The organism is Bradyrhizobium sp. UNPA324, assembly GCF_006658635.1.
In the GTDB taxonomy this organism is placed as follows: domain Bacteria; phylum Pseudomonadota; class Alphaproteobacteria; order Rhizobiales; family Xanthobacteraceae; genus Bradyrhizobium; species Bradyrhizobium nanningense.
In genome coordinates this window covers 533,987-589,745 of the sequence record NZ_LFJD01000004.1, presented here as the reverse complement: position 1 = coordinate 589,745, position 55,759 = coordinate 533,987, and the positions used below count along the sequence as shown (strand labels likewise).

The 55,759-nt window shown below is 64.9% G+C and carries 54 protein-coding genes and 1 tRNA gene (2 of these 55 cut by a window edge); 35 read left to right on the top strand and 20 right to left on the bottom strand.

Translation table 11 applies throughout. The annotated features are described in order from the left end of the window. The 4 genes in view from UNPA324_RS02765 to UNPA324_RS02750 are tightly spaced (at most 19 nt apart) and all read left to right on the top strand, a layout consistent with a single transcriptional unit that may run on beyond the window. Positions 1-2,599, top strand: partial view of an ATP-binding protein gene (locus UNPA324_RS02765; RefSeq protein ID WP_246667101.1) — the 3' portion only. 422 nt of this gene lie to the left of the window's left edge; only the last 2,599 of its 3,021 coding nucleotides appear in the window; its start codon lies off the left edge, out of view; the stop codon is at positions 2,597-2,599. Continuing rightward, positions 2,596-3,882, top strand: coding sequence for a cytochrome P450 family protein (locus UNPA324_RS02760; RefSeq protein WP_141933366.1), 1,287 nt, complete (start codon positions 2,596-2,598; stop codon positions 3,880-3,882). Before UNPA324_RS02765 ends, UNPA324_RS02760 begins: the two co-directional genes overlap by 4 nt. Before the next feature lie 19 nt (positions 3,883-3,901). Then, a complete protein-coding gene (locus UNPA324_RS02755) occupies positions 3,902-5,713 on the top strand; it encodes a hypothetical protein (protein WP_141933364.1) in 1,812 nt (603 codons plus the stop codon). Then, on the top strand, positions 5,710-7,146 hold the full coding sequence (locus tag UNPA324_RS02750) for a Dyp-type peroxidase (RefSeq protein WP_141933363.1): 1,437 nt from the start codon (positions 5,710-5,712) through the stop codon (positions 7,144-7,146). Before UNPA324_RS02755 ends, UNPA324_RS02750 begins: the two co-directional genes overlap by 4 nt. Before the next feature lie 21 nt (positions 7,147-7,167). Here UNPA324_RS02750 and UNPA324_RS02745 read toward each other — a convergent pair whose 3' ends face one another. From UNPA324_RS02745 to hemB, 3 genes are all read right to left on the bottom strand, one after another. Then, on the bottom strand, positions 7,168-7,944 hold the full coding sequence (locus UNPA324_RS02745; RefSeq protein WP_128920632.1) for an arginyltransferase: 777 nt from the start codon (positions 7,942-7,944) through the stop codon (positions 7,168-7,170). 118 nt (positions 7,945-8,062) lie between these two features. Continuing rightward, positions 8,063-8,605 carry an RDD family protein gene (locus tag UNPA324_RS02740; protein WP_164936403.1) on the bottom strand — a complete coding sequence of 181 codons (543 nt, stop codon included), beginning with the start codon at positions 8,603-8,605 and terminating at the stop codon, positions 8,063-8,065. Between the two features lie 233 nt (positions 8,606-8,838). After that, positions 8,839-9,900, bottom strand: coding sequence for a porphobilinogen synthase (gene hemB, locus UNPA324_RS02735; RefSeq protein ID WP_128920634.1), 1,062 nt, complete (start codon positions 9,898-9,900; stop codon positions 8,839-8,841). Between the two features lie 123 nt (positions 9,901-10,023). Between hemB and UNPA324_RS02730 the strand changes: the two genes are divergently transcribed. The 12 genes from UNPA324_RS02730 to UNPA324_RS02670 all read left to right on the top strand — a co-directional run bounded on the left by UNPA324_RS02730 (position 10,024) and on the right by UNPA324_RS02670 (position 20,779). Further along, the gene (locus UNPA324_RS02730; protein WP_128920635.1) at positions 10,024-10,509 is read left to right on the top strand and encodes a DUF6163 family protein; all 486 of its coding nucleotides are present in this window, start codon (positions 10,024-10,026) and stop codon (positions 10,507-10,509) included. Between the two features lie 527 nt (positions 10,510-11,036). Further along, complete coding sequence (ldtR, locus tag UNPA324_RS02725) at positions 11,037-11,555, top strand: transcriptional regulator LdtR (protein ID WP_018320040.1); 519 nt, start codon at positions 11,037-11,039, stop codon at positions 11,553-11,555. A 199-nt stretch (positions 11,556-11,754) separates the two neighbouring features. After that, entirely contained in the window at positions 11,755-11,991 is a 237-nt protein-coding gene (locus UNPA324_RS02720) for a hypothetical protein (RefSeq protein ID WP_128920636.1), read from the top strand. Positions 11,992-12,028: 37 nt separating this feature from the next. Next, entirely contained in the window at positions 12,029-12,250 is a 222-nt protein-coding gene (locus UNPA324_RS02715) for a hypothetical protein (protein WP_014494771.1), read from the top strand. A 269-nt stretch (positions 12,251-12,519) separates the two neighbouring features. Continuing rightward, positions 12,520-13,818 carry a serine hydroxymethyltransferase gene (gene glyA / locus UNPA324_RS02710; protein ID WP_141933361.1) on the top strand — a complete coding sequence of 433 codons (1,299 nt, stop codon included), beginning with the start codon at positions 12,520-12,522 and terminating at the stop codon, positions 13,816-13,818. 12 nt (positions 13,819-13,830) lie between these two features. Continuing rightward, positions 13,831-14,313: a transcriptional regulator NrdR gene (nrdR, locus tag UNPA324_RS02705; RefSeq protein WP_028135990.1), complete on the top strand. Its 483-nt coding sequence runs from the start codon at positions 13,831-13,833 to the stop codon at positions 14,311-14,313. After that, on the top strand, positions 14,310-15,458 hold the full coding sequence (gene ribD, locus UNPA324_RS02700) for a bifunctional diaminohydroxyphosphoribosylaminopyrimidine deaminase/5-amino-6-(5-phosphoribosylamino)uracil reductase RibD (protein ID WP_141933359.1): 1,149 nt from the start codon (positions 14,310-14,312) through the stop codon (positions 15,456-15,458). Before nrdR ends, ribD begins: the two co-directional genes overlap by 4 nt. Then, positions 15,458-16,081, top strand: coding sequence for a riboflavin synthase (locus UNPA324_RS02695; protein ID WP_141933357.1), 624 nt, complete (start codon positions 15,458-15,460; stop codon positions 16,079-16,081). The genes ribD and UNPA324_RS02695 overlap by 1 nt, the downstream gene beginning before the upstream one ends. 177 nt (positions 16,082-16,258) lie before the next feature. Then, complete coding sequence (ribH, locus tag UNPA324_RS02685) at positions 16,259-16,750, top strand: 6,7-dimethyl-8-ribityllumazine synthase (RefSeq protein ID WP_141933353.1); 492 nt, start codon at positions 16,259-16,261, stop codon at positions 16,748-16,750. 4 nt (positions 16,751-16,754) lie between these two features. After that, a complete protein-coding gene (gene nusB / locus UNPA324_RS02680) occupies positions 16,755-17,252 on the top strand; it encodes a transcription antitermination factor NusB (RefSeq protein WP_128920642.1) in 498 nt (165 codons plus the stop codon). Positions 17,253-17,426: 174 nt separating this feature from the next. Next, on the top strand, positions 17,427-18,425 hold the full coding sequence (gene thiL, locus UNPA324_RS02675; protein ID WP_246667100.1) for a thiamine-phosphate kinase: 999 nt from the start codon (positions 17,427-17,429) through the stop codon (positions 18,423-18,425). Between the two features lie 233 nt (positions 18,426-18,658). Next, positions 18,659-20,779: a sodium-translocating pyrophosphatase gene (locus tag UNPA324_RS02670; protein ID WP_141933349.1), complete on the top strand. Its 2,121-nt coding sequence runs from the start codon at positions 18,659-18,661 to the stop codon at positions 20,777-20,779. Between the two features lie 193 nt (positions 20,780-20,972). Here the strand turns inward: UNPA324_RS02670 and UNPA324_RS02665 are convergent, their stop codons facing one another. Together UNPA324_RS02665 and UNPA324_RS02660 are read right to left on the bottom strand one after the other, a co-directional pair. Beyond that, on the bottom strand, positions 20,973-21,986 hold the full coding sequence (locus UNPA324_RS02665; protein WP_141933347.1) for a Bug family tripartite tricarboxylate transporter substrate binding protein: 1,014 nt from the start codon (positions 21,984-21,986) through the stop codon (positions 20,973-20,975). A 165-nt stretch (positions 21,987-22,151) separates the two neighbouring features. After that, entirely contained in the window at positions 22,152-22,637 is a 486-nt protein-coding gene (locus UNPA324_RS02660) for an outer membrane protein assembly factor BamE (RefSeq protein ID WP_181769269.1), read from the bottom strand. 98 nt (positions 22,638-22,735) lie between these two features. Between UNPA324_RS02660 and UNPA324_RS02655 the strand changes: the two genes are divergently transcribed. The 7 genes from UNPA324_RS02655 (at position 22,736) to UNPA324_RS02625 (ending at position 27,465) form a co-directional block, all read left to right on the top strand. Continuing rightward, on the top strand, positions 22,736-23,287 hold the full coding sequence (locus UNPA324_RS02655) for a ubiquinol-cytochrome C chaperone family protein (protein WP_141933345.1): 552 nt from the start codon (positions 22,736-22,738) through the stop codon (positions 23,285-23,287). Next, on the top strand, positions 23,284-23,853 hold the full coding sequence (locus UNPA324_RS02650; protein WP_128920648.1) for a YceD family protein: 570 nt from the start codon (positions 23,284-23,286) through the stop codon (positions 23,851-23,853). The genes UNPA324_RS02655 and UNPA324_RS02650 overlap by 4 nt, the downstream gene beginning before the upstream one ends. 299 nt (positions 23,854-24,152) lie before the next feature. Further along, positions 24,153-25,214, top strand: coding sequence for a phosphate acyltransferase PlsX (gene plsX / locus UNPA324_RS02645; RefSeq protein ID WP_141933343.1), 1,062 nt, complete (start codon positions 24,153-24,155; stop codon positions 25,212-25,214). Next, the gene (locus UNPA324_RS02640; protein ID WP_128920650.1) at positions 25,211-26,191 is read left to right on the top strand and encodes a beta-ketoacyl-ACP synthase III; all 981 of its coding nucleotides are present in this window, start codon (positions 25,211-25,213) and stop codon (positions 26,189-26,191) included. The genes plsX and UNPA324_RS02640 overlap by 4 nt, the downstream gene beginning before the upstream one ends. 133 nt (positions 26,192-26,324) lie before the next feature. Continuing rightward, positions 26,325-26,669 carry an integration host factor subunit alpha gene (locus UNPA324_RS02635; protein WP_181769268.1) on the top strand — a complete coding sequence of 115 codons (345 nt, stop codon included), beginning with the start codon at positions 26,325-26,327 and terminating at the stop codon, positions 26,667-26,669. Between the two features lie 24 nt (positions 26,670-26,693). Further along, entirely contained in the window at positions 26,694-27,275 is a 582-nt protein-coding gene (locus tag UNPA324_RS02630; protein WP_141933341.1) for a MerR family transcriptional regulator, read from the top strand. Positions 27,276-27,387: 112 nt separating this feature from the next. Continuing rightward, positions 27,388-27,465 (top strand) — tRNA-Pro (locus UNPA324_RS02625). A 216-nt stretch (positions 27,466-27,681) separates the two neighbouring features. On the opposite strand, the gene UNPA324_RS02620 is transcribed toward UNPA324_RS02625, so the two are convergent. Then, positions 27,682-28,149, bottom strand: a complete 468-nt coding sequence (locus UNPA324_RS02620; protein ID WP_141933339.1) for a hypothetical protein — start codon at positions 28,147-28,149, stop codon at positions 27,682-27,684. A 203-nt stretch (positions 28,150-28,352) separates the two neighbouring features. Further along, on the bottom strand, positions 28,353-28,976 hold the full coding sequence (locus UNPA324_RS02615) for a TetR/AcrR family transcriptional regulator (protein ID WP_181769267.1): 624 nt from the start codon (positions 28,974-28,976) through the stop codon (positions 28,353-28,355). A 216-nt stretch (positions 28,977-29,192) separates the two neighbouring features. Here UNPA324_RS02615 and UNPA324_RS02610 point away from each other — a divergent pair, with 216 nt between their 5' ends. Further along, the gene (locus UNPA324_RS02610; protein ID WP_246667099.1) at positions 29,193-30,065 is read left to right on the top strand and encodes an alpha/beta fold hydrolase; all 873 of its coding nucleotides are present in this window, start codon (positions 29,193-29,195) and stop codon (positions 30,063-30,065) included. 122 nt (positions 30,066-30,187) lie between these two features. Here the strand turns inward: UNPA324_RS02610 and UNPA324_RS02605 are convergent, their stop codons facing one another. After that, positions 30,188-30,427 (bottom strand): hypothetical protein, encoded by a 240-nt coding sequence (locus UNPA324_RS02605; protein WP_128920655.1) that lies wholly within the window; start codon positions 30,425-30,427, stop codon positions 30,188-30,190. Positions 30,428-31,017: 590 nt separating this feature from the next. Here UNPA324_RS02605 and UNPA324_RS02600 point away from each other — a divergent pair. Together UNPA324_RS02600 and UNPA324_RS02595 are read left to right on the top strand one after the other, a co-directional pair. Beyond that, on the top strand, positions 31,018-31,989 hold the full coding sequence (locus UNPA324_RS02600; RefSeq protein WP_141933333.1) for an SDR family oxidoreductase: 972 nt from the start codon (positions 31,018-31,020) through the stop codon (positions 31,987-31,989). A gap of 263 nt (positions 31,990-32,252) precedes the next feature. Continuing rightward, complete coding sequence (locus UNPA324_RS02595) at positions 32,253-33,368, top strand: alpha/beta hydrolase family protein (RefSeq protein WP_141933331.1); 1,116 nt, start codon at positions 32,253-32,255, stop codon at positions 33,366-33,368. A gap of 15 nt (positions 33,369-33,383) precedes the next feature. On the opposite strand, the gene UNPA324_RS02590 is transcribed toward UNPA324_RS02595, so the two are convergent. After that, positions 33,384-33,890: a MarR family winged helix-turn-helix transcriptional regulator gene (locus UNPA324_RS02590; protein WP_128920658.1), complete on the bottom strand. Its 507-nt coding sequence runs from the start codon at positions 33,888-33,890 to the stop codon at positions 33,384-33,386. 402 nt (positions 33,891-34,292) lie between these two features. On the opposite strand from UNPA324_RS02590, the gene UNPA324_RS02585 reads away from it, so the two are divergent. Next, positions 34,293-35,849: a porin gene (locus UNPA324_RS02585; RefSeq protein ID WP_141933329.1), complete on the top strand. Its 1,557-nt coding sequence runs from the start codon at positions 34,293-34,295 to the stop codon at positions 35,847-35,849. A gap of 261 nt (positions 35,850-36,110) precedes the next feature. Here UNPA324_RS02585 and UNPA324_RS02580 read toward each other — a convergent pair whose 3' ends face one another. From UNPA324_RS02580 to UNPA324_RS02570, 3 genes are all read right to left on the bottom strand, one after another. Then, positions 36,111-36,584 carry a GcrA family cell cycle regulator gene (locus UNPA324_RS02580; RefSeq protein ID WP_164936406.1) on the bottom strand — a complete coding sequence of 158 codons (474 nt, stop codon included), beginning with the start codon at positions 36,582-36,584 and terminating at the stop codon, positions 36,111-36,113. Positions 36,585-36,655: 71 nt separating this feature from the next. Further along, positions 36,656-36,853, bottom strand: a complete 198-nt coding sequence (locus tag UNPA324_RS02575; protein WP_007603456.1) for a hypothetical protein — start codon at positions 36,851-36,853, stop codon at positions 36,656-36,658. 201 nt (positions 36,854-37,054) lie between these two features. Further along, positions 37,055-37,996, bottom strand: a complete 942-nt coding sequence (locus UNPA324_RS02570) for an acetamidase/formamidase family protein (protein ID WP_141933327.1) — start codon at positions 37,994-37,996, stop codon at positions 37,055-37,057. Between the two features lie 167 nt (positions 37,997-38,163). On the opposite strand from UNPA324_RS02570, the gene UNPA324_RS02565 reads away from it, so the two are divergent. The 4 genes from UNPA324_RS02565 to UNPA324_RS02550 are packed head-to-tail and all read left to right on the top strand — an operon-like array spanning position 38,164 to position 42,164. Further along, the gene (locus tag UNPA324_RS02565; protein WP_164937403.1) at positions 38,164-38,931 is read left to right on the top strand and encodes a YdcF family protein; all 768 of its coding nucleotides are present in this window, start codon (positions 38,164-38,166) and stop codon (positions 38,929-38,931) included. Between the two features lie 57 nt (positions 38,932-38,988). Then, on the top strand, positions 38,989-39,771 hold the full coding sequence (locus UNPA324_RS02560; RefSeq protein WP_141933325.1) for a DUF169 domain-containing protein: 783 nt from the start codon (positions 38,989-38,991) through the stop codon (positions 39,769-39,771). 9 nt (positions 39,772-39,780) lie between these two features. Continuing rightward, positions 39,781-40,959 (top strand): saccharopine dehydrogenase family protein, encoded by a 1,179-nt coding sequence (locus UNPA324_RS02555; protein ID WP_141933323.1) that lies wholly within the window; start codon positions 39,781-39,783, stop codon positions 40,957-40,959. Positions 40,960-40,988: 29 nt separating this feature from the next. Continuing rightward, positions 40,989-42,164 (top strand): saccharopine dehydrogenase family protein, encoded by a 1,176-nt coding sequence (locus UNPA324_RS02550; RefSeq protein ID WP_128920665.1) that lies wholly within the window; start codon positions 40,989-40,991, stop codon positions 42,162-42,164. Between the two features lie 108 nt (positions 42,165-42,272). Here the strand turns inward: UNPA324_RS02550 and UNPA324_RS02545 are convergent, their stop codons facing one another. Continuing rightward, a complete protein-coding gene (locus UNPA324_RS02545) occupies positions 42,273-44,576 on the bottom strand; it encodes a GumC family protein (RefSeq protein ID WP_128920666.1) in 2,304 nt (767 codons plus the stop codon). A gap of 204 nt (positions 44,577-44,780) precedes the next feature. On the opposite strand from UNPA324_RS02545, the gene UNPA324_RS02540 reads away from it, so the two are divergent. From UNPA324_RS02540 to UNPA324_RS02530, 3 genes are all read left to right on the top strand, one after another. Further along, positions 44,781-45,914, top strand: a complete 1,134-nt coding sequence (locus UNPA324_RS02540; protein WP_141933321.1) for a glycosyltransferase family 4 protein — start codon at positions 44,781-44,783, stop codon at positions 45,912-45,914. A gap of 117 nt (positions 45,915-46,031) precedes the next feature. Further along, positions 46,032-47,579, top strand: a complete 1,548-nt coding sequence (locus UNPA324_RS02535) for an undecaprenyl-phosphate glucose phosphotransferase (protein ID WP_181769266.1) — start codon at positions 46,032-46,034, stop codon at positions 47,577-47,579. A 164-nt stretch (positions 47,580-47,743) separates the two neighbouring features. After that, on the top strand, positions 47,744-49,000 hold the full coding sequence (locus tag UNPA324_RS02530; RefSeq protein WP_181769265.1) for an O-antigen ligase family protein: 1,257 nt from the start codon (positions 47,744-47,746) through the stop codon (positions 48,998-49,000). Here UNPA324_RS02530 and UNPA324_RS02525 read toward each other — a convergent pair. Beyond that, positions 48,969-49,445 carry a MarR family transcriptional regulator gene (locus tag UNPA324_RS02525; protein ID WP_164936419.1) on the bottom strand — a complete coding sequence of 159 codons (477 nt, stop codon included), beginning with the start codon at positions 49,443-49,445 and terminating at the stop codon, positions 48,969-48,971. The genes UNPA324_RS02530 and UNPA324_RS02525 overlap by 32 nt on opposite strands. Before the next feature lie 147 nt (positions 49,446-49,592). Here UNPA324_RS02525 and UNPA324_RS02520 point away from each other — a divergent pair, with 147 nt between their 5' ends. Then, entirely contained in the window at positions 49,593-50,789 is a 1,197-nt protein-coding gene (locus UNPA324_RS02520) for an FAD-dependent monooxygenase (protein WP_141933314.1), read from the top strand. Positions 50,790-50,872: 83 nt separating this feature from the next. Here UNPA324_RS02520 and UNPA324_RS02515 read toward each other — a convergent pair whose 3' ends face one another. From UNPA324_RS02515 to UNPA324_RS02490, 6 genes are all read right to left on the bottom strand, one after another. Further along, the gene (locus UNPA324_RS02515) at positions 50,873-51,655 is read right to left on the bottom strand and encodes an ABC transporter ATP-binding protein (protein WP_128920672.1); all 783 of its coding nucleotides are present in this window, start codon (positions 51,653-51,655) and stop codon (positions 50,873-50,875) included. Beyond that, positions 51,643-52,698 carry a dihydrodipicolinate synthase family protein gene (locus UNPA324_RS02510; protein ID WP_141933313.1) on the bottom strand — a complete coding sequence of 352 codons (1,056 nt, stop codon included), beginning with the start codon at positions 52,696-52,698 and terminating at the stop codon, positions 51,643-51,645. The genes UNPA324_RS02515 and UNPA324_RS02510 overlap by 13 nt, the downstream gene beginning before the upstream one ends. A 6-nt stretch (positions 52,699-52,704) precedes the next feature. Next, positions 52,705-53,526 carry a GNAT family N-acetyltransferase gene (locus UNPA324_RS02505; RefSeq protein WP_141933311.1) on the bottom strand — a complete coding sequence of 274 codons (822 nt, stop codon included), beginning with the start codon at positions 53,524-53,526 and terminating at the stop codon, positions 52,705-52,707. Then, positions 53,513-54,550 carry an NAD-dependent epimerase/dehydratase family protein gene (locus UNPA324_RS02500; protein ID WP_141938656.1) on the bottom strand — a complete coding sequence of 346 codons (1,038 nt, stop codon included), beginning with the start codon at positions 54,548-54,550 and terminating at the stop codon, positions 53,513-53,515. The genes UNPA324_RS02505 and UNPA324_RS02500 overlap by 14 nt, the downstream gene beginning before the upstream one ends. Before the next feature lie 26 nt (positions 54,551-54,576). Next, on the bottom strand, positions 54,577-55,347 hold the full coding sequence (locus UNPA324_RS02495; RefSeq protein WP_141933309.1) for an ABC transporter permease: 771 nt from the start codon (positions 55,345-55,347) through the stop codon (positions 54,577-54,579). Between the two features lie 83 nt (positions 55,348-55,430). Further along, positions 55,431-55,759, bottom strand: partial view of a TetR/AcrR family transcriptional regulator gene (locus UNPA324_RS02490; protein ID WP_141933307.1) — the 3' portion only. Its footprint extends 319 nt past the window's final position; the window shows 329 of its 648 coding nt (coding positions 320-648); its start codon lies beyond the right edge, outside the window; the stop codon is at positions 55,431-55,433.

The following is a 55,759-nucleotide window of genomic DNA, read 5'->3' as shown; positions in this document are numbered from 1 at the left end:
TCCGCCCGGCGGCATTCTGATCAGTGCCGCGACGCAGCGCCTCGTCGCGCAGCAGATCGACACGCGGCCGGTCGGGACCCGATCGATACGAGGGCTGGATGATCCGGTCGAACTCCATGAGGTCATGGTCGCCACCGAAAGTTCAGCTGCGGCGCCGCTGACGCGCAAGCAACGCTGGGCGCCCCTGGTCGGCCGCGAAGATTCCTTGCGGATCCTGGCCGGGGATCTCGACATCGTTCGAACCGGTGCGATGCGGACGATCGGTCTGTGCGGCGATGCCGGGATCGGGAAGTCACGCTTGATCGCCGACTGGATCGCCGCGCTTGCAAGTCAGGGCATGGAGGTCTGCCTTTCGCAGGCGAGAGGTTATGCGAGCGCGCGCGCCTACAGCACCGCCGCGGACCTGATCGCAAGCCTGGCCGGGTTGCCGCAAGCAAGCGTGACGGATGCGCAATCCGTCAGGCAGTCCCTGGTCGCCGAATGGGCCGCCGAGGGCGCCGCGCATCTTGCGGCGATCAATGACTTGTTGGGTCTGGCGGCGCCGGACCAGGCTTGGCTGGAGCTCAACCCGGTCCAGCGGCGGCGCCGAATTGGCGACGCATTGCTGTGGCTCGTGCGCAGGCGCGCCCAAGCGGGCCCGTTCGTGCTCGTGCTCGAGGACGTTTTCCTGGCTGACCGCGAGAGCCGGCGGTTGTTCGAGGCTCTGCTTCCAAAGCTTCAGGGACTACCGATCCTCGTTTGTGTCAGCTATCGACCCGATTTCGACCATCAGTGGCGCCAGGCCTCCTGGTTTGCGGAGCGTGTGATCGAGCCTCTCCGCGACGGCGAGATGCTCAGGCTCGCGCGTGCCTTGCTGGGGGATGATCTGTCCGTGCTCGGCGTCATGAGCGAATTGGTCGCGCGCGCCGACGGCAATCCCTTCTTCCTGGAGCAACTGGTCATTACGCTGATCGACGAGGGATCGCTCGAAGGAACGCCGGGTGCGTACCGCCTGCAGAGGCCGCTCGGAGAGCTGCGCGTGCCGGGCTCGATCGCCGCGGTGATCGGCGCGCGCGTCGACAGGCTGCCCGAAGCTGCCAAGTCCGCGCTCGAGGCCGCGGCAATCCTCGGCGATCCCATCACGCGCGAACTGATCGCGGCGATGCAGGCCGTGGACCTTGGGCGTGCGGAAGAATTGCTGGGTCTGTGCGTTGCATCCGGATTGTTGACGGGGCCGGATCAGGCGCGCGGTCCGCTCGAGCAGCACACGTTCGCGTTTCGCCACGCATTGGTGCGCGATGTCGTGCTCGGCGCGCTCACGCGCGCACGGCTCAAGGCGCTGCATCGACAGGCCTTCCTGGCCCTGCATGCGCGGCCAGGGGCGGTCGAGGCGGATGTCGCGCCGGCGCTGGCGCACCATGCTTTCAAGGGAGAGGAATGGGAGCAGGCGGCGAGATTCACCGTCAAGTCGATGGCCCGGGCCATCTCGCGCTCGGCCAACCAGGAAGCCCTGCAGCTGTTCGAGAGGGGTCTTCAGGCAGCCCGCCGTGTGGATGACGCCTCGGTCGCGCAGACCTTGGAGCTTGCGCTTCGCCTGGAAGCCATCGGGGCGATGCTGGCTCTCGGGCAGATCGACGAGATCTTCAGCAATATGGAGCGTGCGGAAGCCATCGCGGTGCAGCTGAACGATCAGCGCGCACGAGCGGCGGTGTCGACCGAGACGGCGGTGTTCCTGTGGATGCGCGGACGCTTCGAGCAAGGGCTGCGTTATGCTTCACGGGGTCTCGAGGCGGCCTGCCTCGCGCAGCGCCGCCACATGATGATGGCGGCGCATCAGACCCGCCTGATGAACCTCCACGCGCTCGGTCGATATGCAGAGGCCGCGGTGGAAGGCCAGGTTCTGCTCTCCGACTACGGACCGGAGCTGTCGGCGCATGTCGTGCAACCCGGATGGGCCGCGATCCCCATCATCAATCTCTATGCGTTTCATGCCAGCACGCTCTGGCGGCTGGGCGACGGTGCAACCGCACACGCGTTCTGTGCCAAGGCCTATCAGATCTTATCGAACATCAACCATCCTTATTCCCGTCTGCTGATCGACACCGTCCAGTCGCAGATCTGGATCGAGAGCGGGGAGCTCGATCGTGCCGAGACCTTGATGCGCACGGGCGTGCAGCAATGCATGACGCACAACGTTCCGACCATGCTTTCGGTTTGCACCGGCGTTCTGGGCAGCGCGCTCGCGCACAACGGCAAGGCCGCCGAGGCGGCGGCGATGCTGGAGAAAGGATTCGCCGATCGCATCTACGAGGCGGCCGGACCCTACGGCAGGACGTTCATGCGCGTGAGCCTGGGCGTCGCCTATCGCAAGCTCGATCGGCTCGACGATGCGATCGCGGTCGGTCGCAAGGCCGTCGAGGACGCCGCCGAAGAATACGGCCACCAGACCGAAGCCCTGTACGAGCTTGCGGAAACCTTGCGGCGTGCCGGCGATCTGGCAGGCGCCGAAGCGCATTTCAAGCGAGCGGCCGAGGCCGCGGAGCGTCTGGGCATGCCTCACTATCAAGGACGGGTCGCCGCGGCCCTCGCGGATTGGCGGAAGGACGGGTATGCAGCATGAAACTCTCGACCTATGAACCCGACGCGTTGCCGCCGGGAGCGCGCAGTCTCTCCTACGGTGTGTTCTGCTGGCTCAACCGTCACATTACGGTGTTGCGCGCGCTCGGTGCGCTGCTTCGGCGCTGGCCCGCTATAGGCGGCCGGTTCGGCTTGGTGGCACGCGCCAGCGCGGTGAAGGATGTGCTGATGCGCACGCGCAGCTTTTCCAATACCGCGCATGCGGCCAACATGGTCTCGGGAGACTACCTCATCGGGATGGATCCGGGCCCGACCTATTCAGCTGATCGGGATCTGGTCCATGCGCGGTTGGCGGCTCTGGACGTCCCCGCCGATTCCGACGCCGAGGCGCAGCGGCGCATCAAGGCTCTGCGCGGGCGCGGAGCGGCCGGATTCGATCTGATCGACGAGTACCTGATGTGGGTCGTATTCCGCGCCATGCGGCCGCTGTTCGGCGCGGCAACGGGGGCGGTGGTGGCGGGGTCAGTGACCGACGCTTCAAAGGGCGATGTCGACGAAGATTTGCAACGACAGTACATGCTCGAGATCCGCTATGTCGCAGGGCAGCTCCTGGCCGGCAGCCTCGCGACACTCGATCTTCGCCGGCGAGCCGAGGCCTGCGGGGATGCGCTGCAGGCGCGGATCGATCGTGTAACCGGCACCATCGGCGCCGCGTGGGGTGTCAAGAGCTCCTCGGCGGACATTGAACGGAACGCTGTCGGCCTTGCCTGGATCTCGCATCCGGTCACCGTCCAGTCGGGGGCCCTCGTCGTCCAGGAGCTGTTGGGACGACAGAAGGTCTATGACGAATTGTGGTCGCTGGCCGACAAACTCGGCGAGCCCGCCGTCTGGGCCGATCCCGAGTTCCGCAAGATCGTGCGCAACCATGTGCTCGAACTGATGCGCTTCCGGCCGATCTTTCCGCTGCTGGCGCGCGACGTGCCGCGCGACACGGAAATGACGACCGGGGCGCGACAAAACGCCGGATGTCCGGGCGGCGGCAAGGTTTCGCTGCTGTCGATCGCTGCTCTGTTCGATTCCCGCGTGGTTCCACAGAGCGGGCGCTATTGCCCGGACCGCGATTGGGGCAACGAAGATGCCTTGCGGTATCTCATGTTCGGATATGGCTACCGCCAATGTCCGGCGCGGGATTACGCGGTGGAGATCCTGACAAGCGCCCTGATCGGCCTGCTTACCTTGCCGCGGCTGCAACTGGCGCGCGGTGAAGGCAAGGCCATCGCGTATGACGGGCCGCTGATGCTGTGCATGCGCATGCGTACCACTTGAGCGAGCGGAGAACACGGCCATGCTCGAGATCGTCCGGCAGCAGATGATCTGCATCGTTGCGCCAGGCTGGACCGGCGGCACTGAGGTTTCAAAGCAACTTCACGATGCCTTGGATGCCCTGCTGGACGACGTCGCAATGGTGCACTTCGCCTCGATCGGGCTGCTCCCGGCCTTGGCTGGTGCGCCGAACAAGCAGCCGGTGCTCGTGCTCGAGCTCGCGGTGGAGGAGGGCTTCCGCCCTTACGACCTGTTGTATCGCCTCGTCTACCATCACGACGGCGCGATGTGGGCGCTGTTCGGCTCCATGGTCGCTCCGGGCGTCGCCGTGCCCACGGCCAAGGACAAGCAGCAATTGCTGAGCCAATTGATGAGCTGGCACAGCATCGCCGACGGCGGCTTCGTCGGCGCCCGGGACCGGTCGGTCCGGCAGATCAAGATGGAGAGCGACCTGCTGGAGCAGACGCGCATCGAAGCGCGGAAGCTGAAGCCGAAATACGGCAACGACCGCACCGCCTTCGCGCTGGCGCTGGCACGTTGGGCTTATACCAATCCCCGCTTCGGATGGGCGGCCACGCCTGCGCCGCGATCCTATTGGCGCGGGAAGGGGGCGAGCATCGGTGCGAAGCTCGCTTATCCCGTGGCGGCGATCGTGCTGTGGTTCGTCGTACTCGGGATCGTCTGGACACTTCCGCGCGCCTATAACTGGTTCTTCGGCGAACCGGGGCACGTGGGGCGGGCCATCGAAGACGCCGTCACCAAAACGAGCGAATGCCTGCTGACGATCAGCTGGCACGGGTTGCTGGCGTTCGCGGTCATTGCATTCCTTGTCTGGCTGTTCCTGGTGCCGCTGCCCGCGCAATTCGTGTCCTGGAGGCGCTGGCTCAACAGCGTTCAGCAAGAGCTCGATCGGCCGACCGACACGCTCTCGTCGCTGGCCACCTATGCGGGCGGCTGGATCATCGGCGTGCCGCTGCTCCTGGCCATAGCCGCGTGCGCCATCGCCTACACTTTCGCTCCGTTGGCCTATGCGCTGGCTCCGGATTATATGCACACTGTGATCGAACCGAAGCTGCCAAAGCTGACCGGATTGCAGATCACGGGGATCGCGGTCGTCGCGATCGCCGCGGTGCTTGGCATCGGCACGCTGTTCTACTGGCTCAATCGCTATTTCACGGGGCTGAGCAAAAAGTTCTTTCATCCGCTCGAAGAGGACGTCCCGCGGGCCCAGCAGATTCATCCGTCGGTCGAACGATGCGAGGCCGACCTGGTCGGTGGCACCCAGCACATGTTCAGCCTCACCGAGCTGCGCGGTCCGCAATGGTGGAGCGCGTGGTGCATCCGACAGGCGCTGCGCATCGTGACCTTTGCCGGGCGGGTGTTCTTCACGCAAGGCTGGCTCGGCAATGCGCCGGGCATCCATTTCGGCCATTGGCACATCATCGACAACGGTCGCCGCTTTCTGTTCTGCTCGAACTATGACGGCAATTTCGGCGGCTATCTCGACGACTTCATCAACGGCGCGGCCGTCGGCACCACGCTGGCCTGGCGCTGGACCGAGCTTCATCCGCGCGCCCCGGCCCTGGAGGGACAGCCCGGCATTGCAAAGGCCCGTAGTTTTCCGCCGACGCGCTTTGTCATCTTCCGCGGCGTGAAGTGCGAGCTGAGATTCAAATCCTATGCGCGCGACAGCATGCTGCCGCATCTCTACCGTTTCGACGCCTGCAACCGGACGGTCGACCAGATCAACCTCGCCACGGGGCTGCGTGACGCCTTGTTCGGCGAGCGCAACGAGAAGAACGACGATCTGATCATGAGGGCCATCGAGACATGAAGCACGCTCCGCGACTCTCCGAGCAAAGTCACGACGTCCAGGGCATGTTGAAGAGCGGCTTCGGCTGGCTCAAATCCAGCCATTTCTGGCTGCTGACGATCCGCGACGGCTGCGAGGACCAGGCGCGAGCCTGGCTCTCGCGTCTGGTCGAAAGCAAGCTGGTCGTCAGTGCCAAATGCATCGCGAAGGGCAAGACCAAGCCGGAAGCGTCGATCGAAGAAGCCGTGTCGGTCGCTTTCAGCTTCGCAGGGCTCAAGAAACTCGGCTGCACCGAGGCCGAAACGCATCCGTTTCCGACGGCTTTCAGCAGCGGCATGGGGAGCGCATTGCGCCAAGATCTGTTGAGAGACGCTCCGCGGGATGAATGGCGCTGGTCGGATGTCGAGGGCGCCGACGGCCGCCAGACTGTTCACATTCTCGTTGCGCAATGGTGGGTGCTCGGCGCAACCGCGCGAATGGAGGAGCCGGATCCGGCCGTGTTCGTCGTCAGGACCGTCGAGAACAATCCCTGCTCGTTTGCAGATAAGGACGGCGGATTGCGTGAGCCGTTCGGCTTCCGCGACGGCCTCGCGCAGCCGGTGATCCGCGATCTCAGGGAAGAGGAGGGAGCCGCGCTGCGTCAGGCGCGAAAGGACGCCGGTCAGTTCTATGAGGATCGTGTCGTCGAGCCCGGAGAATTCATTCTGGGCTATCGCAACGAGTATGACGAACTCACCTACTGCCCCAACGTGAATGAGTGGCCGCAATCGGGAGACCGCTTCACGCTGAACGGGAGCTACTTGGCGGTGCGGCAGATCGAGCAGTATGTCGATGCGTTCAGGCAGTTCGAAGCCGCAAATGACCAACAGACCTGCGAAAGACTGATGGGACGTCGGAAGGACGGCATGCCGCTCGGATGGCAAGGTCCTCTGGGGTCGAATTCGGCGGCGGACGCCTTCCGTTATCGCGTCGAGGACGCAAATGGCTTCGTCTGTCCGAAGGGCGCGCATATCCGCCGATCCAACCCGCGCGACTCCTTGGGGATCGATGTGCAATCGAGCATCAAATCATCGAAGCTGCACAGGCTGCTCCGCCGCGGGCGGCCTTATCGCGAGAAGACCGAGGCAGGAGATCGCGAAGGCATATTCTTCATCGCGTGCAATGCCGATCTCGAGCGCCAGTTCGAATTCATCCACCAGCGCTGGCTGCAAAACCCTCGTTTCGGCGCTCTCGACAAGCAGGACGATCCGATCGTGGGGTCACAGCCCAGCGGCAGGACCTTCACCGTTCCGGGATCGCCGAGCGGCAGCGAGGTCACACTGGCTTCGTTTACAGGCGCGCGTGGAGGCGGCTACTTCTTCCTGCCCGGGATCGCGGCGCTCAAATTCATCGCCGAAGGTCGCGCCGGCGCGAAGCTCGGCCCAATGCACCGCCTTGAGGCGGCCGCCTCCTGAAAGGCACGATTCCGGAAGGTCTTAGTCCTGCGGCTCGGACGCTGCATCGCCCTGCGCGTCGATGCGCAGCCAGCCCGAGGGCGCGAGGCGCTGCTGCGGCAGGAAGCGGGCCTTGTAGTCCATCTTCTTGGAGCCCTCGATCCAGTAGCCGAGATAGACGTAAGGCAGCCCTTGCCGGCGGGCGCGGGCAATGTGGTCGAGGATCATGAAGGTGCCCATCGAGCGGCTGACCTGGCTCGGCTCGAAGAACGAATAGACCATCGACAGGCCGTCGCTGAGCACATCAGTCAGCGCCACCGCGATCAGCTCCTCGCCGCGGCCGGTGAGACCGCTGTCGGGGCCGCGCTTGCGGTATTCGATGATGCGGGTCTCGACGTGGCTGTCCTCGACCATCATGGCGTAGTCGAGCACGGTCATGTCGGCCATGCCGCCGTGGCGATGGCGGGCGTCGAGATAGGCCCGGAATACGGAATATTGCTCGGAGGTCGGCACCGCGCTGCGCTGCTCGCCGATGATGTCGGCATTGCGCGCCATCACCTTCCGGAAGTTGCGGGAGGGGCGGAACTCGTTGGCGATGACCCGGACCGAGACGCAGGCGCGGCACTGGTCGCAGGCCGGCCGGTAGGCGATCGACTGGCTGCGGCGGAAGCCGCCATGGGTCAGGAGGTCATTGAGGTCGCCGGCCCGGTCCCCGACCAGATGTGTGAACACCTTCCGCTCGTGCCGGCCCGGCAGATAGGGGCACGGGGAGGGCGCCGTAAGGTAAAACTGTGGGGTGTCGCGCGAGTGCTGGGTCAAGGGACGTCGTGGGCCTCCGAAATCAATGTCAGCATCGCGCTACGGAAGCCGCTGGTCAATCGGTCTGCTGGGCGGGTCAGATCAGGCAGCGTAGTCGGTCCTGGTTGAGAATCCTTGATCACCAGCTTCTGGCGCCCTGCGGCACCGGCGCGCGCACGGAATTGTTGATCACGACCGTCCCCAGCACGAAATCGTGCAGCAGCCGCCGGCGTCCGTTGAACAGGCCGACCAGGACCACGAAGGGCGACAGGAACGAAACCGTCACCCAGAACAGCACGGCATGGGTGGCGCCAAGCACGAAATAGCCAGGCGCGCCGTACCAGGTGCGCAGCTCCAGATCCATGATCCGCATGCCGATGGTCGCGGAAGACGGGCCGCCGATGCAGGCGCCGTAATAGACGATGGCCCAGATGACAGAGGCTGGCCAGGCCAGCCAGAATAGCGCCCAGCCGAGGCCGAGCGTGACCACGCCGAACAATGCGATGAAGAGGTAGCCGAGGATGACCGGCACCGAGATCACGACCATGTCGATCAGGAAGGCGAACACCCGCCGCGTCGCAACGCCCCGGAATAGCTCCGGATGCAGATAGGGGTCGTAGGCGTGCGGCTGCACCCCGCCGTCATTGCGCCAGGCGCCTGAATTATCCGAATCGTACGACATCGTCCGTCCTCCCAAGAGGAAAACCCCGTGGCAGGACATGGGAACAGGCCAGGCCCGTGCCAAGGGCGCGCGGCATTAACAAGCCGAAATATTCCGGCGATTCGGGGGCGGAGGCAGCCGTTCACGCAGCTGCCGTAGGGTGGGCAAAGGCGCGTAGCGCCGTGCCCAGCATTGCGCGCCGTTCTGCACGATGGATTGGTGGGCACGCTTCGCTTTGCCCACCCTACGGCACCTTACCCCTGGCTTCGCAGCTTCTCCGCCGCCTTCGGCGCAAAGTAGCTCAACACGCCGTCCGCGCCGGCGCGCTTGAACGCCAGGAGGCTTTCCATCATCGCGCGCTCGCCGTCGAGCCAGCCGTTGTTCGCGGCGGCCGCGATCATCGCGTATTCGCCCGAGACCTGGTAGGCAAAGGTCGGCATCGCGAAGGTGTCCTTCACGCGGCGGACCACGTCGAGATAGGGCATCCCGGGCTTCACCATCACCATGTCGGCGCCCTCAGCGATGTCGAGCTCGACCTCGCGCAGCGCCTCGTCGGTGTTGGCGCTGTCCATCTGATAAGTGCGCTTGTCGCCGGTGAGTGTCTTGGCCGAGCCGATGGCGTCGCGGAACGGGCCGTAGAAGGCTGAGGCGTATTTGGCCGCATAGGCCATGATTTGCACGTCGAGCAGGCCGGAGCGATCCAGCCCCTCGCGGATCGCGGCGACGCGACCGTCCATCATGTCGGAGGGCGCGATGATGTCGCAGCCGGCTTCGGCCTGCACCAGGGCCTGGCGCACCAGCACGGCCACCGTCTCGTCGTTCAGAATTTTGCCGTCCGAGATCAGGCCGTCATGGCCGTGGCTGGTGAAGGGATCGAGCGCGACGTCGCAGAGCACGCCGATCTCCGGAAACTCCTTCTTGATCGCGCGCACGGCCTGGCAGACCAGGTTGTTCGGGTTGGTCGCTTCAGAGCCTTCCTCGTCGCGCAAGGACGGCTCGGTGTAGGGAAACAGCGCGATGCAGGGGATGGTGAGCTTCATGGCGCGCTCGGCCTCGCGCACGGCCTGGTCGACACTGAGGCGCTCGACGCCGGGCATCGAGGCGACCTGCTCGCGCTTGTTGTTGCCGTCGATCAGAAACAGCGGCCAGATCAAATCGTCGGTGGTGAGCACGTTCTCCCGCACCATGCGCCGGGCCCATTCGGCCTTGCGGTTGCGGCGCGGGCGGACGGTCAGATCGAGGGTATGAGGCACTGCGGTGCCCTCGCGGCGCGAGACCTCGCGCAATTCGATCGGACGTCCGTATTTGATCGCCATCACTCTTCCTCCGGCTGGATTATTCTTATACCAGCTCGCACGGTTCCCGTCACCGCGGCTTGACCTGCCGCAAGGGACGGGCAGCCGATTGATTTTGCAGGGCGAAGCAGCCACAAGGGGCCCATGTCCGAGATCTCCACCCGCGATGCGGCCCGCGACAGCGCCAGGGACACTGCCAGAGACGGTGCGATATCCGTCGCCGCGATCTCGTCGGAGCGGGAAGCGTCCGACGACAATGTCTGGACGCGCCGCCTGGTGCTGTTCCTGCGGGTGATGGCGCTGCTCTCGATACTGAAAGGTCTCTATCACTGGGCGCAGGTGACGGGCTTTGTCGGCGGCGAGGACGAGGCGTTCGAGAACCAGTCCATGGCCTGGCAGGCGGCGACCGTCTACTTTGCCGTGATCGAGCTCGTCGCCGCGGTCGGCCTGTGGCTGGCAACGCCGTGGGGCGCAGTGGTGTGGCTGACGACCGTGGTGTCGATGGCGGTGATCGAGCTGATGTTCCCGGGCATCTACGGCGGCAGCCTGATCGTCGTCGGCGTCGAGGCCTTCATGCTCGCCGCCTATCTCGCGCTTGCCTGGATGGCCGCGCGCGAACGGCCGCCGTAGCGACAACGTCGCGGTCTACGATATTCTCGGGCCCCCGGACGCAGCGCAGCGCTGCCGGCGATGCGAAGCATTGTCCGCTGCGGTGCGCTGCCGAGCCGGGGCCCATGTCTCCGAAATCTGGCTTTGAAACATCTGGGTCCCGGCGCTCCGCTTCGCGGCGCTGGTCCGGGACACGAGAGTGTTTGGTCTTGGTTGACCGCTGGTTGCCTAAAATTTGCGGTAAGTTTTCGTTGACCAGCCGGTTTCGCCACAGCTCTTACGCGCCCGTTTCGAAACGAAGCGGGCCTGTTCTGGAATGCGACAACAGGGGCGGACGGAGGGTGAACAAGACCTTGCGAAGGTCAACAGAGGCTTTCGAAAAGTGCTTGTGGCACAGGCTTAATCCGCAATTCACTGTCTTAAATTCATGATCTCTTTATTCTCTTATTTAAGCCGATCTTCAAACGAGCCCCTTAAGTTGCACCTATCAGGCGGGACACAAGTTTCGTCGAATAAGTGTCGATAAAAACGACAACAGGGGAAGTGTCATGATGAAAGCCGTCGCAACTGCGGCAGATACCGCAGAGCGCGTCTCCGGCCAGCAGGGTTCGGTGCAGTCGCTCTATCTGGAAGCTTTGACTCTGGTGGAGCGGCTGCATCGCCGGCTCCTCGACGTGATCAAGGACGAATTCGATCGCCGCGGCCGTGCGGACATCAACTCGGTGCAGGCGCTCCTGCTCTACAACATCGGCGACAAGGAGCTGACCGCGGGCGAGCTGCGCACGCGCGGTTACTATCTCGGCTCCAACGTCTCCTACAATCTGAAGAAGCTCGTCGAGCTCGGCTTCCTCGATCATCAGCGCTCGCGCGTCGATCGCCGCTCGGTGCGCATCCGCCTGACCCCGCAGGGTCAGGAAGTCCGCCGCATCGTCGATGCGCTCTACCAGAAGCACGTCAAGACGGTGGAGCAGGTCGGCGGCATCTCGGGCGAGGAATTCTCGACCCTCAACAAGTCGCTGCATCGCCTCGAGCGGTTCTGGACCGACCAGATCCTGTATCGGCTCTGATTTCTAGGGGATAAGGCCAAGCCGGCCCGCAACAAGACCGGCAAGCCTGCCCGAACGTGCCTGACTTCCCCAAGCGCGCCGGCCCGGAGTTGCCCCCGGGCCGGTGCGTTTACATTTTTTGCACCTGCGAAAAAATTCGCGGATGCGAGGAACCAGTTCCCGGCTCGACGCTTATCTCCTTCGGATTGGAGACAGGGCGATGCTGGTCGAGCGCGGGCTTCAGGCGATGAACGTGGAACTCGTGAGCGAGGCCTACGCCATCGCCGCGAACTACCTTCGCCGTTCCGGCGCGATCCCCGATACGCTCGTCACCGACGAACGCCTGCTCGGGGTCATCATCAAGCTGCTCCAGCAAGGCGAATTCAACAAGATCAGGCTCGCCAACAAGGCGATCACGTGGTTCGAGACCCAGTCCGAGGCCCGCGCGGTTGCCTGATCAACAATCCCAATACGTCGACCAACCAGAGGGTGCCATGGAAGCCGCCATCGACCGCATCATGCAGACCTATGACCTGCTCGCCAACCGCACCGCCGCGGCCAGCGAGGAGGCGAGGGCCAAGGTCACGAACTATCTCAACACATTGATGGAGGCCGGCGAGAAGGACCCGCACAGGTTGACCGTGTGCGGCCTGACCTATTTGCGCCAGCTCGATGGCAGCGTGGACCCGGTGAAGGCGGGGTATACGGGGTTGTGATGCGACTTCTGCCGCAGCCGGCAGCTCCAGGCATGAGCAGTTAAGGCCCGAAGCGGCCCCATTCCGGATGAGGCGAACGGGCGGTTCCCTCCAACCGGCCCGATCCCCGAAAACCTCCACTCTCCACCATATCTTGCATAAATATCAGGCCCGACCCGCAAATGCTTGGCCTGTTGCGGGCGATGTGGTAGATCGCGCGTGCTTCCGACCGCCACACCAGACCCGCCCGCAGCCCGCCAAAAGGCTGCGGCGGTGGAGATATTCGCAAGATGACCGCACCCAAGACCGCCTCCGCGCCCGATTCGTTTTTCACCGCCTCGCTTGAGCAGGCCGACCCCGAAATCGCCGCCGCCATTAGGGGCGAGCTCGGCCGGCAGCGCCATGAGGTCGAGCTGATCGCCTCCGAGAACATCGTCAGCCGGGCCGTGCTGGAAGCGCAGGGTTCGGTGATGACCAACAAGTACGCAGAGGGTTATCCGGGCGCGCGCTATTACGGCGGTTGTGAGTGGGTCGACGTCGCCGAGAACCTCGCGATCGATCGCGCCAAGAAGCTGTTCGGCGCCGGTTTCGCCAACGTGCAGCCGAACTCCGGCAGCCAGATGAACCAGGCAGTGTTTCTGGCGCTGCTGCAGCCCGGCGACACCTTCATGGGCCTCGACCTCGCCGCCGGCGGCCATCTCACCCACGGCTCGCCCGTCAACATGAGCGGCAAGTGGTTCAAGGCCGCGCACTACACCGTGCGCCGCGAAGACCAGATCATCGACATGGATGCGGTGGCCAGGCAGGCCGAGCAGGTCAAGCCGAAGCTGATCATCGCCGGTGGCTCGGCCTATTCGCGAGCGTGGGACTTCAAGCGCTTCCGCGAGATTGCGGACAGCGTCGGCGCCTACCTCCTGGTGGACATGGCGCACTTTGCCGGGCTCGTCGCCGGCGGCGTGCATGCCTCGCCGGTGCCGTACGCGCACGTCACCACCACCACGACGCACAAGTCGCTGCGCGGTCCGCGCGGCGGCCTCATGCTGTGGAATGACGAGACGCTGACCAAGAAGCTCAACTCGGCGATCTTCCCGGGCCTGCAGGGCGGTCCCCTGATGCACGTGATCGCGGCGAAGGCGGTTGCCTTCGGCGAGGCCCTGCGTCCGGACTTCAAGGTCTATGCCAAGAACGTCGTCGAGAACGCCAAGGCGCTGGCTGAGACCTTGAAGGGCCATGGTCTCGATATCGTCTCCGGCGGCACGGACAATCATCTGATGCTGGTCGATCTCTGGCCGAAGGGCCTGAAGGGCAATGTCTCGGAGAAGGCGCTGGTCCGCGCGGCCATCACCTGCAACAAGAACGGCATTCCGTTCGACCCGGAGTCGCCCTTCGTCACGTCAGGCATTCGGCTCGGCACGCCGGCCGCGACCAGCCGCGGGTTCGGCGTCGCCGAATTCCAGCAGGTCGGCGGCATGATCGCCGAGGTCCTCAATGCGATCGCGCAGTCCGCCGACGGCAAGGCGCCGCTGGTGGAAGCCGCGATCAAGGAACGGGTCAAGGCACTCACCGATCGGTTCCCGATCTATCAGTAAGGCCTCAAGCGGATGCGCTGTCCGAACTGCAACAGTCTCGATACGCAGGTAAAGGACTCGCGTCCGACCGAGGACTCGTCCGTGATCCGCAGGCGGCGCGTATGCGTCGCCTGCAATTTCCGCTTTACCACCTTCGAGCGCGTGCAGCTGCGCGAGCTCACGGTGATCAAGCGCAACGGCCGCCGCGTGCCGTTCGATCGCGACAAGCTGATGCGCTCGGTGCAGATCTCGTTGCGCAAGCGGCAGGTCGAGCCGGAGCGCGTGGAGAAGATGGTCTCCACCATCGTGCGCGAGCTCGAGACCGGGGGCGAGGCCGAGATCTCGTCCGAGGTGATCGGCGAGACCGTGATGGAGCATCTGCGCACCCTCGACGACGTCGCCTATGTGCGCTTCGCCTCGGTCTACCGCAATTTCCGCGAGGCCAAGGATTTCGCCGAGGTGCTCGGCGAGCTCTCCGGTGAGGAGGAAGCGCGGCTCGCCGCGATCCGCAAATGATCTTCCGTATCCTGGAAGATCAGTTCGCGCAGAAGGCCCGCGAGGCCAAGGACGCCGATATCCGCTTCATGCAGCTTGCGCTGGCGCTGGGCAAGCGCGGGCAGGGACGCGCCTGGCCCAATCCGGCCGTCGGTGCCGTCGTCGTCAGGGATGGCGTGATCGTCGGACGCGGCTGGACGCAAGCAGGCGGGCGTCCGCATGCCGAGCCCGAAGCCTTGCTCCGGGCCGGCGAAGCTGCTCGCGGTGCCACGCTCTACGTCACGTTGGAGCCCTGCTCGCATTTCGGCAAATCGCCGCCTTGTGCCGACGCGGTGATTGCCGCCGGCATCAAACGAGTGGTGGCGGCGATCGAGGATCCCAATCCTGAGGTGGCAGGCCAGGGGCATGCGCGCCTGCGCGCCGCCGGCATCAATGTGGACGTCGGCCTGTGCGCGGCGGAGGCCGCCTTCGACCATGCCGGGCATTTCCGCCGTATCAGGGATCACCGTCCGCATGTGATCCTGAAACTCGCGGTTTCCCCCGACGGCAAGATCGGTGCGGCCGGCGGCAAGCCGGTCGCGATCACGGGGGAGGCTGTGCGCAATCGGGTGCATCTCCTGCGTGCGCAAAGCGATGCGATCCTGGTCGGCATCGGCACGGTGCTGGCCGACGATCCGCTTCTCACCTGCCGCCTGCCGGGCATGGCGGCGCGCTCGCCGGTGCGCGTGGTGCTCGATCAGAGCCTGCGGATTCCCGGCCGGAGCAGGCTGATAGGCTCCGCGCGCGAGACGCCGCTCTGGGTGATGGGTTCTGAGCTTGCGGAAGCCGTAGCAGCGACGCGGCTTGGTGCGACCGGCGCGCAAGTGATCCGCGTCCCGCCGGCAAGCGCCTCCGGGCTCGATTTGCCGGCCGTGCTGCATGCGCTGGCCGGAAAGGGCATCACCCGCCTGATGGTCGAGGGCGGTAGCCGGGTGGCGTCCTCGTTCGTCGCGGCCGACCTCGTCGACGAGATCTGGCTGTTCCGCGGCGCGGAAGCGGTGGGCAGAGGCGGCGTCGATGCACTCGATGCATTGCCCCTGTCGAAAATCACGCAGTCGCAGGCCTACAAGGTTCATGCTAGCGAAACGTTCGACAAAGATACTCTCACCATCTACGAGCGCGCGTAATGTTCACCGGCATTGTCACCGATATCGGCGAGGTCGTCAGCTTCACGCCTGTGGCGCAGGGGCAGTTGCACCGCCTGCGCATCGCCTGCCGCTATGATCAGATCACCATTGCCGACGGCGCCTCGATCGCCTGCAACGGCGTCTGCCTGACGGTCGTCGCCTCCGGCGTTGCCGACGGCAGGGATTCTTCTCAAAAGACCTGGTTCGATGTCGATACCGCGGCCGAGACGCTGGCGCTGACCACCGCAAAACACTGGAAGGTCGGAACCAAGCTCAATCTCGAGCGCGCCCTCAAGATCGGCGATGAGCTCGGCGGCCACATCGTCGCAGGCCATGCCGACGGCATCGCGACCCTCCTGAGCCGCGAGGACCTGCCTGATATGGCGCGGTTCGAGCTCTCGACCACGCGGGAGCTGGCACGGTTCATCGCCACCAAGGGCTCGATCACGCTCGACGGCGTCTCGCTGACGGTCAATACGGTGAAGGATGTGACCTTTTCGGTGCTGATCATCCCGCACACGCTGACGGTCACGACAATCGGCGGCTGGAAGGCGGGCAGTGAGGTCAATATCGAAGTCGATCTGATGGCCCGCTATGCGGCGCGGCTGACGGAAATGAAGTGACGGCGAAGCCGTCATTCCGGGGCGGCTCGAAGAGCCGAACTACGGTGCGCAATTGCGCACCTGAGAATCTCGAGATTCCGGGTTCGCTTCGCGCCCCGGAATGACAGTGTCTTTGAACTTGGCTTACCAGCCTGTGGCGACTACATAACGCGCCAACCTCTAGAACGGATCTTAACGATGGCAGACGCGCGGCGCGCACCCCTGAAGGACCAAACCGACATTTCCGGCGCGCGCGCGCTGATTGTCGAGGCGCGGTTCTATGACGATCTCCAGGATGCGCTTCTGGACGGCGCGGTGACCGAGCTGAAGGCAGCCGGCCTGACCCATGATGTCCTCACGGTTCCTGGCGCGCTGGAGATTCCGGCCGCGGTGGCCATTGCGGTGGATGCCGCGGCGGCGAACGGCAAGCCCTATGACGCCGTGATCGCGCTCGGCTGCGTGATCCGTGGCGACACCATTCATTTCGAGATCGTCTCGCAGGAATCCTCGCGGGCCCTGATGGACCTCGCGGTTTCGCGCAAGCTGCCGCTCGGCAACGGCATCCTCACCGTCAACAATGAGGACCAAGCCTGGGCGCGGGCGCGCGCCAGCGAGCTCAACAAGGGCGGCGATGCCGCGCGCGCCGCGCTTGCGATGCTGCGCATCAAACGCCGCCTGGCGCGGGCCTGAAGCCATGGCTGACAACAGCAACAAAAAGCCGGCGGGGCTTGCGGAGAAAAAGGCGAACCGGCGCGGTGCGGCGCGGCTCGCGGCCGTGCAGGCGCTGTACCAGATGGATATCGCGGGCGCCGGCATCAACGACATCTTTGCCGAGTTCGAGAGCCATTGGCTCGGCAACGAGGTCGAGGGCGACACGTATCTGCCGGCGGAAGCTGCGTTCTTCCGCGACGTCGTCTCGGGCGTCGTGCGCGACCAGAAGAAGCTGGATCCCCTGATCGACGAGGCGCTGTCGAAGGGCTGGCCCTTGAAGCGGATCGAGGCGATCCTGCGTGCGGTGCTGCGGGCGGGGGCCTACGAATTGGAGCATCGCAAGGACGTGCCGGGCCGCGTCGTCGTCTCCGAATATGTCGACGTCGCCAACGCGTTTGTCGACCGCGAGGAGACCGGCATGGTGAACGCCGTGCTCGACCAGATCGGCCGCCAGTTTCGCGGCGACGAGTTCGGGCGGTAGTCGTGCTGAGGGGCGTCGCATTGAAGCAATACGCCAGCCCCATTCTCCACTGTCATCACCCGCGAAGGCGGGTGATCCAGTACGCCGCGGCCTATCGATTGTTCGCAGCCGTCTGTGGAATACTGGATCGCCCGGTCGAGCCGGGCGATGACACCTGTTTGTGGGGTTAAGCCGGTGGCAGACCCGAAACCCCTCTCCGCCGAAGACTCTCTCATCGCGCGCTATTTCAAGCCGCTGGCGACCGATCGCGGTGCGTTCGGGCTGGTCGACGACGCCGCGGTGCTGTCGTCGTCCGGCGACGACATCGTCGTCACCACCGACGCCGTCGTCGAGGGCGTGCACTATCTTGCCAGCGATCCGCCTGACACCATCGCGCGCAAGGCGTTGCGGGTGAACCTGTCGGATCTCGCCGCCAAGGGCGCGGTGCCGGCCGGCTTCGTGCTGACGCTGGCGCTGCGCAGCAAGGAGGACGCCTGGCTGCGGCCCTTTGCGGACGCGCTCGGCGAAGACGCAAGACAGTTCGCTTGTCCTCTGCTCGGCGGCGACACGGTCTCGACGCCGGGTCCGCAGATGATCTCGATCACCGCCTTCGGCCGCGTGCCGAAGGGGCGGATGGTCGGCCGGACCGGCGCGAAGCCGGGCGATCGCATTCTGGTGACGGGCACGATCGGCGATGCTGCGCTCGGCCTCGACGTGCTCAAGGGCGGCGCTGCTGCGGCCGCGCTCGCGAGCAGTCCCGCTGCAAAGGACGCCCTGGTCTCGCGCTATCGCGAGCCGCAGCCGCGCAATGTGCTGGCGCGGGCCGTGCGCGATCATGCGACCGCGGCGATGGATGTCTCCGACGGGCTTGCCGGCGATCTGGCGAAGCTCTGCGCGGCGTCGGGGGTCTCGGCCAGTGTCGACGTGGCGAGCGTGCCGCTCTCGGCCGCGGCAGCAAGCCTGGTCGCCCGCAACGTCGTTGGCGTCGAGACGCTGCTTGCGGGGGGCGACGATTACGAGGTGCTGTGCACCGTCCCGCCGGCGCAAGCCGATGCGCTGATTGCCGCGGGGCGGGCGGCCGGCCTTGCCGTCACGGCGATCGGCACGATCGTGCCGGGGAAGGAGAGGCCGCGCTTCCTGGACGGACACGGCCAGGAACTGGCTTTGACGCGGCTGTCCTACAGCCACTTCTAGGAATCGCTCCAAACCGGCATGTTAGTTCTCAGCACTTGGTTCTAAATACCTGCCGAGATCGGCGTTTTCGGCCTTATCCGGCGTTGCACCCTCAATTTGATTTTGGCAAGCTCGCGGCTGACTAAGGCCGCCCCTTTTGGGCAAGGGGCGGCTTTGTTCGAAATCAAGGCGCCGCACCGCACAACGGACAATAAGGCGCCGGGGGTACATCAAGGATCTGAGGCAAACATCACATGACAGCATTATGGTTGATAGTGCTCTGCGGAGTGCTTTCCGTCGTCTACGCGATTTGGGCGACGTCTTCGGTGTTAAGCGCGGATGCGGGGTCGCCGCGCATGCAGGAGATCGCAGGGGCGGTGCGTGAAGGCGCGCAGGCCTATCTGCGGCGCCAGTACACCACGATCGGTATCGTCGGCATCGTCATCTTCGTGCTGCTTGCCTATTTCCTCGGTCTCTATGTCGCGATCGGTTTCGCCATCGGCGCCATCCTGTCCGGCGCTGCTGGCTTCATCGGCATGAACGTCTCGGTCCGCGCCAATGTGCGCACTGCCCAGGCCGCGACGACGTCGCTCGCCGGCGGCCTCGAGCTCGCCTTCAAGGCGGGCGCGATCACCGGCATGCTGGTGGCGGGTCTCGCGCTGTTAGGTGTGACCCTCTATTTCGGCTTCCTGGTCCATTCGCTCAAGCTCGCGCCCGACAGCCGCACGGTGGTCGACGCCATGGTGGCGCTCGGCTTTGGCGCTTCGCTGATCTCGATCTTCGCCCGCCTCGGCGGCGGCATCTTCACCAAGGGTGCGGACGTCGGCGGCGATCTCGTCGGCAAGGTCGAGGCCGGCATTCCCGAGGACGATCCGCGCAATCCCGCAACCATCGCCGACAATGTCGGTGACAATGTCGGCGATTGCGCCGGCATGGCCGCCGACCTGTTCGAGACCTATGCGGTGACCGCGGTCGCCACCATGGTGCTGGCTGCGATCTTCTTCGCCAAGACGCCGATCCTCGCCAACATGATGACGCTGCCGCTCGCGATCGGCGGCATCTGCATCATCACCTCGATCATCGGCACCTTCTTCGTCAAGCTCGGGCCGAGCCAGTCGATCATGGGCGCGCTCTACAAGGGCCTGATCGCAACCGGCATCCTGTCGCTGATCGGCATCGCGCTGGTGATCTACTACCTGATCGGCTTCGGCAAGCTCGAGGGCGTCGAGTACACCGGCATGGCGCTGTTCGAATGCGGCGTGGTCGGCCTCGTCGTCACGGCGCTGATCATCTGGATCACCGAATACTACACCGGCACGGACTATCGTCCGGTGAAGTCGATCGCCCAGGCCTCGGTGACCGGCCATGGCACCAACGTGATCCAGGGCCTTGCCGTCTCGATGGAAGCGACCGCGCTGCCTGCGATCGTGATCATCGCCGGCATCCTGGTTACTTACAGCCTCGCCGGCCTGTTTGGCATCGCGATCGCGACCGCCACCATGCTGGCGCTGGCCGGCATGGTCGTTGCGCTCGACGCCTTCGGCCCGGTGACGGACAACGCCGGCGGCATCGCCGAGATGGCGGGCCTGCCCAAGGAGGTGCGCAAGTCGACCGACGCGCTCGACGCGGTCGGCAACACCACCAAGGCGGTGACCAAGGGCTACGCAATCGGCTCCGCCGGTCTCGGTGCCCTCGTGCTGTTTGCGGCCTACAACCAGGACCTCAAGTTCTTCGTCGCGGACAGCGCGCAGCATCCGTACTTCGCCGGCGTCAATCCGGACTTCTCGCTCAACAACCCCTACGTCGTGGTGGGCCTGTTGTTCGGCGGCCTGTTGCCGTACTTGTTCGGCGCGATGGGCATGACGGCGGTGGGCCGTGCGGCGAGCGCGATCGTCGAGGAGGTGCGGCGTCAGTTCCGCGAGAAGCCTGGCATCATGCAGGGCACCGACAAGCCTGATTACGGCAAGGCGGTCGACCTGCTGACGAAGGCGGCGATCAAGGAGATGATCATCCCCTCGCTGCTTCCGGTGCTGTCGCCGATCGTCGTCTACTTCCTGATCTACGCGATCGCGGGCGGCGGTGCGGCCGGCAAGTCGGCGGCGTTCTCCGCGGTCGGCGCCATGCTGCTCGGCGTCATCGTGACGGGCCTGTTCGTCGCGATCTCCATGACCTCGGGCGGCGGCGCCTGGGACAACGCCAAGAAGTACATCGAGGACGGTCATTTCGGCGGCAAGGGCTCGGATGCCCACAAGTCGGCGGTGACCGGCGACACCGTCGGCGATCCCTACAAGGATACGGCCGGCCCCGCGGTGAATCCGATGATCAAGATCACGAACATCGTGGCCTTGCTGCTGCTGGCGATCCTGGCGCACTAGGCGGCGCCGACGTGAAAGACAAAACCCCGCGGCGTGAGCCGCGGGGTTTTTTATTTGACGGAATACGAGCTCTTACCGCGTCATTGCGAGGAGCTCTTGCGACGAAGCAATCCAGGGTCTCTGCGCGGAGACGGGCTGGATTGCTTCGCTTCACTCGCAATGACGGAGACGGTGGCGGGCGTTCTTGCGAACCCTACTGCACGTCCATCTGCAAGCCTTCCTTCTGGATGATGGCGGCGAACTTCTTCGTCTCGGCGTCCACGAAGGCGGCGAATTGCTGCGGCGTGCCGTAGTCGGCGCGGGCGCCCATGGCGGCGATCTGCTTCTTGATGTCGTCGCGCTCCAGCATCGCCTTGACCTGGAGATTGAGCGCGTTCAGCACCTCGGGCGAGACGCCCTTCGGCAGGAACACCGAGAACCACGACGAGACGTCGAAATTCGCGAGCTCCGGCGCGCTCTCGCGCATGGTCGGCAAGTTCGGCGCGAGCTCGCTGCGCTCGGTCGTGGTGACGCAGAGACCGTTGAGCGTGCCGTTCTGCACCTGGGGCAGGCTCGGGTAGAGGTTGTCGAACAGGATCTGGATGTCGCCGGCGAGCGCGGCCTGGAGCGCGGGGCCGGCGCCGCGGAACGGGATGTGCGTCATCTTCAGGCCCGTGAGCTGCAGGAACCAGGCGCCGGTGAGGTGAGGGCTCTGGCCGACGCCGGAGGAGGCGTAGCTGAGCTTGTCCGGATTGGCCTTGAGATAGGCGATCAGCTCAGCAACCGACTTGATGCCGGTCTTCGGATGCGCCGACACGATGTTCGGGATCCGGATCATGTTGGTCACAGGCTGAAGCTGGTCCGGCTTGTAGGTGAGATTCTTGAAGATGCTGTAGGCGATCGCGTTCGGGCCCGGATTGCCGACCAGGATGGTATGGCCATCAGGTTTGGCGCGGACCACCTCGGCGGTGCCGATGGTGCCGCCGCCGCCGGAGCGGTTTTCCACGACGGCCGACTGGCCCCATGCGGTTTGCAGATGTGCGGCCAGAAGCCGGCCCATCACGTCGGTCGAGCCGCCGGCTGCGGCCGGCACGACGAGACGGACGTTTTCGGTCGGCTTCCAGTCGGCGAGGCTTGATCGCGGCAGGATCGCTGCGGCCGAAAGGCCGGCAGCGGCGGTGAGCACGCGACGGCGGGACAACAAGGTATTCTGAAGTTTCTTGGACACGAATCCGCTCCCAGCTTCTTGCTTTGCAGGGAGCCTAGGGAACGCGGCTTGCGGCGGCAAGTCGCACGCCACGGCAAAGGCCGCGCGGAGGGCGGCACGACGCCGCAGGCGACAGCCATTTGCCTTCCGGCGGAATTGGCGTCGCTCGAAAACGCTTTTGGAGGCTCAGTTGAAGCTGAGCAGCTTGAACAGCGGCGCGAGGTAGCTCATCTCCTGACCCGACGTCGGCGTGGTGCGGCTGATGAAGTCAAAGATCTTGCCGTCCTGCAGGCCGTAATTCGCCAGCCGCCGCACGCGCCGGTTCTTGTCGAAATAGATCGCGATCACGCGCTGGTCGACCACCTTCTGATTCATGAAAGCGACCATGCGCTCCGAGCGCTGCGAGATGTAATAGAACACTTCGCCATCAAGGGTGGCGACGGTGGAGGGGGTGCCCATCACGATCAGCACCTGATCCTGGCTCGCGCCGATCGGAATCTGCTCCAGCGCGCCGGGTGGCAGGATGTAACCCTTCTGGAATTGCTCGCCGGTGCAGCCCGCAAGCGCAGCGCCGATCAGGGTGACGGCCGCGAGCATGCGCAAGCCGCGCCAGCGTGCATGAAGGCCGCGCCGCTTACCTGCGCGCAGGCTGGTCTCAATCGTTGTGGTCATAGCGGAACTGATTCCGTCCCCTTGCGTCGCGCGAGGCGCTGAAGTACCGGGCAGGGCGTCTGAATGCAACTCGCGCGCGCCCGCTTGCGGAAACCACAATGCTTTGGCCGTTCAATCACTTCAGGAAACCCCGGCGAACCCCGAGCGGCACCATTGAAGCCATCTATGGCATGATCGTGACGCAGGCGCGAGAACCCATATTTTACCGGGACTTGGGCGTGCCTGATACCGTTAACGGGCGTTTCGACCTGTTGCTGCTGCATCTGTGGCTGTTGCTGCGACGCCTGCGCACGGTTCAAAGCGCCACCGAGCTGTCGCAGGCGCTGTTCGACCGATTCTGCGAGGATATGGACGACAATCTGCGCGAGATGGGGGTCGGCGACCAGACCGTGCCGAAGCGGATGCGGGCCTTCGGCGAGGCCTTTTACGGCCGCGTCCAGGCCTATGATCAGGCCATGGAGGCCGGCGGTGAGGCCCTGGCAGAGGCGATCTGCAAGAATATCTTGAATGGGACCGGCCTGGACCAGGCGAAGCGGCTGGCGGCCTACGCCCGGGCCAGCGAGGCCGCTCTCGGCCAGGCCGGCGAGGCCGCGCTGCTGCGGGCCTCGTTTCGGTTTCCTCCAGCGCTCCATGAGGATGTCACGCCATGAGCCGACCAACGACCGGATCCGTGCCCGATCCCTGGCGGGCGCCTGTCATCGTCGCCCAGATCCCCGACACCGGCCTGCATCGCAAGCTCGAGGCCTCGGCCGCCGAGCGGAAGGCCATCGCTGAGGTCGGCGGCGTACGGGAGGTCCTGTCCGCCCGGGCCGACCTCGACGTCATGCCCAGGAGCGGCGGCCGGGTTCAGGTGACCGGCATCGTCCGGGCCCGAATCGGCCAGACCTGCGTGGTCACGCTGGATCCGATCGAGAGTGAGATCGAGGAGGAGGTGGACCTGATGTTCGCCCCCGAGGCCGAGGCGCGGCGCCTCGCCGACCTGATCGAGGAGGGGCAGGACGATGCGGAGACGCCTGAGGTCGCAGATCCACCGGAAGCGATCGTGGGTGGCATCATCGACCTCGGCCGGATCGCCACCGATGCCCTGTTCCTGGCGATCGATCCCTATCCGCGCAAGGAGGGGGCCGTTTTCGAGGCGGAGGTCACCGCGCCCGATCCGGAGGACCATCCCTTCGCCGCGTTGAAGGCGCTGCAGGACAACAAGAAGGGCCAGTAGCCGGGCCGTTCCACGCCGGATCGCCTGCAAGGGCGCGCGAAGCATCTGCCGGGACGGTTTCAAAGAAGCCCTTATCTAACTGATTTCAATGTATTTCCTGCAAATTCCGGGATTCGCGGCCGGATCACCCCAAAAGCAAAAGGCTGGGGGCAAGAGGTTGTTTCGGGATAACAAAACGCTATTGTCGCGCCCCGGTCCGGGCGCGGCGTGGCGCCTGACCGGTCGCCATGTCCATGGCGGACCCATTCTGCGGCTCCGCTCGTTCAAGACCGCACCAGACCAGGTTTTCCAGGACTTTTATGCCAAGCAAGGTTCGCATTGCGCTTGACGCCATGGGGGGCGACGCCGGCGCCGCCGTGGTCATTCCGGGCGCTGCCATCTCGCTTGGCAGGCACCGCGAGATCGAGTTCCTGCTGGTCGGGGACCGCGCCAAGATCGAGCCCGAGCTCGACCGGCACCCCCAGCTCAAGGCCGCCTCGAAGATCATCCATACCGACGTTGCCGTCAGTGGTTCGGACAAGCCGAGCCAGGCGCTGCGGCGCGGCCGCAAGACGTCCTCGATGTGGCTTGCGATCGACGCGGTGAAGAAGGGAGAGGCGGATGTCGCGGTCTCCGCCGGCAATACCGGCGCGCTGATGGCGATGTCGCGCTTCCATCTGCGCACGCTGAAGGGAATCGACCGCCCGGCGATTGCGGGGATATGGCCGACCAGGCGCGGAGAATCCGTCGTGCTCGACCTCGGTGCCACCATCGGCGGCGACGCACACCACCTGGTGTTACTCGCCGTCATGGGCGCCGCGATGGCGAGCGTGCTGTTCGACAAGCCCCGGCCCACGCTCGGCCTGCTCAATATCGGGACCGAGGAGATCAAGGGGCACGAGGAGATCCGCGAGGCCGGCGAAATCCTGCGCGCCAGGATCTTGCCGGAGCTCGACTATCTCGGCTTCGTCGAGGGCGACGGCATCGGCAAGGGGGTGGCGGACGTCATTGTGACCGAAGGCTACAGCGGCAACATTGCGCTGAAAGCCGCCGAGGGAACCGCCAGGCAGATGGCGGAATTGCTCCGCAACGAGATGAAACGGAGCTGGTTGTCCAAGCTCGGCTATCTCTTTGCCCGCAGCGCCTTCCAGGCCCTGCGCGACAAGATGGACCCGAACAAGTCCAATGGCGGCGTGTTCCTGGGATTGAACGGGATCGTGGTCAAGAGCCATGGCGGAATCAGTGCCGAAGGCTTTGCCTATGCAATCGATGTTGGCTATGAGATGGCTCACTACGATCTCCTGAACAAGATCAATCAGATGCTCAACCGCGAGGGTGGTGCACTCAATTCGGTGCAGGCCGCGCAGGAGGCTGTTTCGTGACTCAAATTCGTTCGGTCGTGCTCGGCTGCGGCTCCTATCTGCCGGAGCAGGTGGTGACCAACGCCCAATTGGCGGCGCGCATCGATACCTCCGACGAGTGGATCGTGCAGCGCACCGGCATTCGCGAGCGGCACATCGCGGCCGAGGGCGAGTTCACCTCGCATCTGGCGATCAGAGCAGCCCAGGCCGCGCTCACTGACGCCGGCATGGATGCGCAGTCGATCGACCTCATCGTGCTGGCGACCTCGACGCCGGACAACACCTTTCCCGCGACCGCCGTCGCCGTGCAGAACGCGCTCGGCATCAACCACGGCGCGGCCTTCGACCTGCAGGCGGTCTGTTCGGGCTTCGTGTTCGCGCTCGCCACTGCCGACAATTTCCTGCGCACCGGCGCCTTCAAGCGCGCGCTGGTGATCGGCGCCGAGACCTTCTCGCGCATCCTCGACTGGAACGACCGCGGCACCTGCGTCCTGTTCGGCGACGGTGCCGGCGCGGTCGTGCTCGAGGCGCAGGAGCAGCCGGGCAAGGCCGCAACCGATCGCGGCGTCGTGACCACGCACTTGCGCTCCGACGGCCGCCACAAGGCAAAGCTGTTCGTCGACGGCGGCCCGTCCTCGACCCAGACCGTCGGCCATCTGCGCATGGAGGGCCGCGAGGTCTTCAAGCATGCGGTCGGCATGATCACCGACGTCATCGTCGATGCCTTCCAGGCCACCGGGCTCAATGCCGACAGCATCGACTGGTTCGTGCCGCACCAGGCCAACAAGCGAATCATCGACGCTTCCGCCCACAAGCTCCATATCGCCCCCGAAAAGGTGGTGCTGACGGTGGACCGTCACGGCAACACCTCGGCGGCCTCGATCCCGCTGGCGCTGTCGGTGGCCCGCAAGGACGGCCGCATCAAGAAGGGCGACCTCGTTCTGCTGGAAGCGATGGGCGGGGGCTTCACCTGGGGCTCCGCGCTGGTGCGCTGGTAGAGCCACACTCGATAAAATTTAGCCGGAATCCGCCGCGATATCGATGCGCCTGCATTGATGAGCGCTGTTGACCGGCGTATCGTAACCTCATAATTTCAGACAACAATTGTTCGCCGTGATGTGGGGCAGGGCGATGACCGATCAAAGTAAAACCGTAACGCGTGTCGATCTGTGCGAAGCCGTCTACCAGAAGGTGGGCCTGTCGCGCACGGAATCGTCCGCCTTCGTGGAACTCGTGCTGAAGGAGATCACCGACTGCCTGGAGAAGGGCGAGACGGTGAAGCTGTCCTCGTTCGGGTCCTTCATGGTGCGCAAGAAGGGTCAGCGCATCGGCCGTAACCCGAAGACCGGCACTGAGGTGCCGATCTCGCCGCGCCGCGTCATGGTGTTCAAGCCGTCGGCGATCCTGAAGCAGCGGATCAACGGCCAGCACCGCGCCAACGGCGACGCCACCAGCAAGGCGGCACAAGAGGCGTAACGCCTTCCGCAAAGGATTTGGCATTTGGACAAGGCGCCGGATGCGTTCCGAACCATCAGCGAAGTAGCGCAGGAGCTCGACATCCCGCAGCACGTGCTGCGGTTCTGGGAGACCCGCTTCTCGCAGATCAAGCCGATGAAGCGCAGCGGCGGCCGCCGCTATTACCGCCCCGACGACGTCGATCTGCTCAAGGGCATCCGCCGCCTGCTTTACGGCGAGGGCTACACCATCCGCGGGGTCCAGCGGATCCTGAAAGAGCACGGCGTCAAATCGGTGCAGGGCCTCGCCGACAGCGCCGCCGCGGTCTCGTTCGGCGCCATCGAGGACGCCATCGGCGCAAGCCTGATGGAGCCCGAGGACGAGGAGGCGCCGATCAAGGGCGTCACCGACACCGACGATGACGACTACCAGGGCGACGAGGCGGAAGGCATCGACTTCCGCTTCACGGAGGTCGACGACGAGGAGATCCTCACCACCTTCCGCAAGGGCGGCGCTGCCGCCGCGCCCCCCGGCCCCAGCGCGCTCGATCGGGAGCGCTTGGGGCGGGCGCTCGCCGACCTCGTCGCAGCTAAGGAGATGCTGGATCAGGCGCTGAAGGACGGCTAGGGCGATCTTCGGCCGGCTTTGCGGGCGGTTCCGGGGACTTAGGGTAAGGGCACCAAAATGGTGCGTGCCTCGCCTTGCGCATCGCGCCGATCCTAGCTAATGGAACGACGTTCGGAGCGTGGCGCAGCCCGGTTAGCGCACTAGTCTGGGAGACTAGGGGTCGGAGGTTCAAATCCTCTCGCTCCGACCATTTTTTCCAAAACATCTGTCTGTGGGTTGATCGTCGTGTTGGGGGCTCCCACCCGCGGCGACGGCCAGCGCGTGGCCGTGGATGGTCGGCAACTAAAATGCCGAAAACGACCCCATGCACAGTAGCCAAGCTGGTGGAGAGATGCTGTCTTTCCGAATCAATTTCACGAGCCGGGAGGGGGTACGATGTTCATCCTACCGGACCGTGAAACAGCCATCAGCGCTTGTTTGCGAAATCTCGGAGGCGAGCGTCAGGACCTCTCCCGCCTCTTCGTGAGGACTTTCTCTGCGTCGCGAGCAGTGCCAGAACAATAGGATCTAGATCGATCTTGTCCAATTCTGTCTGCCGCGCGCGCGACAGCTGGCGCTCTTCGTGACGTAGATTGGCCGCTGGGTTGGAATGTCGAATGGCGGCGAGTCGTAATTCGTGCACGTCAAGTTGATGAACAACGATTTCACGATAGGTGTGCGCAACTTCTAGAGCAATTTCTTTCTGTCCCAAGCGAGAGGGTCTTGAGGCGCCGCCTGCGGCGATACTGGGAGGACGTGCAGCTTGGAAGACATGAATAATACTATGAATGATGTCGTTGCGTCTTCCGGCGAGCGCCTTCGTTTCCTCGACACGGCGTTTAATAAGAACGTGGAGCGGTGACTCTATCCCAAGCGCGGCTGCAGGAACGTCCAAGATCAACTGCCGCTGTTGAGCTCCAGTCTTGTGACTATTGCTCCACCACCTTCCGGTCGGCAGCTAGCAAACAAGTGAAAATGAGGTACCATAGCATTTCCACTTCGCTGAACTCTGTCGCAATTCTTCCGACGATCGTATGGATGCGATCAAGCTGTGATTTAATCATTTTGAACACGAGCCCCCTGTTAGTTCGCGATCCGTTACCTCAAATACCCCACCACCAACCGCGTCGTCTCGTCCACCAGCGTCCGCACCGTCTTCTCCGACAGCATCTCGGCCCCGTGCAGCACAGTGTTGTGCGCCACCGCTTCGATCGCGCTGACGCAGATGAAGGTTGCGACATCGAGGTCTACCTTCCGCATCTCCTTGCGGCGGCTTTCGAGATAGGTGCGCACGAGGGTTTGGACCTCGCGGTTGAAGGCTTCGATGTCCTTGAGCTGGCCGGTGCGCGGGATCTGTTCGGCGAGCACGCGATGCAGCTTCGGGTTGATGCGGTGGGCTTCGATCGCGACGGTGACGAGTCTTCGTACGGCCTTGTCGATCGGCAGCTCGGCGACTTCGGTCAGCGCGGTGCGGACGATGCCCATGATCTCCTCGTTGTGACGTTCGATCACGGCAGCGACGAGGGCTTCCTTGCTCGGAAAGTACTGGTAGAGCGAACCGACGCTGACGCCGGCGATCTCCGCGATGCGGTTGGTGTTCGCTTTCTCGAAACCGTCGTGGACCAGAATGCGAGCAGTCGCCTCGATCAGCGCGTCGACGGTGGCGCGCGATCGCGCCTGCAGGGCATTTTTCCGGGGTCTTGTCGGCGGCGTGCGCGCCATGGCTTTGCGATCCGAATGCGAGTAGGAAAAGCGAGCGAATGCTCGCATTATATCGACCCATGGCGGCCTTCTCGCAAGCTTCTTGGTCGCTATATGGACTCCCGGCCTGGCGGAGAACGGACCATGAGCGTCGCAAGACTTGTGTCAGCCTTGCAGTTTTGTCCTGTTATGTGCGCACCGCGCAGTCGCGATCCCGCGCCGAGTTTGCAGAGCCGCTTGTTCAACGCCATGCTGCGGCAGCTCCCCTACAAGCAGCAGCTCGCGTCCGCCGAAGCCGTGCAGGCGCATGTGCAGAAGCTCGCCTTGCAGCCGGCCTCGTTCGAGCCGACGGGGCTGGGCCGCGGCGTCGAGGCGACGCTGACCAAGATGGGCGGCTGGCCGGTCTATTACACCGCGCCATCGTCGGGCCATGAAGGCTGCAACTTCGTCATGTTCCTGCATGGCGGCGGCTACATCAACGAGATCGTGCCGGCGCATTGGCGCTTCGTCGGCCAGATGACGCGCAAGGCCGGCGTCGTCTGCGTCGTGCCGATCTATCCGCTGGCGCCGCGCGCCACCGCGAAGGACGTGGTGCCGGCGACGGCGGAGCTGCTGCGGATGTTGCTGGAAGACGCGGGGCCCGCAAAGGTCACGCTGGTCGGCAACTCGGCCGGCGCGGGACTCGCGCTCGCCGCCTGCCAATGGCTGCGCGATCACGGGCATCGGCAGCCGAACCAGATGGTGCTGATCTCACCCGCCGCCGATGCCTCGGTCAGCCGTCCGGAGCAAATCGAGATCGCGAAGCGCGATCCGATCCAGGACATTCCGGGCATCGTCGAGGCCGGGCGGCTCTATGCCGGCGAGCTCGATGTCGGCCATCCCTTCGTCAGCCCGCTCAACGGCGCCTTCCGCGCGCTGGCGCCGATGACGATCTTCGCAGGGACGCGCGATCTGCTTTACCCCGACAGTATCGATCTGGCGGCGCGGGCGAGGGCGGTGGGCGTGCCGGTCGAGCTGCATCTGCTACGTGACCAGCCGCACAATTATGCGCTGATGCCGACGCCGGAGGGGCGGCGCGCGCGGGCGATGATCTTGCGGGCGGTGGCGTGAAGGGAAGGTGTGATCGTTGTCACAGAGCGCAGCGACTCAATGAGAGCGGCGCTATCGAGCCCATACGGAGGGAAGGGAGCGCGTCTCCGGGGCGTTTCCTCGATGCTCGTAGTTCTACGGGTCTACGCGTGGCTTTTGATCTCGTAGTGACCCGGGACGCATTTGAAGCGCTCGAGGCGCCAGTTGGCGTGATAGATCGGATGCTCGCCCATCCATTTCGCTAATGGTGCCTGTGCGCCGACCGCGCACTGCATCATCGAAATCTCGGGCGTCATGTTGCTGTCGGTCACGATTTCCTCGACGCAACTGCCTGAGCTAGCTGCGCTAAGCCGGCAGAGCACGGCTACGACGGTCACGAACATTCCTGTCACCTCATCGGTCGTTTTGGACCACGAAGAGGATGCAAGCGGAGTGCCAGAGCCTGTGACACGCAAACAACACGCTGGCCTGGTCGACTCGACCCAGTGTCCGGAGTCCATTTGACGATTCGGATTGTAAAAAAATTGCCCCTCAACCGAAGCCGGACAAATACGGGAACCGGGCACTTATGCCCGACTGTGGCACCAGCGCCGCGCTAACGGTGTTTCACGGCGACGACGGAGCAAGCGCCTCGTCCTTCGAGACGACCGCTCTCAGCGGTCTCGTCAGGATGAGGCTGACGGGCATCGGTGCTTGTTGAAACTAGCGCAACGGACTCCGCCCTCATCCTGAGGGCCCCCCAATGGCGGGCGTCTCGAAGGATACGCCGCGGGCGTGGCTGCCTCCCATGTGCGGACCACGCGAGTGACCGCACTGGAACGATCAATAGTCCGCGCGCCGAAATAACTGACGCCGAAGATCGCTATCGCCGATCCGCTTTTACCTGCGCATGCAGCGCTGCTACATTTTGCGCGCGCCGGCAGGCGGCGCGGTGACGAAGAAACATACCGACAAGGGAGGGGCCGAAAGTCCCATGAAGGATTTTGCAGGAAAGATCGCGGTCATCACCGGCGGCGGCACGGGAATGGGGCGCGAGCTCGCGCGGCAATTGGTGGCCGAGGGCTGCAACGTCGCGATATGCGACGTCTCGGAGGCCGCGATGGCCGAGACCAAGCGGCTGTGCGAGACCGAAAAGCTTCCGCAAGGCCTGCGCGTCACGACGCATGTCGCCGACGTCGCGATCGAGGATCAGCTGAAGCGTTTTCGCGACGAGCTCGCCGTGCAGCAGAAGACCGAGAAGATCCATCTGCTGTTCAACAACGCCGGCATCGGCGGCGGCAGCAGCCTGTTCACCAACACGCGCGAGCAATGGGAGCGCACCTTCAACATCTGCTGGGGCGGCGTCTATCTCGGCGTGCGCACCTTCCTGCCGCTGCTGGTGGCCGCGGACGAGGCCCACATCGTCAACACCGCGAGCGTCAACGGCTTCTGGGCCTCGATCGGCATGAACCAGGCGCACACCGCCTACAGCTCGGCGAAGTTCGCGGTGAAGGGATTCACCGAAGCGCTGATCAACGACCTCCGCCTGCACGCGCCGCACGTCAAATGCTCGGTGGTGATGCCCGGCCACATCGGCACCTCGATCGTCTCCAATTCGCGCAAGGTGCAGAGCGCCGATGGATCGGAGCGGCTCAATGCCGACGAGGTCGCGCTGACCCGCAAGCGCATGGTCGCGGCCGGCATGCCGGATGCCGACAAGATGTCGGACGAGGACATCCAGGCGGCGTTCGCCGAACGCGCCCGCAGCTTCCTGGAGGACGCGCCGACGACAGCCGTTCAAGCGGCGAAGATCATTCTCGACGGGGTCAAGGCCGAGCGCTGGCGCATTCTCGTCGGCGAGGACGCCAAGCGTCTCGACGAACGCGTGCGCGCCACGCCGGAGCAAGCCTATGACCGCGCCTTCTACGAAAGTTTCACGCAGGAGGTCGGCTGGCGACTCGGTTGAGCTTGCGGCGGAGATCGTCGTCGAACGCGCGCGCATGTAGGTATGATAATCATCATGTCAAGAGGTGCGCGCGTGATATCGCGTGACACCTCTTGCCAATCGCCGGCTCCCTATGTCGGATTGGCATGTCATGCATGCGTCATGGATCGTCGTTCAAGCGATGTTGATCTCGAACGCTTGGAATGCCGCGCGCGGCGTCTTGGTCGGGCACCTGAAATGGTTTAGTCAATCAGGGGTAACGCGATGACAGAGCGTAGCTCCCGATGATACCCGCATGCCTCTCCGACGACTGGATCCTTTGCCCGGAGCGGGAGGACATCTCCGCTGAATTCACGCGCCTGCTGACCGCGGCCCAGGAGGGCGGCGCCACGATCGCCGAATGCCTGATGATCGCGCGGCAGCTGAAGCGGGGCGACGACCGCTCCTGGCATCGCGAGTGGAAGCGGCTGGCGCAAGCCAACCGGCAGCGCGCCGAGGCTGCGTTCGCGGAAGGCCACATGGCGAGCGCGCAGCGCAACTGGCTTCGCGCTATGAACTATTATAGCGCGGCGGCGATGCCGCTGGAGCAGGACGACGAGCGCCGCTGGGTTGCCGTGCTCGCGATGCAGGAATGCGCGCGCCGCTACCTTTCGGCGCGCAGCCCGGCGGGCGAGGTCGTGACGATCCCATGGCTCGACGGCCATGCGCTGCAGGGCTACTTCCTCCCTGCGCCGTCGGGCAGCGCGCGAGCGCCGACCGTGATCTGCATCGGCGAGCCCGGCCACCGCAAGGAGGAGTTCCTATTCAAGCTCGTGCCGCATGCGCGCGAGCGTGGGTTCTCGCTGCTGGCGCTCGACCTGTTCGGCGACCAGCGCGACGATTTCATCGACGCGCTGTTGCGGCGGCGCGATCTCGAGAGCGCGATTCCTTGCGTCATGGACTATCTGGAGATGCGCAGCGACGTCGATTTCGCGCGCGTCGGGATCATTGCCGATGGCTGGGGCTCCTCCTTCGTGGCGCGCGCCGTGCTGCAGGAGCCGCGGCTTGCCGCCGCCGTCTGCGACGGCGGCTTGTGGGACCTGCACGAGCGGGCCTTCTTCGCCAGCCGGTTCGCGCTGAGCGACGTCAGCATCGTGCCGGTGCCGCATGCGCCGCTGATGGCCTCCAGCGCCGACTGTCCGGTGCTGATCACGCTCGGCGAGGACGGCTGGCTCAAGGCCGACCGGGCCCGTCAGATCGTCCAGAGCTCCCGGCTCGGCAGTTCGGATGTCATGTTGAAGGTGTTCACTGCGTCCGAGACCGGCGCGGCGCAGGCCCATGCTGACAATCCGAGCCTTGCCAACGAATACATCTTCGACTGGCTCGAATCGCGGCTCGGTGCCGCCGCCCGGCGGATCTGAGCACCGCCCTCAGGCCTAGAAGTCGAGCGAGATCCGGACGCAGGCCTTCTCGAGGCGGTTCTTCAGCGTCGCGAGCTTGGTGGTGAATTCCGTCAGCTCGTCCTCGTCGAACTCCTGGAAGACGAACTCGCGAATCGTCTTGTATTGCTCGTGGAGGCTCGCGATGTGCTTCTGCGTCTTGTCGGTCAGCGACAACCGCACCACGCGGGCGTCGGTCGGCGAGGGGCGGCGGCGCAACAGCGCCTTCTTCTCGAGCAGCTTGGACTGGGTGGTGACGAAGGACGGATCGACGTGGAGCAGCTTGGAGACGACGTTGACCGGGATACCGTCGTCCTTGTCGAGGTCGGAGATGGCCATCAGGATCAGCCATTGCGGGCCGCTGATGCCGAGCGTCTTCGCCCAGAACTGACGCAGCTCCTCAAGATACATGTTGATCGACGATATCTCCCAGGTGAAGCGCCTGATGATATCCAGATTGCCGATCGAGCGCAGGCGCGCTCCTTCTTTCCTCGTCGCGGACACAGCGTCACTCCCGTGAACCGATTTGTTCAGGCCGGTGTTCGTGGAAGGCCATAGTCCACGCAAGCCTGCTCTGACGCAAGTGCAGGGCAGGGTAATTTCGTCACTAAAACTACAAAGATGATCAGCTCAGTGATTGCCCCCGCAGGCCACGGTGTTGCGCGCGGGGCACAGGTTTAGCAAAACCGAAAAGCTGACCTAATAAACTATTTTGATTACCGAACGACGCAGGCATATTGATCTTCGACGGTGGGGGGTACTCGATCGTCCCGTTGCAGGTGGTTCGCTCACGTTCCTCGCGTCGAAAGCGGGAGTGTCCGAAAGCGGCCGAGCGGATTTGAGAGGCGGGGATCTTGGGGGGCCTCACGGTCCGTCTCCGCAAAATGAGCAACTTGGAGGTTTTAAATGAAAGTGGTGAAGAGCCTTTTGCTCGGCACTGCGGCGGGTCTGATCGCCGTCGGTGGAGCCCAGGCGGCCGATCTTCCGGTCAAGGCCAAGGCGGTCGAGTACGTGAAGATCTGCTCGCTGTACGGCGCGGGCTACTACTACATCCCGGGCACCGACACCTGCATCAAGCTGGGCGGCTACGTGCGTGCCGAAGTGGCGCTCAACGCCGGCGGCAATTACAGCGCCCAGTACAACGGCGTGTTCGCGGCCAACAACCGCCTGAACAACTACTACTCGATGCGCGCTCGTGAAGATCTCAACATCGACACGCGCACCGCGACGGAATACGGCGTCGTCCGCACCTATTTCGACGCGGTCTTCACCTGGACGACCGGCAATTACGGCGGGACCGGTTCGGCCACGGGCGCGACCCAGTACAGCGGCACGATCGGTCTCAACGCGGCCGGCACCGGCCTCACCGGTTCGGGCGGCGGCAGCATCAACGGCACCGACGGCAACATCTCGGGCGGCGCGCTCGGCGTCTACTACGCCTTCATCCAGTTCGCCGGCTTCACCATGGGTAAGGCGGTGTCGCAGTTCGACGCGCCCTGGATCAACTATCCCGGCAACAACTTCGACCAGCTCGTCGGCGGCAGCGGCACCACCAACGGCGTGGCGCAGTTCACCTACACGGCCGACTTCGGCCAGGGCGTCACCGCTGCGTTCTCGGCGCAGGACCAGACGCAGGTCTACCAGACCAGCCTCTGGAACACGGCCGGCATGTCGACCACGGGCGTGCTCGGCGGTGCCTACGGCTCGAACGACATCGGCGGCAGCCGCTCGCCGGACCTCGTCGCGATGGTTCGCGTCGATCAGGCCTGGGGCCTGTTCCAGGCCTCGGTCGCGGCTCACGACAACCATGTCGCCTATTACGGCGCCAGCGAAGTCACCGGTCATCCGGAAGACAAGTGGGGCTGGGCCGTTCAGCTCGCGTTGGGCATCAAGAACATCCCGACCGGTGCCGGCGACGTGATCAACATCTCGGGCGTCTACACCGAGGGCGCGAGCCGCTACAACTTCCAGGAGCTGGCCGCGACCAGCTACTCGATGTTCGGCAGCTCGAACGCGGCCTATCAGAGCATCGGCTTCGCCGGCGTGTCTGACGCGGTGTTTGCTCCGGGCGGCCAGCTCGAGCTGACCAAGACCTACGGCTTCCGGGGCGCCTACACCCACAACTGGAGCCCGTACTGGAACACGGCGCTCTACGGCGCGTGGGCTGCGGTCAACTACAGCGGCACGGCCAAGGGCCTGATCTGCGGCAGCGCCGCGTTCGCCACCCTGACCGGCACCTGCAACCCGGACTTCAACATCGGCCAGGTCGGTGTCATCACCCGCTGGACGCCGGTGAAGAACCTGACCTTCTCGGCTGACTTCACCTACAGCCACCTCGATCAGAAGTACTCGGGCGCGATCACGACCGCAGCGCTGACCGGCGTCGCCAAGCCGGCGGCGACCTACGAGCTGAAGGACCAGGACACCTACAGCCTGCTCCTGCGCGCCCAGCGCAACTGGTAAGCTTCTGGGTCCTTCGATCCGACACAGCCCCGGCGGGACACCGCCGGGGCTTTTTTTGCGCACGTTCGGCACTTCTCGTCGTCCGTGCGGCGGACGAAGACGAGCTATGCGATTCAATCGCGCCAGATTAATTTACTTACATGAGTTACTAAGCTATATAGCTCCTAGCCAGATACGAAAGTTGCGGCTCTTAGCTTCACGCTAAGCCTCCAGAAACCTCCGGCGATGCCCCGCCGGAGGTTTTTATTTTCGGCCTGGACTTCAGCCCCGCATCACGCGCGCACGGGCGTTCGGCCGGTAGGCGAGGCGGCTGTGGCCGGCGCAATAGGGCTGGCCGTCGGGCGCGGAATTGCCGCAGAAGCAGAAGTCCTCGGCGCCCGGAGTCGAGATCGGCCAGCGGCAGCGGTTCTCGGCAAGCTCCAGCAGCGAGCAGCGATTGGCGTCGTCGATCGGCCCCGTCGCCACGGGGGCGTCGGTGTCGCCATAGATCGTGGCGAGCATCTCATATTGCAGCCGCGGCACGGCCCTCTGCGCCCGCGCCGGGCCCCGATCCTGAACCTTGCGATCGTCGTTGGTCCGGCCACGCGTCAGGTTGAGGCGGGAGAGCTTGCCGATCACGGCGTTGCGGCTGACGCCGATGTCGGCGGCGATCTCGCGGCAGGAGAGGCCGGCCTCGAAATGCCGCTTCAGGAGCTCAATTCGTTCGTCGGTCCAGGTCGGTGAGAGAACAGGCATTGGTAACGGTCCCAGGTTGCAGATGTCGGCCATCCGCCTCGAGATCCGTCCGCCTCACGTTCGGCGCGCGCTCACGTCCTGCCATTGTCGCGGATCGACAAGAGCCCGTCCTTGATGGCGAGACGGATGCCTTCCTCGATCAAGGTACGTGCGACGCCGGGAACGCTGGTGCCGTGGGTGCCCTGTCTCACCAGCTTCTCCAGGTAGGTGATGGTCGAGAGCGCCAGGGTTACGGGAATGCGGTCAGTCTCGGCTTTTTCGGTGGCCATGGCCCGAACGCTAGCCTCTTACTCGGGTACATAAAAGTAACGATTAAGACTCTATTTAGGTTCAGGGGCGGAAGTCAAATGCAGGCTGAGCTTGACGCTCAGCGTGTTGGAATCGCACGGGAAATTAGTCGCGACCGAGCGCGCCGCGCGGAGTACGGGCGGCGGTGTGGCGTCAACAGGTTACGGAAACGGCGTCCGAGCTCAGCCGTGCACGATCGCCTTTTCGATCATGCAATGGATGCCTTTGGCGCCGTTGACGGTCTGGGTGACCCTGAGATCGGCGGCCAGGCTGCACAGCGTGTAGGCGTCCTCGCGCGACAGGTTTCGCGTCTCGCCGAGCAGCGCGATCATGTCGCGCAGCGCGCGCACCACGCATTGGTCGAGGTCGGGGTCCATCGCCATGGTGATGTAGTGGGTCGCCGTCTCGGCGCGGGGATAGTCGAGCTTCAGGTCCTTGCGCAGCGCCAGGCGGAAGCGGCCCTGCAGCGCGGTCTCGATCGCGGTGACGCAGACCTCGCCGTCGCCTTGGACGCCGTGGCCGTCGCCGCAGGAGAACATCGCCCCCGGCACGAACACCGGCAAATAGAGCGTCGCGCCGGCGCCGAGCTCCTTGTTGTCGAGATTGCCGCCCATCGCGCGCGGCACCAGCGAGGAGATGCGGCCCCAGGCCGGTGGCGGCGACACGCCCATCACGCCGAAGAACGGCTTGAGCGGCAGGTCGAGGCCCCACGGCATGCGGCCGGTCATCTTGGTACGGTCGAGCGGGATGTTGAGGATGCGGGTCTCGTGAAAATCGTCGGGCAGGGTGCCGGACAGCGGCTTGATCATGTTCCAGCCCCAATCCTGCCGGAGCTGAACGTCGAGGATCTCGACCGCGAGTACGTCGCCGGGCTCGGCGCCCTCGACGGCGATCGGGCCGGTCAGAATGTGGCCGGGCAGCATGCGCTCGTTGCTGGCATGAACCTCGAGCATCTCGGGGGGAATGTGAAACTTGTCGCGGTCGGGCAGCATGTCAGGCCCGCCGCTGATGGTGTCGACCGTCACCTCATCGCCGCTGGCGATGGTGAGGACGGGCTTCAGCGCGGCTTCGAAGAAGCCCCAATGGCAGGTTTTGGGACTGGAATGCAGGTGGTGATGGGTCATTTGCCGCGTCCGGTCGCTTTCATCAGGCCAGGCTTGACCCGGCGCTCGATCCTCTTTCAAGAAGCTGTCTGAAGATCGCCGGGCAGGTCAAGCCCCGCGCAGACTGGCAAGGTCATTCCCGCGAGGCTCCCCTGTTTTTCGTCCTGTCCAAGACCCTCGGCACTGCGCTGCTGCCGATCAACCTTCTGGTCGAGCTCGGCATCGTCGCGCTGGTGCTGATGGCGACGCGCTTTGCCGCGCTCGGCCGCAAGCTTGCCGTGACCACGCTGGTGTTGCTGGCGCTGGCGGCGTTCTCGCCGCTCGGCAATCTCTTGATCTATCCGCTGGAATCGCGCTTTCCCGCGTGGGACGCCTCGCGCGGCGCGCCCGACGGCATCATCGTGCTCGGCGGCTCGGTCGACACCGATCTTTCGGCGGCGCATCGCACGCCCGTCGTCGCGCACGCAGCCGATCGTCTGTTCGCGCCGGCCGAGCTCGCGCGCCGCTATCCGAACGCGCGCATCGTGTTCACCGGGGGGAACGCGAACCTGGTTTCGACCGAGGCGAAGGAGGCCGACTATTCCGCGCCGATCCTGGAGAATCTCGGCATCCCGAAAGAGCGTCTGATCCTCGAGCGCAATTCGCGCAACACCTGGGAGAATGCGATTTTCACCAAACAGCTGGTGACGCCGAAGCCGGGCGAGCGCTGGCTGCTGGTGACGTCGGCCTTCCACATGCCGCGCTCGATGGGAATCTTCCGCAAGGCCGGATTTGACGTCGAGGCCTATCCGGTGGACTGGCGGATGGGCGGACGTGACGATCTCTTGTCTTTCACCAATATCGGCGCGGACGGACTAGGCCGAACCGAAGTTGCGGTGCGCGAGTGGATCGGGCTCGTGGCTTACCGCCTGATGGGCAGGACCGGCGAGTTGCTTCCGGGACCCGGCAAGGACTAGAACGAGAACCGCAAAACAAGAATACGCGGCGCACGATCGCTGCGTCCGGAGGAAGCCATGCAACAGCACAGTGCAGACAGCATCGATCTTGCCGGCCTCGTCGCCGATCTCAACAGCCTGCTGCGGTTGAAGACGAATGTGATCGGCATGAAGTTGTTCGCGCAACCGGCGGAGATGGAGGCGATCCCAAAAATCCGGCGGCCGAACGCGATCCACACCACCGACCAGATCGTCAGCATGGCCGCGCGGCTGGGCTGGACTGTCGGCATCACCGCCGACGATCTCGTCGGCGCGCAGTGCCGCGCGGTGATCGGCCTTGCGCCACAGGACGACAAATGGCGCGCCGGTGAAAATTATGTCGGGATCTGGCACGGCACGGCGGAGGACGCGCGCAAGCGGCAGGAGGCGCTGGACGTTGTTCCGTTCGGACAATATCAGGCGCTCGCCGTCAGTCCGCTCGCGAGCGGGCGGCTCGATCCGCCCGACATCTGCCTCGTCTATGCGACGCCCGGGCAGATGATCATCCTGATCAACGGGCTGCAATATACCGGCTACAAGAAGTTCGAATGGGGCGTGGTCGGCGAGACCGCTTGCGCCGATTCCTGGGGGCGGGCGCTCAAGACCGGGGAGCCCAGCCTGTCCTTGCCATGCTATGCCGAACGGCGCTATGGCGGCGTGCCGGACGAGGAGATGCTGATGGCCTTGAAGCCCGCGCATCTCGCCAAGGCAATCGAGGGCATGAAGGCGCTGGCCCGGAACGGCCTGCGCTATCCGATCCCGCCCTATGGCATTCAAAGCGACGTCCGTGCCGGCATGGGCGTGAGTTACGCGAAAAAGTAAGGGACGACCATGAGCTCTGCGAAATTCGACATCGTCGTCTACGGCGCAACCGGTTTCACCGGCCAGCTCGTCGCCGAGTATCTGACGAGGCAATACAAAACTGACAATTCGCTGAAATGGGCGATGGCCGGCCGCAGCCTCGGCAAGCTGAAATCGGTACGCGATGCGATCGGCGCGCCCGGGAATACGCCGCTGATCGTTGCGGATGCGTCGGACGCGGCCTCGCTGAGGGCGATGGCGGAGCAGACGATGTCGGTGATCACGACGGTCGGTCCGTATCAGCTCTATGGCGAGGAATTGCTCGCGGCCTGCGTTGCGACCGGCACGGATTATTTCGATCTCTGCGGTGAGCCGATCTGGATGCGGCAGATGATCGACAAGTACGAGGCGGCTGCGAAAGAGAGCGGCGCGCGCATCGTGTTCTCCTGCGGCTTCGATTCCGTGCCGTTCGAGCTTGGGACTTTCTTCGTGCAGGAAGAGGCCAAACGCGTGTTCGGCGCGCCCGCCGCGCGCGTGAAGGGCCGTGTGCGCGACATGCGCGGCACGCTGTCGGGCGGCACCGCGGCAAGCGCGAAGGCAACCTTCGACGCGGTCGCCAAGGACATCAGTCTGATCGCGATCCTGAACGATCCGTTCGCGTTGACGCCGGGTTTCACCGGCCCGAAGCAGCCGAAGGGCAACAGGCCGGTGCTTGAGGAGGATCTGCAATCCTGGGCCGCGCCGTTCATGATGGCGCTGATCAACACGCGCAACGTCCATCGCTCCAACATGCTGATGGGTTTCCCGTATGGCCAGGACTTCGTCTACGACGAGATGGTTTTGACCGGCCCCGGCGAGCAGGGCGAGGCTAACGCCAAGCGCGTGATGGCGGCGAACGCCGAGAAGACCGGCCCGAACGCGCCGAAGCCGGGCGAGGGGCCGTCGAAAGAGGAGCGGGAGAACGGCCGTTTCGACCTTCTCTATGTCGCGATTGCCCCCGACGGCCGCATGGTCCGCGCCGGCGTCACCGGCGACCGCGATCCCGGCTACGGCTCGACCTCGAAGATGATCTCCGAATGCGCCATCTGCCTGCTGCGCGACGCGACGGACGTTCCGGCCGGCTTCTGGACACCGGGCGCGGCGATGCAGCACAAGCTGATCAAGCGGCTGCGGGACAATACGGGGCTGACGTTCGCTGTGGAAGCATAACGTCCACGCCTCCGAGGACCGCGCGATCCATGTCAGCGAAGTTCGACATCGTCGTCTACGGCGCTACCGGATATACCGGCCAGCTCGTTGCCGAGTACCTCGCCGCGCACTACGTCGGGGACGGGGCGCCGACATGGGCGATGGCAGGACGCAGCAGAGACAAGCTCACGTCAGTTCGCGACGCGATCGGCGCACCTAAGGACACGCCGCTCATCGTTGCCGACGCAGCCGATCCCGCATCGCTGCAGGCGATGGTGGATCAGGCGAAGCTCGTCGTCACCACCGTCGGTCCGTACCAGCTTTATGGTTCCGATCTGCTCGCCGCCTGCGCCGCGTCGGGCACCGACTATATGGACCTCTGCGGCGAGCCGATCTGGCTAAAGCAGATGATCGATATGCATGAGGCGGCCGCCAAGGCGAGCGGCGCGCGCATCATGTTCTCGTGCGGCTTCGATTCCATTCCGTTCGAACTCGGTGCGTTCTTCGTGCAGGAGGAAGCCAGGCGCGTGTTCGGAGCGCCTGTATCTCGCGTCAAGGGGCGCGTCCGCGACCTCAGCTGGAAGTTCTCCGGCGGCACCTCGGCAAGCGCGAGGGTCACCTTCGAAGCAGTTGCGCGGGATCTCAGCCTGGTGTCGATCCTCAAGGACCCCTTCGCGTTCACGCCCGGCTTCGAGGGACCGAAACAGCCGCGCGGCAACAAGCCTGTTTTCGAGGAAGACCTGCAATCCTGGTCCGCGCCGTTTGCGATGGCGACGCTGAACACGCGCAACGTCCATCGCTCCAACATGCTGATGGGATTCCCGTATGGCCGGGATTTTGTCTACGACGAGATGGTGCTGACGGGGACAGGGGACGAAGGGCAGGCCAACGCGAAGCTGGTCATGGCCGCCAACAGCGAAAAGACCGGCCCCACAGCGCTCAAGCCGGGCGAGGGGCCGTCGAAGAAAGAGCGCGACAACGGTCACTACGACGTGCTCTATGTCGCGATCGCGCCCGACGGCCGTCAGGTTCGTGTGGCGGTGAAAGGCGATCTCGATCCCGGCTATGCCTCAACGGCGAAGATGATCTCCGAATGCGCCATCTGTCTGTTGCGCGACACGCCGGATGTTCCGGCCGGTCTCTGGACGCCGGGCGCAGCGATGCAGCACAAGCTCATCAAGCGGCTGCGGGACAATGCGGGGGTGACGTTTGAGGTTGAGACGTAGCTCGGCATTGTTGGGTGGGCCCCCGGGCCAAAAGACGTCTGCAAATTAGGCGCCTCTAAAGCTCCCCCCGACTTTGTGCAAAGCCCTTACAAGGGGAGCGGGTAAGACCTACGCCGCCACCACGCGCGGCGCTTCCGTCGCATTCGAGGCCTGCACCGGCTTGCTCAGCATGGTCACCTCGCTGAAGCCGACCTCTCTCAGCTGCTCGCACATCAGGTTGCGCGCGTCGGGCGCCATCGCGGTATCGGGCACCACGACGGCGCGGGCATGCGCCGTCAGCAGTTCGGCCGGAAGGTCCGAGGCGCTGCCGGCGTCGATCAGGACGTGATCATAGGCGCGCAGCAGTGCGTCGATGGCGAGCGTCACCCGCGGCGATTGCAGCAGGCTGCGATCGAAGCCGGGACGGCCGGCCATCACCAGATGCAGCCGCGACAGCTTGTCCCGGGTGATAACTTGCGCGAACGACGCCTCTCCTTGCATCAGCTCGGCAAGGCCGGGCGCCGAAGCGTCGACGCACACCGCGGCAATCGTCGGCGAGGACGCGGCGAGATCGACCACGACGACGCGCGCCTCGCGCGCCAGATGCCGGGCCAGCGTCAGTGTCGACAGCGTGATGGCTTCGCCTGAGGCAGTGCCGAGCACGGTGACCTTCTTCGCTGCAGCGCCGGCGGCGCGCAGGCGGTCGGCCAGTTGCTCGATCTCGGCGAATTCGGTGACGTCCGCATCGGTCGTCATCTCCGGCTGCAGCGGTACGGGCTCTTCCAAATCGGGATCGATGCGGGGCTCGGCGGTCGGTTCGACGACCGGCTGGACTGCCGCCTCCTGGCGCACCGGCGCCTGTGCCGGGAAAACCGCCGCCACCGCGCGCGGTGCGGTCTGGCGCAACAACTCCCCGGTGACGACGACGCCGGACGATAGCAGCAGCGTCGCGATCGTCGCGATCAGCACGATCGGCAGCTTCTTCGGATAGGCCGGCGTGTTCGAGACGATGGCGCGCGAAATGATGCGGCCATCGGTTGGCGCGGTGTCGATGGTCTCGCGGGTGTTGGCCTCGCGGTACTTGGCCAGGTAAGTCTCGAGCAGATCGCGCTGCGCCTTGGCTTCGCGCTCGAGCGCGCGAAGCTGGACGTCCTGACCGTTGGTCGAGGCCGCCTGCTTCTTGAGCTGCTCCAGGCTCACGGTCAGGCCGTTGACCCGGCCTTCGGCAATGCGCGCGTCGTTTTCGAGCGAGCGGGAGATCTTGGCCGCCTCGTCGCGGATCTGGGTATCGAGATCGCCCAATTGGGCTTTCAATTCCTTGATGCGCGGATGGTTGCCGAGCAACGTCGAGGACTGCTCGGCAAGCTGGGCACGCAGCGTGACGCGCTGCTCCGACAACCGCCGCACCAGCTCGGAGTTCAGCACCTCCGACGCCTCGATCGGCTTGCCGCTCTGGAGCATCTCCTTGATCAGCCGCGCCTTGGATTCGGCGTCCGCCTTCATCGAGCGCGCATTATTGAGCTGGGTGTTCACCTCGCCCATCTGCTGGTTCGACAGGGTGGTATTGTTGGTGCCGACGAACAGGCTCGACTTGGAACGGAAATCCTCGACCCTGGCCTCGGCGTCGGAGACCTTCTTGCGCAGATTCTCAATTTCCCCGGCGAGCCACAGGCTCGCGTTCTTGGCCTGCTCCTGGCGCGCGCCCTGCTGGAGCACGAGATAGCCGTCGGCGATCGAATTGGCGACGCGGGCCGCAAGCTCGGGATCGGCGGATTGGAATTCGACCACGATCACGCGCGACTTGTCGACGGCATAGGCCTGAAGGCGCTCGTAATAGGCATCGAGCACGCGCTCTTCCGGCGTCATCGAGAACGGATCGCGGCCGATACCGATCATCGCGGCCAGCGACTTCAGCGGCGAGACGCCTTGCAGCACCGGATCGAATTCGGGACGTTCGGCGAGCTTGTTCTTCTTGATGATCTCGCGTGCGAGATCGCGCGACAGCACGAGCTGCACCTGGCTGGTGACGGCCTCGGCGTCGAGCGCCTGCCGCTCCTCGGTGCGGTCGCTGTTCGGGCGCAGGAACACGTTCTCGCGGCCATCGATCAGGATGCGCGATTCGGACTTGTAGCGCGGCGTGACCAGATTGACGGCGGCAATCGAGGCGACGAGCGCCAGCACCGTCGGCACGACGATCCAGCCGCGCTTGCGTGCCAATGCGGCACCGAGCGCGTGCAGGTCGATATCGCCGGATTCGACTTGCGTCTGCTTCGTGACGATCGGCGCAGGCCTCGCTTCAATCCTGGGCTCGACCTTGACTTCAGCCCTTTCAGCCTTGACTTCAGCTTTGGGCGCGACTTCGGCTCTGGGCTTTGACACGGCCCGCGCAACCACCGCCTTGTCCTTGCCGGCACGCCAGAACGCTAAACGCATCGAACACTCCCGCAGGGGCAATGCCACCAAGCTAACTCAACCGGGGCGATTACACTCCATTAAGGTTGCCGCTGGGTTAATCGCAGCATCCGGCGATCGTTGCGGTCGTACCGGTCACCGTTTGTTAACCACGAGGGCTCTTAATCCGTCTCGATATTTCCAAGGAATTGTTCGGCACACGTCGTCGAGCGCTGGTTTTGATTCATGCCACTCTCTCCTGACCGGCCGCTTCGCATCCTGCACGCCGTGCGCGCTCCGGTCGGCGGTATCTTCCGCCACATCCTCGACGTCGCCAATGGACAGGTCGACCGCGGCCATCATGTCGGCATCCTCGCCGACAGCCTCACCGGCGGCGAACGCGCCGACAAGGCGCTTGCCGAGCTCGCGCCGCGGCTGAAGCTCGGGGTGCACCGCCTCGCGATCCGCCGCGAACCTTCGCCGGACGATGTCCTGGTGTGGCTGCGGATGCGGCGCCTGATCGCCACGCTGAAGCCGGACGTCATGCACGGCCACGGTGCCAAGGCCGGCGCCTTCATCCGGATGCGGCGACGCTCCGGCGACACCATCCGCATCTACACGCCGCATGGCGGCTCGCTGCACTATCCGCTCAACACCTTCAAGGGCGAGTTCTACGCGCGGCTGGAGCGCGCGCTGATGGATTCGACCGACCTGTTCCTGTTCGAGAGCGCATTCGCCCGCGACACCTATCAACGCATCGTCGGCACACCCAAGGGCGTGGTGCGCTGCGTCTTCAATGGCGTCACGCCCGAGGAGTTCGAGCCTGTCGTGACCGCCGACGATGCCACCGACCTCTGCTATGTCGGCGAGTTCAGGCACATCAAGGGTGCGGATCTCTTGGTCGAGGCCGTGGCGCGCCTGCACGAGGGCGGCAAGAAGGTCACGTTGACGCTCGGCGGCGACGGCGAGGAAACGGCGGCCCTGAAGGCGCAGGTCGAAAAGCTCGGCCTGTCAGGCGCAATCCGCTTCATCGGCCACGTCAAGGCGCGCTACGGCTTCTCCAAAGGGCGGCTGCTCGTCGTCCCTTCGCGCGGCGATTCCATGCCCTATGTCGTGATCGAGGCGGGCGCGGCCGGCATCCCGATGATCGCGTCCAGAGTCGGCGGCATCCCCGAAATCTTCGGGGCGGAGAGTCCGGCCCTGTTCGCGCCGAGCAATTCCGAGGCCATGGCCGAGGCGATCGCCGCAGCGCTCGACGATTCCCAGGTAACGGCACAGCGCGCGGCCACCTTGCGCGAACGCATCTCCGCGCATTTCTCGCAAGCCGCGATGGTCGACGGCGTGCTCGCCGGCTATCGCGACGCATTTGCCAATCATTAACCATCCTTAGGCCCGCTTTAGAGAATCTTCCGATTTGTTCGATAATCGAAGGGCCAGGGGATGCTCGCCCGGGCGCTCAAGGCCGTGCCGCGGGCTTTGGAATGGACGTGGACGCCCGTGGAACCGCTCAACGCACGCTCGATGCTCGACGCCGCGACCAGCGCTGCGGCGAAGCCCGCTGACCAACCCTTCGTCGAGCGCCGTCGCCGGCTGACGCCCGCCGCGCTCGAAGTCGTCAACCAGAAGGTCGCCCGCGCTTATTCGCCGATCGTGATCGCCGGCTTCGTGCGCCTGGCCGACTTCACGCTGCTGAGCCTCGTCGGCATCACGCTCTATGTCGGCTATGTGATGCCGCTCTCGGGCTTCAACTGGGTCTATCCCGCGGAGGTCGTCGCCGTCGCGGTCGCCGCCGTGGTCTGCTTCCAGGCCGCCGACATCTATCAGGTGCAGCTGTTCCGCGGGCAGCTGCGGCAGATGACACGGATGATCTCGTCCTGGTCGTTCGTCTTCCTGCTGTTCATCGGCATATCCTTTTTCGCCAAATACGGCAGCGAAATCTCGCGGCTGTGGCTTGCCGCCTTCTACTTTCTCGGGCTCGCCGCGCTGATCGCCGAGCGCCTGGTGCTGCGCTCGCTGGTGCGCGGCTGGGCGCGCCAGGGCCGGCTCGACCGCCGCACCATCATCGTCGGCTCCGACAGCAACGGCGAGCAGCTGGTCGAAGCGCTGGAGGGGCAGGAGGATTCCGACATCCACGTGCTCGGCGTGTTCGACGATCGCAACGACAGCCGCGCTCTCGAAACCTGCGCCGGCGCGCAGAAGCTCGGCAAGGTCGACGACATCGTCGAATTCGCTCGCCGCACCCGCGTCGATCTCGTGCTGTTCGCATTGCCGATCTCGGCGGAGACGCGCATCCTTGAGATGCTGAAGAAGCTCTGGGTGCTGCCGGTCGACATCCGTCTGTCCGCTCACACCAACAAGCTGCGCTTCCGGCCGCGCTCCTATTCCTATCTCGGCGAGGTGCCGACGCTCGACGTGTTCGAGGCCCCGATCACCGACTGGGACCTGGTGATGAAATGGCTGTTCGACCGCGTCGTCGGCAGCCTCGCGCTGCTCGCAGCCCTGCCGGTAATGGGCCTCGTCGCGCTCGCGGTGAAGCTCGACAGCCCGGGACCGGTGCTGTTCCGCCAGAAGCGTTTCGGCTTCAACAACGAGCGCATCGACGTCTACAAGTTCCGCTCGATGTATCACCACCAGGCCGATCCGACGGCCTCGAAGGTCGTGACCAAGAACGATCCGCGCGTCACCCGCGTCGGCCGTTTCATCCGCAAGACCAGCCTCGACGAGCTGCCGCAGCTCTTCAACGTGGTCTTCTCCGGCAACCTGTCCCTGGTCGGCCCGCGCCCGCACGCGGTGCAGGGCAAGCTCCAGAGCCGGCTGTTCGACGAGGCCGTCGACGGCTATTTCGCCCGCCACCGCGTCAAGCCGGGCATCACCGGCTGGGCCCAGATCAACGGCTGGCGCGGCGAGATCGACAACGAAGAGAAGATCCAGAAGCGCGTCGAGTTCGACCTCTATTACATCGAGAACTGGTCGGTGCTGTTCGACCTCTACATTCTCCTGAAGACGCCGATCTCGCTGCTGACCAAGAACGAGAACGCGTACTGAGTTGAGAGTTCTCTGTCATGCCCCGGCTCGACCGGGGCATCCAGTACGCCGCGGCGCCAACTGTTTTCCACAACAGGCGCCACGGAGTGCTGGATCGCCCGGTCAAGCCGGGCGATGACAGCAGTGTTTGTGGCGTAAGAGTTGCGTAAGCGTATGAGCATGTGATGGCGTATGCGGCGACAGCCGATGGAGTGAGATTGGCTGCACCGGCTGCGCCCGGCGTGCTGGCGCTGCAGCGCGCGCTGGTGTGGCTGGTCGGCGCCTCCGGCGCAATCGTCTTCATCGAGCCGAGCCCCTACGAGATCATGACGCTGCTCGCGGCGGTCACGTTCTTCGCCACCGGTCTTCGCTTGCGGCTCGCGCTGATGCCGCTGGTCGTGCTGCTGGTGCTGCTCAATGTTGGCTACACGATCAGCGCGATCCCGCTGTTCGAGCAGTCCGAGGTGGTGAGCTGGATCGCGACCTCCTGGTACATGGCGGTGACCGTCGTATTCTTTGCCATGGTCATGTCCGAGGACACCGCGGCCCGGCTCGACATGCTCCGCCGCGGGCTCGTTGTCGGCGCGATGGTCGCTTCGCTCCTGGCGGTCGCCGGCTACTTTCACCTCGTGCCCGGAGGCAACGACCTGCTCACGCTCTACGGACGCGCGCGTGGCACGTTCAAGGACCCGAACGTGCTCGGCGCTTTTCTGATCCTGCCGGCGCTGTTTGCGCTCCAGAGCGTGGTTTCGGACAAGCTGGCCAAGGCGTTCCGCAACGTCATCGCCGTCGGCATCATGTCGCTCGCGATCCTGCTCGCCTTCTCGCGCGCCGCCTGGGGCGGGCTGGTGCTGACTTCCGCCTTCATGCTGGCGCTGATGGTGCTGACCGGCCGCACCAACGCGCAGCGTTCGCGCATCATCGTCATGGCGATCGTGGCCGCCGTGCTGGGCCTCGCATTGATCGCTGTGCTGCTGTCGTTCGATTCCACCGCAGAGATGTTCAAGCAGCGCGCGAGCTTCGACCAGAGCTACGACGAGGGTCGCTTCGGCCGGTTCGGCCGCCACATCCTGGGTGCCGAGATGGCGCTCGACCTGCCGTTCGGCATCGGCCCCTTACAATTCCACCGCTTCTTCCCCGAGGACACCCACAACTCCTACCTCAACGCCTTCATGTCCGGCGGCTGGCTGTCCGGCGTGTGCTATCCGGCGCTGGTCTTCACCACCGTGATCACAGGCTTCCGCCACATCTTCGTCCCCGTGCCGTGGCAGCGCGCTTATCTGGCCGTGTTCTCCGCCTTCGTCGGCACCGTCGGCGAAAGCTTCGTGATCGACACCGACCACTGGCGGCACTTCTGGATGATGCTGGGCGCGATGTGGGGCATGATCGCAGCCGCGCAGATCTACAAGATCAGGGCTGGCGAGGACGCGTCTTCAGCTTGAGAGCCGGCCGCTTCTCCGGTGGCGTGTCGAGCAGGCCCTTCAGGGCCTCCGTCGCCGCGAGCACACCCTTGTAGCCCTCGTTGGCGAACCGCAGCAGCAGACGCAATTCCTCGTCGGAATAACCACCTAACACCTTCTCCATCGCCTGCTGCATCGGCACGTAGAACTGGCCGATCTTCATCGCCGCCTCCGGCACGACGGCGATGAAGACCTTGCGGCGGTCCTTCTCGTCGCGCTCGCGGCGCACCAGGCCGGCCTTTTCGAGCCGGTCGACCACGCCGGTGATCGCGCCGGTCGTGAGGCCCGTGACCTCGGCGAGCCTCCCTGCGGTGACACGGCCCTCGAGATACAGGATGTCCATGCATTCGAGGTCGGAATTGGCAATTCCGGCAACGTTGGCAACGGTTTGCCCATAGAGCACGCCTTGCGCCGACGACCTGCGCATCGCCTCTTCAAGCTCCTGCAACAGCGCAGTGCGCGCCTTCGTCCTTGACAAGGCTGACCTCATATCTTAGGCGGTATATATCTTAGCTGCTAAGAGATTTAGCAGCCGTAATTTCTCCTAGCACCACGGAAACGTCGGGAGCAAGCCATGCCTTATCGTCCCCGCAAGGCCCTGATCATCGGCGCCGGCATCGCCGGTCCGGTGGCCGCGATCCTGCTGCGCCGCGCCGGCATCGAGTCCGCGATCTACGAGGCCTGGCCCTATTCGAAGGGCATCGGCGGCGGCCTTCAGATCGCGCCGAACGGTATGCATGTGATGGACGAGATCGGGCTGGCGAACGAGTTGATCAGCCGCGGCTCGGTCGCGGAGTCGTTCGACTTCTATTCGCAAGGCGGCACGATGCTCGGGTCGATCAACCGCGACATGGTAGGGCGCTTCGGCCAGCCGGCTGTCAACGTCTGCCGTGCCACACTGAACGAAATCCTCATCGACAAGGCCTGGTGCGCCTGCGTCTCGCTCTATTTCGAGAAGCGCCTGATCAAGATCGAGGACCGCGGCGACCAGCCGGTCATTGCCTATTTCGCCGACGGCACCACGGCCGAGGGCGACTTCCTGATCGGGGCCGACGGCATCCACTCCGTGACGCGACGCCAGGTGGTGCCGGACGGCCCGCAACCTTTCGACACTGGACTGATCGGCTTCGGCGGCTTCGTGCCGCACGCAGTCCTCGACGGCAGATCGATCGGCCGGCACGTCGAGACGACGTTCGGCCAGAGCGGCTTCTTCGGCTACGGCTATTGCAGCCCGGATCCGAACGATGGCGTGATGTGGTGGAGCACGCAGCCTGCGCACGGCATGGACGCGGCGATGTTTCGTGCGCTCGACCAGGCGACACTGAAGCAGCATCTGCGGGGCTTCCATCGCGGCTGGCACGATCCGATCCCTGATATCATCGAGGCCGCCGAGAATATCGTGGTCACCGACACGCTCGACGTCGCGACCTTGCCGGCCTGGTCGCGCAAGCGCTCGCTGCTGATTGGGGACGCCGCGCACGCGACCAGCCCCCATGCCGGTCAGGGCGCTTCGCTGGCACTTGAGGATGCGATGCGGCTCGCGCGCTTGATGCAGGAGGGCCAGGAGCTCGGCGCCACTTTCCAGGCCTTCGAGGCCGAGCGTCGCCCGCGTACCGAGAAGATCGTCGCGATGGCGCGCCGCAACGGCAACAGCAAGCGCGAATTCAGCGCCACCGGCGCGTGGATGAGAAATCAGATGCTGAAATGGCTGCTGCCGCTGGGATCGAGGAGCATGGATTTCATGTACGTTTATGACGCGCGCGCGGTATAGCGGCACAGTACCGCAGGGGTGGCAAAGCGAAGCGTGCCCACCATGCGCGACGATGATCCGCCGGGAAGACCTGAGCTAGCTTCCTACGCCGCCCCTAGTCCGAGCTTCGCGTAGATCCTTCGGGCATAAGCGCCGAACGCATCCGTCGTCTTCAGCGGAAGATCCCGCGGGAAGGGCAGGTCGATCGGGAAATAGTCGGCCATCTTCGCAGGTCCCGCCGTCAGCACGGCGCAGTGCGACGACAGGAAAACCGCTTCCTGGATCGAATGGGTGACGAAGATGATGGTCTTGCCGCTCTCGCGCCAGATACGCAGCATCTCCAGGTTCATCTGCTCGCGCGTCAGCGCATCCAGCGCGCCGAACGGCTCGTCCATCAGGATCAATTTGGGATCGTGGATGAAGGCGCGTGCGATCGCGGTGCGTTGCTGCATGCCGCCGGACAGCTGCTGCGGATATTTCTGCTCGTAGCCGGCGAGCCCCACGAGATTGAGCAGGTCGCGCGCCCGCTCGCGCGCGGCCTTGATCGGCAGGCCGACGATCTCGGCCGGCAGCAGCACGTTGTCCAGGATGGTGCGCCACTTTAGGAGCAGCGCCTGCTGGAACACCATGCCGATGTCGCGGGTCGGATCGAACGGGCTGTGGGCGTTGCCGATCCTGACGGTGCCGCCGTCGGCGCCGTGCAGGCCGGCCAGAATCTTCATCACCGTCGTCTTGCCGCAGCCGGACGGGCCGACCAGCGAGACGAGTTCGCCTTCCTGCACGTCCATCGTGACGTCGGAGACCGCCAGGAATTCGGCGCCGCCGCTGCGATAGACCTTGCGGACGCCCTGCAGGCTGATGAAGGGGTCTGGGCTCATGCCAGCCATTTGTTCAGGTTCGCGGCGACGAAGGCATCGTCGCTGAGGTCGGCGTGCTCGCGCGTGACGCGGTCGATCTCCTCTTTCTGGCCGGAGCTGAGGCCCTCGTTCGGATCGAGGCACCACAGGCCCTGCATCAGGCCCTGGCGGCGCAAGACCTCGTGGCAGCCGGCGATGCAGCCGTGAAAATTGTTGGCGACATCGAAGAAGGCGCTGTTGCAGTCGGTGACACGGGCATCGAGCGCGAGCAGATCCGCGGGTACGATGTCCTTGTGCCGCGCCGCCTTGCAGCGCTCGAACTGCTTGATCGCGCTCGCGGTCCACACCGACCAATGGCCGAGCAGGCCGCCTCTGAAGTAGGTGCGGGTCGTGACGCCGTTGTCGCGCAGATCGAAGGGCAAGGTGAGATCGAGCAGGATGTGATCGTCATTGCCGGTGTAGAGCGCGACGCGGTCGAGCGCGCCGGCCGCCGCGACACCGCGCAGCACATCGAGCGTCCGATAGCGGTTGAACGGCGCGACCTTGATCGCGATGACGTTGTCGATCGAGGCAAAGCGCTGCCAGAAGCGGCTCGACAGGACGAGGCCGCCGACGGCTGGCTGGAGATAGAAGCCGACCAGCGGGATTTCCGCCGCGACCGCCGTGCAGTGCGCGATGATCTCGTCCTCGGAGGCGCTCTTCATCGCGGCGAGGCTGAGCAGCCCGGCGTGGTAGCCGATGTCGCGCGCGGTGCGGGCCTCGGTGACCGCCTGCCTCGTCGGACCCGCGAGGCCCGCGACCATCGCCAGCGGACGCTTGGTCCAATCGGCCGCGGTCTCGGCGGCGAGCTCGAGCACCGGGCGGTAGAGGCCGACATCGCGGATCGCGAACTGCGTCGTGTGCACGCCGACCGCAAGGCCGCCTGAGCCGGCGTCGATGTAATAGCGCGTCAGCGCGCGCTGATGCGTCTTGTCGAGCTGACGTTCGGCGGTGAGCGCGAGGGGGTGCGCCGGCAGCACGGTGCCGTCGGCAATCAGCTTGCGGATGTCGCTGTTGATCTGGCTGTGGTGCATGATGTCCTATCCGAATTCGGGGCCGGCGACGGCGAATGGGGTTTCCTCGCCCGTAGAGGTGGCGGGGCCGAACCGCATGCGCTGGAACGGGCGCTCGACGGTCCAGCTAGCGGCGGTCAAGCCTTCCAGGAACGCGGCTTGCGAGGCGACAACGTCGAGCAGCAGCGGGCTGGTCTCGGAGCGCACGATCCCGTCAACCAGAGCCAGAGCTGCCGCGGCATTATCGGCAAACAACGGGCCGATATGGCGGGCGGTCCGGCCATCGCGCACCAGCGCGATGGCGCCATTCGCGGCGACGATGCGCGAGCCGGGACGCTGGGCGAAGGCAGAGAGGAGGGCGATCCGGTCGAAACCAGTCGCGCGCCGATCCCGCATGGCAAGCGCATCGAGCGTGGCGGATGATGGTGGCGGCGTCTCGGCTCGCGCAGGCTTCACCAGCTTCAGGCGACGCAATTGCAGCGTCGGCATGAACCCCAGCGGTCCGTAGACGGCAGCGCCGTCGGGCGTAGCGTCGAGCCAGCTGGTCAGGCCGTTCTTTCGCGCCGTTTCCAGGCAAACGTCGACAAGACGGGTGGCAAGGCCGCGCCGGCGATGGGTGCCTGAGACCAGCACCATGCTGAGCCAGGCGTTGTTCCCGGAATAGGGCAGCAGTGCCGCGGTCGCGACCAGCCGCGCGCCGTCACGGATGCCGAACACGATGCCGTCGCGCAGGAAGATGCGCCAGTCCTCCTCGGTCTGATTCCAGTGCGCTTCCGTCGAGAGCGCCAGCCCCGCGATCGCGTCCTGCACGCCGAGCGTCAGGATGGACGGGCCGTCAGTAGCGTCCATCGCGCACCTCGTATTTGGTGGGCTTGCCGAGGCTCGGCATGGCGCGCGAGACCCAGTCGGCGGTCCAGGCGATCAGCTGTTCGGTGTCGACGACGGGAAGGCCGAACAGTGCGACTGCCTTTGACGTGTCGGTCAGCCATGCTGTGGGCTCTTCCTTGCCCGTCAGCACCGGCGCGCGGCCGAACCTTGCGCCGAATTTTTGGGCGAGATCGCGCACCGCCAAGATCTCGTGGCCGCTGACATTGAGCGGCGAGGTCGGCGTGGTGCAGTGCGCGAGGCAGCGCAGCGCCTGGGCAGACGCATCGCCCTGCCAGATGAAATTGACATGGCCCAGGCTGACGTCGATCGGCGTGCCCATAAGCACCTTGGTCGCGATGTCGTGCAGCACGCCGTAGCGCATGTCGATCGCGTAGTTGAGGCGGAATAGCCGGCCCGGGGTCGCGAATTTGTGCGAGAAATACTCGAACATCCGTTCGCGACCGACGCAGGACTGCGCATATTCGCCGGGCGGGTTCGGCGCCATGTCCTCGGTCGAGCCTTTGCCGTCGACCGGGACGAACGGATAGATGCAGCCGGTCGAGAACGCCACGATGCGCGAGGAGGGGAAGGCCTGTGCCACCAGGGCGGGCACATGCGCGTTCATCGCCCAGGTCAGCGCCAGATCGCCCTCGGCGCCGAACTTGCGGCCAGCCATGAAGACGATGTTCGGCGCCTTCGGCAGCGCCGCAATCGCCGTCTCGTCCATCAGGTCGCAGTTGATCGTTTCGACACCGCGCGCGTGCAGCCAGTCCTTCACGCCGGCGTCGCTGAAGCGGGCCACGCCGATGATCCGGCGATCGGGAGCTGCGGCCTTCGCAAGGCCCGCCAGCGTCGGGCCCATCTTGCCGGCCACGCCGAGGATCATGATGTCGCCCTCGACCTTCCTAAGGTCGTCGATCAGGGCCTGGGTCGGCCGGCACAGCAGCTCGTCGAGGGCCGCAATATCGGGGATGGTCTTCGGCAGCGTCTGGCGGGTGAGCAGCATGATTCTGTCCTTCAAGTCTGCCGTTCCTAAGTCTGTCTTGCGTCGCCGACGACGAACATGCGTTCGAGGGCGAGCACGAGGCCATAGAGAGCGACCCCGAGCAGCGTCAGCAGCACGACCGCCATCACCATCGCGGGCGTGTCGAGCGAAGACTGCACCTGGATCATGAGGTAGCCGAGCCCGCGCTCGGAGGCGATGAACTCGCCGACGATGGCGCCGGCGACCGCCAGGATGGCGCCGACCTTCATGCCGGAGAAGATGTAAGGCAGCGATCCCGGCAGCTGGATCTTGCGGAACAGCGTCCAGCGCGAGCCGCGCAGCGACTTCACGAGATCGAGCAGATCCGGCTCGACCTCGCGCAAGCCGCGTGCGGTGGTGAGCAGGATCGGGAAGAAGCAGATGCTGAACGCGATCAGGATGTTCGGCACGATGCCGTAGGAGAACCAGACGATGAAGAGCGGGCCGAGCGCGACCTTCGGGATCATGTTCAGCGTCACGAACAGCGGCAGCAGCACGAGGCTGAGCAGCGGCGCCCAGCTGAAGATCACCGCGAGCGCGACGCCGACGAGAGCGCCAAGCGCGAAGCCGCCGAGGATCTCGAGCGCCGTGACCAGCGTGTTGGAACCCCAGGCGTAGCCTGTGGTTCCCAGCGTCTGAACGGTGGCGAGCGGCGAGGGCAGGATGAATTTCGGCACGTGGAAGGCATCGACCGCGACCTGCCAGAGCACGAGCACGGCGAGGTGCACGACCAGGATGACCGCAAAGCTGCGCGAGGCGTGTGCGCCGTCTCCTGCCACCGATTGCTCCCTGTTGGCGCGGCGGCGATGCCGCAGGTCGCCAGCCTAACCGTCCCCGGGGAAAGTTTCAACCAATTGGTTGATTAGGGCCGGAGCGACTGCAGCACCAGATCGGCGACGTGGCGGCGGCGGGCGCGGCGTGCGCTGCGGCTCGACAGGTCCTTGCCGAAGATCGCCGACAGCGTCGGCGTGTTGGAGAAGAAGAAATAGCTGAGGCCGGCAATGGAGATATAGAGTTGGACCGGGTCGATCCCCTTGCGGAACACGCCCGCGCGCACCCCTTCATTGAGGATGTGCGAAACACTCTTCACCAGGGGGGAATGCATCGCTTCCAGCCGCGTCGAGCCGCGGACGTGGCGGGCGCCGCCGCGGTTCTCGTCGTTCAAAAGCACGATGAAATCGGGGTGTGCGG

What these genes read in the sequence shown, in the direction of transcription:
- UNPA324_RS02760 (WP_141933366.1), top strand. Translation starts at nt 2,596, where the DNA reads ATGAAACTCTCGACCTATGAACCCGACGCGTTGCCGCCGGGAGCGCGC.
- UNPA324_RS02755 (WP_141933364.1), top strand. Translation starts at nt 3,902, where the DNA reads ATGCTCGAGATCGTCCGGCAGCAGATGATCTGCATCGTTGCGCCAGGC.
- UNPA324_RS02750 (WP_141933363.1), top strand. Translation starts at nt 5,710, where the DNA reads ATGAAGCACGCTCCGCGACTCTCCGAGCAAAGTCACGACGTCCAGGGC.
- UNPA324_RS02740 (WP_164936403.1), bottom strand. Translation starts at nt 8,605, where the DNA reads ATGTCGTACGATTCGGATAATTCAGGCGCCTGGCGCAATGACGGCGGG.
- hemB (WP_128920634.1), bottom strand. Translation starts at nt 9,900, where the DNA reads ATGGCGATCAAATACGGACGTCCGATCGAATTGCGCGAGGTCTCGCGC.
- UNPA324_RS02730 (WP_128920635.1), top strand. Translation starts at nt 10,024, where the DNA reads ATGTCCGAGATCTCCACCCGCGATGCGGCCCGCGACAGCGCCAGGGAC.
- ldtR (WP_018320040.1), top strand. Translation starts at nt 11,037, where the DNA reads ATGATGAAAGCCGTCGCAACTGCGGCAGATACCGCAGAGCGCGTCTCC.
- UNPA324_RS02720 (WP_128920636.1), top strand. Translation starts at nt 11,755, where the DNA reads ATGCTGGTCGAGCGCGGGCTTCAGGCGATGAACGTGGAACTCGTGAGC.
- UNPA324_RS02715 (WP_014494771.1), top strand. Translation starts at nt 12,029, where the DNA reads ATGGAAGCCGCCATCGACCGCATCATGCAGACCTATGACCTGCTCGCC.
- glyA (WP_141933361.1), top strand. Translation starts at nt 12,520, where the DNA reads ATGACCGCACCCAAGACCGCCTCCGCGCCCGATTCGTTTTTCACCGCC.
- nrdR (WP_028135990.1), top strand. Translation starts at nt 13,831, where the DNA reads ATGCGCTGTCCGAACTGCAACAGTCTCGATACGCAGGTAAAGGACTCG.
- ribD (WP_141933359.1), top strand. Translation starts at nt 14,310, where the DNA reads ATGATCTTCCGTATCCTGGAAGATCAGTTCGCGCAGAAGGCCCGCGAG.
- UNPA324_RS02695 (WP_141933357.1), top strand. Translation starts at nt 15,458, where the DNA reads ATGTTCACCGGCATTGTCACCGATATCGGCGAGGTCGTCAGCTTCACG.
- ribH (WP_141933353.1), top strand. Translation starts at nt 16,259, where the DNA reads ATGGCAGACGCGCGGCGCGCACCCCTGAAGGACCAAACCGACATTTCC.
- nusB (WP_128920642.1), top strand. Translation starts at nt 16,755, where the DNA reads ATGGCTGACAACAGCAACAAAAAGCCGGCGGGGCTTGCGGAGAAAAAG.
- UNPA324_RS02670 (WP_141933349.1), top strand. Translation starts at nt 18,659, where the DNA reads ATGACAGCATTATGGTTGATAGTGCTCTGCGGAGTGCTTTCCGTCGTC.
- UNPA324_RS02660 (WP_181769269.1), bottom strand. Translation starts at nt 22,637, where the DNA reads ATGACCACAACGATTGAGACCAGCCTGCGCGCAGGTAAGCGGCGCGGC.
- UNPA324_RS02655 (WP_141933345.1), top strand. Translation starts at nt 22,736, where the DNA reads ATGCTTTGGCCGTTCAATCACTTCAGGAAACCCCGGCGAACCCCGAGC.
- UNPA324_RS02650 (WP_128920648.1), top strand. Translation starts at nt 23,284, where the DNA reads ATGAGCCGACCAACGACCGGATCCGTGCCCGATCCCTGGCGGGCGCCT.
- plsX (WP_141933343.1), top strand. Translation starts at nt 24,153, where the DNA reads ATGCCAAGCAAGGTTCGCATTGCGCTTGACGCCATGGGGGGCGACGCC.
- UNPA324_RS02635 (WP_181769268.1), top strand. Translation starts at nt 26,325, where the DNA reads ATGACCGATCAAAGTAAAACCGTAACGCGTGTCGATCTGTGCGAAGCC.
- UNPA324_RS02615 (WP_181769267.1), bottom strand. Translation starts at nt 28,976, where the DNA reads ATGGCGCGCACGCCGCCGACAAGACCCCGGAAAAATGCCCTGCAGGCG.
- UNPA324_RS02605 (WP_128920655.1), bottom strand. Translation starts at nt 30,427, where the DNA reads ATGTTCGTGACCGTCGTAGCCGTGCTCTGCCGGCTTAGCGCAGCTAGC.
- UNPA324_RS02600 (WP_141933333.1), top strand. Translation starts at nt 31,018, where the DNA reads ATGAAGGATTTTGCAGGAAAGATCGCGGTCATCACCGGCGGCGGCACG.
- UNPA324_RS02595 (WP_141933331.1), top strand. Translation starts at nt 32,253, where the DNA reads ATGATACCCGCATGCCTCTCCGACGACTGGATCCTTTGCCCGGAGCGG.
- UNPA324_RS02585 (WP_141933329.1), top strand. Translation starts at nt 34,293, where the DNA reads ATGAAAGTGGTGAAGAGCCTTTTGCTCGGCACTGCGGCGGGTCTGATC.
- UNPA324_RS02580 (WP_164936406.1), bottom strand. Translation starts at nt 36,584, where the DNA reads ATGCCTGTTCTCTCACCGACCTGGACCGACGAACGAATTGAGCTCCTG.
- UNPA324_RS02575 (WP_007603456.1), bottom strand. Translation starts at nt 36,853, where the DNA reads ATGGCCACCGAAAAAGCCGAGACTGACCGCATTCCCGTAACCCTGGCG.
- UNPA324_RS02570 (WP_141933327.1), bottom strand. Translation starts at nt 37,996, where the DNA reads ATGACCCATCACCACCTGCATTCCAGTCCCAAAACCTGCCATTGGGGC.
- UNPA324_RS02560 (WP_141933325.1), top strand. Translation starts at nt 38,989, where the DNA reads ATGCAACAGCACAGTGCAGACAGCATCGATCTTGCCGGCCTCGTCGCC.
- UNPA324_RS02555 (WP_141933323.1), top strand. Translation starts at nt 39,781, where the DNA reads ATGAGCTCTGCGAAATTCGACATCGTCGTCTACGGCGCAACCGGTTTC.
- UNPA324_RS02550 (WP_128920665.1), top strand. Translation starts at nt 40,989, where the DNA reads ATGTCAGCGAAGTTCGACATCGTCGTCTACGGCGCTACCGGATATACC.
- UNPA324_RS02545 (WP_128920666.1), bottom strand. Translation starts at nt 44,576, where the DNA reads ATGCGTTTAGCGTTCTGGCGTGCCGGCAAGGACAAGGCGGTGGTTGCG.
- UNPA324_RS02540 (WP_141933321.1), top strand. Translation starts at nt 44,781, where the DNA reads ATGCCACTCTCTCCTGACCGGCCGCTTCGCATCCTGCACGCCGTGCGC.
- UNPA324_RS02530 (WP_181769265.1), top strand. Translation starts at nt 47,744, where the DNA reads ATGGCGTATGCGGCGACAGCCGATGGAGTGAGATTGGCTGCACCGGCT.
- UNPA324_RS02525 (WP_164936419.1), bottom strand. Translation starts at nt 49,445, where the DNA reads ATGCGCAGGTCGTCGGCGCAAGGCGTGCTCTATGGGCAAACCGTTGCC.
- UNPA324_RS02520 (WP_141933314.1), top strand. Translation starts at nt 49,593, where the DNA reads ATGCCTTATCGTCCCCGCAAGGCCCTGATCATCGGCGCCGGCATCGCC.
- UNPA324_RS02515 (WP_128920672.1), bottom strand. Translation starts at nt 51,655, where the DNA reads ATGGCTGGCATGAGCCCAGACCCCTTCATCAGCCTGCAGGGCGTCCGC.
- UNPA324_RS02510 (WP_141933313.1), bottom strand. Translation starts at nt 52,698, where the DNA reads ATGCACCACAGCCAGATCAACAGCGACATCCGCAAGCTGATTGCCGAC.
- UNPA324_RS02505 (WP_141933311.1), bottom strand. Translation starts at nt 53,526, where the DNA reads ATGGACGCTACTGACGGCCCGTCCATCCTGACGCTCGGCGTGCAGGAC.
- UNPA324_RS02500 (WP_141938656.1), bottom strand. Translation starts at nt 54,550, where the DNA reads ATGCTGCTCACCCGCCAGACGCTGCCGAAGACCATCCCCGATATTGCG.